This is a genomic window from Nocardia sp. JW2 (assembly GCF_051843015.1).
In the GTDB taxonomy this organism is placed as follows: Bacteria; Actinomycetota; Actinomycetes; order Mycobacteriales; family Mycobacteriaceae; genus Nocardia; species Nocardia coubleae.
In genome coordinates this window covers 57,672-99,764 of record NZ_JBPXLK010000022.1, presented here as the reverse complement: position 1 = coordinate 99,764, position 42,093 = coordinate 57,672, and the positions used below count along the sequence as shown (strand labels likewise).

General features: G+C 68.0%; 41 protein-coding genes and 2 tRNA genes (1 of these 43 cut by a window edge). 13 read left to right on the top strand and 30 right to left on the bottom strand.

Translation table 11 applies throughout. The features are described 5' to 3' along the window. Positions 1–81: 81 nt before the first annotated feature. The 23 genes from murA to argS all read right to left on the bottom strand — a co-directional run bounded on the left by murA (position 82) and on the right by argS (position 24,217). Positions 82–1,362 (bottom strand): UDP-N-acetylglucosamine 1-carboxyvinyltransferase, encoded by a 1,281-nt coding sequence (murA, locus tag ACSVDM_RS25070; protein WP_067490426.1) that lies wholly within the window; start codon positions 1,360–1,362, stop codon positions 82–84. A 96-nt stretch (positions 1,363–1,458) separates the two neighbouring features. After that, the gene (locus tag ACSVDM_RS25065; protein ID WP_067641561.1) at positions 1,459–2,055 is read right to left on the bottom strand and encodes a cob(I)yrinic acid a,c-diamide adenosyltransferase; all 597 of its coding nucleotides are present in this window, start codon (positions 2,053–2,055) and stop codon (positions 1,459–1,461) included. Position 2,056: 1 nt separating this feature from the next. Beyond that, positions 2,057–2,479 (bottom strand): DUF2550 domain-containing protein, encoded by a 423-nt coding sequence (locus tag ACSVDM_RS25060; RefSeq protein WP_357146750.1) that lies wholly within the window; start codon positions 2,477–2,479, stop codon positions 2,057–2,059. 176 nt (positions 2,480–2,655) lie between these two features. After that, entirely contained in the window at positions 2,656–3,024 is a 369-nt protein-coding gene (locus ACSVDM_RS25055; RefSeq protein WP_370465737.1) for a F0F1 ATP synthase subunit epsilon, read from the bottom strand. A 30-nt stretch (positions 3,025–3,054) separates the two neighbouring features. Then, positions 3,055–4,503, bottom strand: a complete 1,449-nt coding sequence (gene atpD, locus ACSVDM_RS25050; RefSeq protein ID WP_067490436.1) for a F0F1 ATP synthase subunit beta — start codon at positions 4,501–4,503, stop codon at positions 3,055–3,057. 24 nt (positions 4,504–4,527) lie between these two features. Beyond that, complete coding sequence (locus ACSVDM_RS25045) at positions 4,528–5,496, bottom strand: F0F1 ATP synthase subunit gamma (RefSeq protein ID WP_439268338.1); 969 nt, start codon at positions 5,494–5,496, stop codon at positions 4,528–4,530. Positions 5,497–5,555: 59 nt separating this feature from the next. Beyond that, positions 5,556–7,196, bottom strand: coding sequence for a F0F1 ATP synthase subunit alpha (atpA, locus tag ACSVDM_RS25040; protein WP_067641556.1), 1,641 nt, complete (start codon positions 7,194–7,196; stop codon positions 5,556–5,558). Between the two features lie 69 nt (positions 7,197–7,265). Next, complete coding sequence (locus ACSVDM_RS25035; RefSeq protein WP_067490446.1) at positions 7,266–8,078, bottom strand: F0F1 ATP synthase subunit delta; 813 nt, start codon at positions 8,076–8,078, stop codon at positions 7,266–7,268. A gap of 19 nt (positions 8,079–8,097) precedes the next feature. Beyond that, positions 8,098–8,655, bottom strand: a complete 558-nt coding sequence (locus ACSVDM_RS25030) for a F0F1 ATP synthase subunit B (RefSeq protein WP_067490448.1) — start codon at positions 8,653–8,655, stop codon at positions 8,098–8,100. A gap of 5 nt (positions 8,656–8,660) precedes the next feature. Beyond that, positions 8,661–8,909: an ATP synthase F0 subunit C gene (locus tag ACSVDM_RS25025; RefSeq protein ID WP_067490449.1), complete on the bottom strand. Its 249-nt coding sequence runs from the start codon at positions 8,907–8,909 to the stop codon at positions 8,661–8,663. An 82-nt stretch (positions 8,910–8,991) separates the two neighbouring features. Then, the gene (gene atpB, locus ACSVDM_RS25020) at positions 8,992–9,825 is read right to left on the bottom strand and encodes a F0F1 ATP synthase subunit A (protein WP_225282119.1); all 834 of its coding nucleotides are present in this window, start codon (positions 9,823–9,825) and stop codon (positions 8,992–8,994) included. A 308-nt stretch (positions 9,826–10,133) separates the two neighbouring features. After that, the gene (locus ACSVDM_RS25015) at positions 10,134–10,592 is read right to left on the bottom strand and encodes a hypothetical protein (RefSeq protein WP_439268337.1); all 459 of its coding nucleotides are present in this window, start codon (positions 10,590–10,592) and stop codon (positions 10,134–10,136) included. 28 nt (positions 10,593–10,620) lie between these two features. Continuing rightward, positions 10,621–11,751 carry an MraY family glycosyltransferase gene (locus ACSVDM_RS25010; RefSeq protein ID WP_067641551.1) on the bottom strand — a complete coding sequence of 377 codons (1,131 nt, stop codon included), beginning with the start codon at positions 11,749–11,751 and terminating at the stop codon, positions 10,621–10,623. 13 nt (positions 11,752–11,764) lie between these two features. Beyond that, on the bottom strand, positions 11,765–12,430 hold the full coding sequence (locus ACSVDM_RS25005) for an L-threonylcarbamoyladenylate synthase (protein ID WP_181697478.1): 666 nt from the start codon (positions 12,428–12,430) through the stop codon (positions 11,765–11,767). A 169-nt stretch (positions 12,431–12,599) separates the two neighbouring features. Continuing rightward, the gene (prmC, locus tag ACSVDM_RS25000) at positions 12,600–13,499 is read right to left on the bottom strand and encodes a peptide chain release factor N(5)-glutamine methyltransferase (RefSeq protein WP_439268336.1); all 900 of its coding nucleotides are present in this window, start codon (positions 13,497–13,499) and stop codon (positions 12,600–12,602) included. A 137-nt stretch (positions 13,500–13,636) separates the two neighbouring features. Continuing rightward, positions 13,637–14,716, bottom strand: coding sequence for a peptide chain release factor 1 (prfA, locus tag ACSVDM_RS24995; RefSeq protein WP_439268335.1), 1,080 nt, complete (start codon positions 14,714–14,716; stop codon positions 13,637–13,639). A gap of 215 nt (positions 14,717–14,931) precedes the next feature. Continuing rightward, a complete protein-coding gene (rpmE, locus tag ACSVDM_RS24990) occupies positions 14,932–15,165 on the bottom strand; it encodes a 50S ribosomal protein L31 (RefSeq protein ID WP_067490466.1) in 234 nt (77 codons plus the stop codon). Positions 15,166–15,373: 208 nt separating this feature from the next. Beyond that, positions 15,374–17,467 carry a transcription termination factor Rho gene (gene rho, locus ACSVDM_RS24985; RefSeq protein WP_439268334.1) on the bottom strand — a complete coding sequence of 698 codons (2,094 nt, stop codon included), beginning with the start codon at positions 17,465–17,467 and terminating at the stop codon, positions 15,374–15,376. A gap of 264 nt (positions 17,468–17,731) precedes the next feature. Beyond that, the gene (thrB, locus tag ACSVDM_RS24980; RefSeq protein WP_439268340.1) at positions 17,732–18,655 is read right to left on the bottom strand and encodes a homoserine kinase; all 924 of its coding nucleotides are present in this window, start codon (positions 18,653–18,655) and stop codon (positions 17,732–17,734) included. 25 nt (positions 18,656–18,680) lie between these two features. Further along, the gene (gene thrC / locus ACSVDM_RS24975; RefSeq protein WP_439268333.1) at positions 18,681–19,775 is read right to left on the bottom strand and encodes a threonine synthase; all 1,095 of its coding nucleotides are present in this window, start codon (positions 19,773–19,775) and stop codon (positions 18,681–18,683) included. Next, positions 19,772–21,106 (bottom strand): homoserine dehydrogenase, encoded by a 1,335-nt coding sequence (locus ACSVDM_RS24970; protein WP_067641542.1) that lies wholly within the window; start codon positions 21,104–21,106, stop codon positions 19,772–19,774. The genes thrC and ACSVDM_RS24970 overlap by 4 nt, the downstream gene beginning before the upstream one ends. Next, on the bottom strand, positions 21,103–22,524 hold the full coding sequence (lysA, locus tag ACSVDM_RS24965) for a diaminopimelate decarboxylase (RefSeq protein ID WP_439268332.1): 1,422 nt from the start codon (positions 22,522–22,524) through the stop codon (positions 21,103–21,105). The genes ACSVDM_RS24970 and lysA overlap by 4 nt, the downstream gene beginning before the upstream one ends. A gap of 31 nt (positions 22,525–22,555) precedes the next feature. Beyond that, on the bottom strand, positions 22,556–24,217 hold the full coding sequence (gene argS, locus ACSVDM_RS24960; RefSeq protein ID WP_067490474.1) for an arginine--tRNA ligase: 1,662 nt from the start codon (positions 24,215–24,217) through the stop codon (positions 22,556–22,558). 89 nt (positions 24,218–24,306) lie between these two features. On the opposite strand from argS, the gene ACSVDM_RS24955 reads away from it, so the two are divergent. The 3 genes from ACSVDM_RS24955 (at position 24,307) to ACSVDM_RS24945 (ending at position 26,058) form a co-directional block, all read left to right on the top strand. Further along, positions 24,307–25,185 (top strand): DUF3105 domain-containing protein, encoded by an 879-nt coding sequence (locus ACSVDM_RS24955; RefSeq protein WP_067490475.1) that lies wholly within the window; start codon positions 24,307–24,309, stop codon positions 25,183–25,185. After that, on the top strand, positions 25,185–25,871 hold the full coding sequence (locus ACSVDM_RS24950) for a DUF305 domain-containing protein (RefSeq protein ID WP_439268331.1): 687 nt from the start codon (positions 25,185–25,187) through the stop codon (positions 25,869–25,871). The genes ACSVDM_RS24955 and ACSVDM_RS24950 overlap by 1 nt, the downstream gene beginning before the upstream one ends. A 114-nt stretch (positions 25,872–25,985) precedes the next feature. Next, a tRNA-Arg gene (locus ACSVDM_RS24945) sits at positions 25,986–26,058 on the top strand. A gap of 52 nt (positions 26,059–26,110) precedes the next feature. Here ACSVDM_RS24945 and ACSVDM_RS24940 read toward each other — a convergent pair. Further along, entirely contained in the window at positions 26,111–26,476 is a 366-nt protein-coding gene (locus ACSVDM_RS24940; protein WP_439268330.1) for a hypothetical protein, read from the bottom strand. Between the two features lie 298 nt (positions 26,477–26,774). On the opposite strand from ACSVDM_RS24940, the gene ACSVDM_RS24935 reads away from it, so the two are divergent. The 4 genes from ACSVDM_RS24935 (at position 26,775) to ACSVDM_RS24920 (ending at position 29,218) form a co-directional block, all read left to right on the top strand. After that, the gene (locus ACSVDM_RS24935; RefSeq protein ID WP_439268329.1) at positions 26,775–27,395 is read left to right on the top strand and encodes an Rv0361 family membrane protein; all 621 of its coding nucleotides are present in this window, start codon (positions 26,775–26,777) and stop codon (positions 27,393–27,395) included. A gap of 65 nt (positions 27,396–27,460) precedes the next feature. Next, positions 27,461–27,532, top strand: a tRNA-Cys gene (locus tag ACSVDM_RS24930). 40 nt (positions 27,533–27,572) lie between these two features. Next, positions 27,573–28,112, top strand: coding sequence for a MarR family winged helix-turn-helix transcriptional regulator (locus ACSVDM_RS24925; RefSeq protein ID WP_439268328.1), 540 nt, complete (start codon positions 27,573–27,575; stop codon positions 28,110–28,112). Positions 28,113–28,180: 68 nt separating this feature from the next. Continuing rightward, the gene (locus ACSVDM_RS24920; RefSeq protein WP_439268327.1) at positions 28,181–29,218 is read left to right on the top strand and encodes a hypothetical protein; all 1,038 of its coding nucleotides are present in this window, start codon (positions 28,181–28,183) and stop codon (positions 29,216–29,218) included. On the opposite strand, the gene ACSVDM_RS24915 is transcribed toward ACSVDM_RS24920, so the two are convergent. Then, on the bottom strand, positions 29,219–30,013 hold the full coding sequence (locus ACSVDM_RS24915) for an enoyl-CoA hydratase (protein WP_067490487.1): 795 nt from the start codon (positions 30,011–30,013) through the stop codon (positions 29,219–29,221). A 36-nt stretch (positions 30,014–30,049) separates the two neighbouring features. Then, on the bottom strand, positions 30,050–31,120 hold the full coding sequence (locus tag ACSVDM_RS24910; protein ID WP_439268326.1) for an enoyl-CoA hydratase/isomerase family protein: 1,071 nt from the start codon (positions 31,118–31,120) through the stop codon (positions 30,050–30,052). Between the two features lie 94 nt (positions 31,121–31,214). Between ACSVDM_RS24910 and ACSVDM_RS24905 the strand changes: the two genes are divergently transcribed. Next, positions 31,215–31,760 carry a hypothetical protein gene (locus ACSVDM_RS24905; RefSeq protein ID WP_067490492.1) on the top strand — a complete coding sequence of 182 codons (546 nt, stop codon included), beginning with the start codon at positions 31,215–31,217 and terminating at the stop codon, positions 31,758–31,760. A 1-nt stretch (position 31,761) separates the two neighbouring features. Here ACSVDM_RS24905 and ACSVDM_RS24900 read toward each other — a convergent pair whose 3' ends face one another. Beyond that, positions 31,762–32,727 carry a GlxA family transcriptional regulator gene (locus tag ACSVDM_RS24900; protein ID WP_439268324.1) on the bottom strand — a complete coding sequence of 322 codons (966 nt, stop codon included), beginning with the start codon at positions 32,725–32,727 and terminating at the stop codon, positions 31,762–31,764. A 101-nt stretch (positions 32,728–32,828) separates the two neighbouring features. On the opposite strand from ACSVDM_RS24900, the gene ACSVDM_RS24895 reads away from it, so the two are divergent. Continuing rightward, positions 32,829–33,617, top strand: coding sequence for an NAD(P)H-dependent oxidoreductase (locus tag ACSVDM_RS24895; RefSeq protein WP_439268322.1), 789 nt, complete (start codon positions 32,829–32,831; stop codon positions 33,615–33,617). Positions 33,618–33,641: 24 nt separating this feature from the next. Here ACSVDM_RS24895 and ACSVDM_RS24890 read toward each other — a convergent pair whose 3' ends face one another. Then, positions 33,642–34,601, bottom strand: a complete 960-nt coding sequence (locus tag ACSVDM_RS24890) for a DUF2157 domain-containing protein (protein WP_439268320.1) — start codon at positions 34,599–34,601, stop codon at positions 33,642–33,644. Positions 34,602–34,716: 115 nt separating this feature from the next. On the opposite strand from ACSVDM_RS24890, the gene icmF reads away from it, so the two are divergent. The 4 genes from icmF to ACSVDM_RS24870 all read left to right on the top strand — a co-directional run bounded on the left by icmF (position 34,717) and on the right by ACSVDM_RS24870 (position 40,933). After that, on the top strand, positions 34,717–37,932 hold the full coding sequence (gene icmF / locus ACSVDM_RS24885; RefSeq protein ID WP_439268318.1) for a fused isobutyryl-CoA mutase/GTPase IcmF: 3,216 nt from the start codon (positions 34,717–34,719) through the stop codon (positions 37,930–37,932). A gap of 77 nt (positions 37,933–38,009) precedes the next feature. Next, entirely contained in the window at positions 38,010–39,074 is a 1,065-nt protein-coding gene (locus tag ACSVDM_RS24880) for an amidohydrolase family protein (RefSeq protein WP_439268316.1), read from the top strand. Positions 39,075–39,109: 35 nt separating this feature from the next. Beyond that, positions 39,110–39,517, top strand: coding sequence for a DUF3224 domain-containing protein (locus tag ACSVDM_RS24875; RefSeq protein WP_439268314.1), 408 nt, complete (start codon positions 39,110–39,112; stop codon positions 39,515–39,517). Between the two features lie 123 nt (positions 39,518–39,640). Next, positions 39,641–40,933, top strand: coding sequence for a lipase family protein (locus tag ACSVDM_RS24870; RefSeq protein WP_439268312.1), 1,293 nt, complete (start codon positions 39,641–39,643; stop codon positions 40,931–40,933). Between the two features lie 2 nt (positions 40,934–40,935). On the opposite strand, the gene ACSVDM_RS24865 is transcribed toward ACSVDM_RS24870, so the two are convergent. Both ACSVDM_RS24865 and ACSVDM_RS24860 read right to left on the bottom strand, forming a co-directional pair. Beyond that, positions 40,936–41,685 (bottom strand): SWIM zinc finger family protein, encoded by a 750-nt coding sequence (locus ACSVDM_RS24865; protein ID WP_439268310.1) that lies wholly within the window; start codon positions 41,683–41,685, stop codon positions 40,936–40,938. After that, a protein-coding gene (locus ACSVDM_RS24860) for a DEAD/DEAH box helicase (RefSeq protein ID WP_439268339.1) crosses the window boundary here: on the bottom strand, positions 41,685–42,093 show its end. Its footprint extends 2,387 nt past the window's final position; the window shows 409 of its 2,796 coding nt (coding positions 2,388–2,796); the start codon falls outside the window, past its right edge; it ends in the stop codon at positions 41,685–41,687. The genes ACSVDM_RS24865 and ACSVDM_RS24860 overlap by 1 nt, the downstream gene beginning before the upstream one ends.

Genomic DNA, 42,093 nt, shown 5'->3' with positions numbered 1-42,093 from the left:
GCTGAGTCGGTGTCCGTGTCGCTCTGACTCGAACTAAGTTACGTGCCGCCAAACACGAAGTCAAATCGGCTGGTCAGCAGGCTATTTCGGCGTACCGACGCGCTCGACCTGTCCACCGAGGGCTTGCATCTGCTCGACGAACTTGGGGTAGCCGCGGTCGATGTGGAACACGTCGTGCACTTCGGTGACGCCGTCGGCGACCAGACCGGCCAGCACCAGGCCGGCTCCGGCACGGATGTCGGAAGACCACACCGGGGCGCTGGACAGGCGCGGGATGCCGCGGACCACGGCGTGGTGACCGTCGGTGCGGGCGTCGGCGCCGAGGCGGATCATCTCCTCCACGAAACGGAAACGGGCCTCGAAGACGTTCTCGGTGATCATCGATGTGCCGTCGGCGATGGCGGCCAGGCCGATGGCCATCGGCTGCAGATCGGTGGGGAAACCCGGAAACGGGAGCGTCGCGAAGTTCACCGCACGCGGACGTTCCGGCTGCACCACACGGAAACCGTTGGGCTCGTAGGAGATTCGCGCACCGGCGGAACGCAGCTTGTCCAGCACCAGGGCCAGGTGCTTCGGGTTCACCCCGGTGACGCGCACATCACCGGTGGTCATCGCGGCCGCGATCCCCCAGGTGGCGGCGACGATGCGGTCACCGATCACCCGATGCGTGGTGGGACGGAGGCTCTTGACGCCCTGCACGGTGAGCACCGAGGAACCGGCACCGTCGATCCGCGCACCCATCTGCGTGAGCATGGTGCACAGGTCGACGATGTCGGGCTCGCGTGCGGCGTTGTCGATGACCGTCTCGCCCTCGGCGAGCACCGCCGCCATCAGGATGTTCTCGGTGGCGCCCACCGACGGGAAGTCGAGCCGGATCCGCGCGCCCTGCAACTCCTCGGCCTTGGCGACCACGCATCCGTGCTCGATCTCGCTGGTCGCGCCCAGCAGACGCAGACCGGCCTGGTGCATATCGAGCGGACGCGAACCGATCGCGTCACCACCGGGCAAGGCGACGACCGCGCGCTTACAGCGGGCCATCAACGGACCCAGCACACACACCGAGGCGCGGAACTGGGTGACCGCCGGGAAGTCCGCGTGGTACTTGGGCTCCGCCGGGGTCACGATCGTCACGACCGAACGGTCACCGCTCTCGTCGTCGGAGATCGTCACATCACAGCCGAGGCCGCGCAGCACCTCCGCCATCAGCGGGACATCGAGGATGTCGGGGCAGTTGGTGATGGTGGTTGTGCCTTCGGCCAGCAACGACGCGGCCATCAGCTTCAGCACGCTGTTCTTCGCGCCGCCGACCGCGACCTCGCCGACGAGCTGATTACCGCCGGAGACCAGAAACCGTTCGCTCACCCCGCCAGCTTATCGACCGATGCGCCACGACACGCCCCCCTGTCACCAAACCGGCTCGATCGGGCCGGAACTCGTGACCGCCGAGCCGCTTTCGCGCTAGCGTCCGCCGCCCGGTTGCCACAGCACGTCACCCTCGGGATTGGTGTAGCGGCTGAGGATGAACAGCAGGTCCGACAGGCGATTGAGGTATTTCGCGGGCAACACGCTCGTGTCGTCGGGGTACGCGGCGACCGCGGCCCAGGCCGATCGTTCGGCGCGGCGGGCAACCGTGCGTGCGGTGTGCAACAGCGCGGCCAACGGCGTGCCGCCGGGCAGGATGAACGAATTCAGTGGCGCGAGAGACGCGTTGAACTCGTCGCACCACGCCTCGAGCCGGTCGATATAGGACTGGGTGATGCGCAGCGGCGGGTACTTCGGGTCGGCCACGATCGGGGTCGACAGATCCGCGCCCGCGTCGAAGAGGTCGTTCTGGATCTGGCGCAACACCGACAGGATCTCGGGCGCCGGCGTACCGAGGGCAACCGCGACACCGAGCGCCGCATTGGCCTCGTCGCAATCGGCGTAGGCGACCAGGCGCGCATCGGTCTTGGCGACCCGGGAGAAGTCGCTCAGGCCCGTCGTTCCGTCGTCACCGGTTCGGGTGTAGATCCGGGTGAGGTGAACCGAAGAGCGTGGCTGGGAGTCGTCCGGCATCTCAGATCGGGCCCTTTCGCTTGGCACGGTCCGACGGCCGCGACTCCATCCACGACAGAAAAGCCGCCATCGATCCGCGGTCGAGTGCCAATTCGAAGTTGGCGTGCGGGTCGGTGACGGCTACCACGACGATGTCGTCGGTCATGATGTCGAACTCGTCGCCCTGGGGATGCCTGCGTTCGACGATTTCGAGGCCCTGACGGTGAATCGTGCTGTCCGGGCCGAATTTGAGGCTGGTGAGTTTGAAGAAGACGAGCCGGTCCTCGTCGTAGCGGATGAGGCCGTGCCGCCAGCCCTGGCCGCCGCGCGCGGGCAGTACCCGCAGCAGCGCGGCCGTCCCACCGCGACGCAGCATGACCAGCCGATAGGTGGAAGCGCCTGCGATGAACACGAGCGTCAGCACCAGAATGATCAGGAGAACCATCCCGGTTTGCAATGCCGTACGCCCTTTCGCTCCACTCGGGTGCCGTGGACACCCCTGTCATATTCAATCACGGCCGCCCGAAACGGTTCCGCCCGGATCCGCCATCCGCCGGATATAACACTGCCGGCGGTGAACTCTGGGAGTTCACCGCCGGCAGTGTTCGTGTTGTTAAGCGATCAGGACGCCGTGGTCGCCTCGACGGCCCGGACCTGACCCTGCGCCGCGCGCAGCTGCGCCTCGTCGGCATCCGCGTCGGCGAGCACCTTGCGTGCCGCGTCGACATCGACCTCGCCCGCGAGATCGGCCGACTCGGCCAGCACGCGAACGGTATCGGCGGTCACCGAGAAGAAGCCGCCGTGCACCGCGGCGACGATCCGCTCGCCCTCGGTCGGCACGATGGTCACCGTGCCGCCCTCGACGAGCTGACCGAGCAGCGGCTCATGGCCCGCCATGATGCCGATCTGGCCCTCGGTGGTCTGCGCGCTGACGAACGAAGCCTGGCCGGACCAGAGCTTACGTTCGACAGCCACGAGATCGACCGTCATCGTCCTGGAAGTGGACTCTGCCATCGTGGACTACTTTCCGGCGATCTTCTTCGCAGCGGCCTCGACGTCGTCGAGTCCACCGCAGGAGTTGAACGCCTGCTCCGGGAAGTGGTCGAACTCGCCCTTGCAGACCCGGTCGAAGTCGTCGATGGTCTGCTCCAGCGGCACGACCGAACCCGGCTGACCGGTGAACTTCTCGGCCACGATGAAGTTCTGGCCGAGGAACTTCTCCAGACGACGGGCGCGGCCGACGAGGACCTTGTCCTCTTCGGAGAGCTCGTCCATACCGAGGATGGCGATGATGTCCTGCAGCTCCTTGTACTTCTGCAGGATCCGCTTGACCTCGTTGGCGACCCGGAAGTGGCGCTCGCCGACGATCGAAGCCTCGAGGATACGAGAGGTCGAGGTCAGCGGGTCGACGGCCGGGTAGATGCCCTTCTGCGAGATCGGGCGCGAAAGCTCGGTCGTCGCATCCAGGTGGGCGAAGGTGGTCGCCGGCGCCGGGTCGGTGTAGTCGTCGGCGGGGACGTAGATCGCCTGCAGCGAGGTGATCGAGCGACCACGGGTCGAGGTGATGCGCTCCTGGAGCTCACCCATCTCGTCCGCCAGCGTCGGCTGGTAACCCACGGCCGAAGGCATACGACCCAGCAGGGTCGAGACCTCGGAACCGGCCTGGGTGAAACGGAAGATGTTGTCGATGAAGAGCAGCACGTCCTGGTGCTGGACATCGCGGAAGTACTCCGCCATGGTCAGCGCGGACAGGGCCACACGCATACGGGTGCCCGGCGGCTCGTCCATCTGGCCGAAGACGAGGGCGGTGTCCTGGAGGACGCCCATCTCTTCCATTTCCAAGTGGAGGTCGGTGCCCTCACGGGTACGCTCACCGACGCCCGCGAACACCGAGGTGCCGGAGAACTCGCGAGCGATACGGGTGATCATCTCCTGGATCAGAACGGTCTTGCCGACACCGGCACCACCGAACAGACCGATCTTGCCGCCCTTGACGTACGGGGTGAGCAGGTCGATGACCTTCACACCGGTCTCGAGCATCTCGGTCTTACCCTCGAGCTGATCGAAGCTCGGGGGCTTGCGGTGGATGCCCCACTGCTCGCCGTCGCGGCCGAGGCCGGGCGAGTCGAGGCAGTCGCCGAGGGCGTTGAACACGTGGCCCTTGACGATGTCGCCGACGGGCACCGAGATCGGCTTGCCCGAGTCGGTGACGCTCGCGCCACGGACCAGGCCGTCGGTCGGCTGCATCGAGATGGTGCGCACGATGTTGTCGCCGAGGTGCTGGGCGACCTCGAGGGTCAGGGTCTTGGCCACCGACGCGAGCTTGATGTCGGTGTTCAGAGCGTTGAACAGCTCGGGAATGGCGCCACGCGGGAACTCGACGTCCACGACGGGGCCGATGACACGGACGACGCGGCCGGCGGTTTCGCCCGCCTTCTTCGCGTTGTCCTGAGTGACAGCTGCGGTCATTAGATTGGTTCTCTTCCTGCGCTTCTAGTCGCGGTCCGAGCTCGACGCCAGCGCGTTCACGCCGCCGACGATTTCGCTGATTTCCTGCGTGATCTGGGCCTGACGCACCGAGTTCGCCTCGCGCTGGAGCACACTGGCCAGCTCGTTGGCGTTGTCGGTCGCCGCCTTCATTGCGGTGCGCCGAGCCGCGGACTCGGATGCCGCTGCCTCGAGCAACGATGCGTAGATTCGCGTGTTGACGTACTTGGGCAGCAGAGCACCCAGCAGCACGTCGGCGTCCGGCTCGAACTCGTACTGCGCCGAGACAACCACGTTCGGCGAGTCCGACATGATGTCGTCGCCGAGCTCGTAGTTCTCGTCGACGAAGCTGACCTGGATCGGCGCCAGGCGGCGCACCTCCGGGGTCTGGGTCAGCATCGAGACGAACTTGGTGTACACGATGTGCAGCTCGTCGACACCCGCCATGGTCCCGCCGCTGAGCGCCGGAACCTCACCGTCGGAGCCGGCCATGAAGGCCTCGACCAGGTGCTGGCAGGCGGCCGACGCATCGGTGTACTTCGGCTGCTGCGAGAAACCGGTCCACGACGCCTGGAACGGGCGGTTGCGGAACTTGTAGTACGTGAGGCCCTTGTTGCCCATCACGTACAGCACGGGTTCCTTGCCCTCGCCACGCAGGGTGGTCATGAGCTCCTCGGCGCGCTTGAGCACGTTGGAGTTGTAGCCACCACACATACCGCTGTCGCTGGTGATCACCAGGACAGCGGCCCGCCGAGCATTGGCGCGCTCGGTCAGCAGCGGGTGCGACAGGTTCTTCGAGGCGCTGGCCAGCTCACCGAGGACCTTGGTGATCTCCTCGGCGTACGGCTTGGCGGCCGCGACCCTGGCCTGGGCCTTGGAAATTCGCGAGGTCGCGATGAGTTCCTGAGCCTTGGTGATCTTCTTGATCGAATTCACACCACGAATGCGGGAGCGCAATTCGCGCAAACTTGCCACTACGATTCACTCCCTTCATTCGCCGTATCGATAGTTGCCGACATCAGTGCTGACCCGGCTTACTTGTCGACGTGCTTGCGGGTGACCGACAGCGACTCGACCTCTTCGTGGTCCAGGTCGCCCGCGGCGGCCTCGTTCACGACGCGGCTGCCGTCCGAAGCAAGGAAGCCCTGCTTGAACTTGTCGGTCTCGGACTTGATCGCCTCGGCGGCCTCGCCGTCGAGCGGCTTGCGGCCACCCTCGAGCGCGTCGAAGGACGACTGGGTCGCGCTGTGCAGGTGCTCGAGCAGCTCGGCGGTGAAGCGACGCACGTCGGCGACCGGAACCGAGTCGTAGTAGCCGGCGTCGACCAGGTAGATCGAGACGACCTGATCCTCGACGGCGACCGGGGAGTACTGGTTCTGCTTGAGCAGCTCCACCCAGCGGGCACCACGCTCGAGCTGGGCCAGCGAAGCGGCGTCCAGGTCGGAGGCGAAGGCGGAGAACGCCTCCAGCTCGCGGTACTGGGCCATTTCCAGACGCAGCGAACCGGCGACCTTCTTCATGGCCTTGGTCTGGGCGGCGCCACCGACACGGGAGACCGAGGTACCGACGTTGATCGCCGGGCGGACACCCTTGTTGAACAGGTCGGACTCGAGGAAGACCTGGCCGTCGGTGATGGAGATGACGTTGGTCGGGATGAACGCCGAGACGTCGTTGGCCTTGGTCTCGATGATCGGCAGACCGGTCATCGAGCCGCCACCCATCTCGTCGGACAGCTTCGCGCAACGCTCCAGCAGACGGGAGTGCAGGTAGAAGACGTCACCGGGGTACGCCTCGCGGCCCGGCGGACGACGCAGCAGCAGCGAGATGGCACGGTAGGCCTCGGCCTGCTTGGTCAGGTCGTCGAACACGATGAGGACGTGCTTGCCCTGGTACATCCAGTGCTGGCCGATGGCCGAACCGGTGTAGGGGGCCAGCCACTTGAAGCCGGCGGAGTCCGACGCGGGGGCGGCGACGATGGTGGTGTACTCCATCGCGCCGTGCTCCTCGAGCGCGGTCTTGACGCCCGCGATGGTGGAGCCCTTCTGGCCGATCGCGACGTAGATGCAGCGGACCTGCTTGGTCGGGTCGCCCGACTCCCAGTTCGCCTTCTGGTTCAGGATCGCGTCGACGGCGACGGCGGTCTTGCCGGTCTTACGGTCGCCGATGATCAGCTGACGCTGGCCGCGGCCGATGGCGGTCAGCGCGTCGATCGCGGTGATACCGGTGGCCAGCGGCTCCTCGACCGGCTGGCGCTCCAGCACGGTCGCGGCCTGCAGCTCGAGCACGCGGCGGTCGTCGGCTTCGATCTCGCCCAGGCCGTCGATGGCCTGGCCGAGGGGGTTGACGACGCGACCGAGGAACTTGTCACCGACGGGAACCGACAGCACGTCGCCGGTGCGGCGGACCTGCTGGCCCTCCTCGAGCGAGGCGTACTCGCCGAGGATGACGGCACCGATCTCGGTGTCCTCGAGGTTCAGCGCGACGCCGAGGACGCCGCCCGGGAACTCGAGCAGCTCGTTGGCCATCGCCGACGGCAGACCGCTGACGTGCGCGATGCCGTCGCCGGTGTCGGTCACGAGGCCGACTTCTTCGATGGAGGTTTCCGGGGTGTAGCTCTGGGTGTAGCTCTCGATCGCGCTACGGATCTCGTCGGAGGAGATCGTCAGCTCCGCCATGTTGTTCCTGCTCTCGCTGTGGTCTCGAATGTCGGGGGTTGAAGAAGAACCGCGAAGGTGGCGTCCTGGTCAGGACATCGCGCGACGCAGCTTCTCCAGTCGGCCGGTGGCGCTGCCGTCGATGACGTCGTCTCCGACGCGCACGACGACGCCGCTCAGCAGCGTCGGGTCGACCTGCACGTGCACGGTGACCGCCTTGCCGTAGATCCGCTGCAGGGAAGCCGCCAGCTTCTCCTTCTGCTGATCGGTCAGCGTGACCGCGGCGTGCACATGGGCGACGATCTGGTCACGACGGGCCGCCGCCAGATCGGACAGGGCGTCGAAGGCGACGCCGATGTTGTTGGTCCGCAGCCGGACCACGGCCTGCTCGGCCAGCGCAACGGTGACCGGCTCGGCCTTACCGTTGAGCAGCCGCTCGATCAGCTCACGCCGCGCCGAGGCGGGCTTGCCGTGATCGGACAGTGCCTGCTCCAGCTGCGGGTTGTCGGCGATGATCCGGCCGAGCCGGAACAGCTCGTCTTCCACCGCGTCGAGCCGGCCGCCGTCGGCGGCGGACTCGAGCAGAGCCTCCTGCCCGAGCAGCTCCAGGGTGTCGACCAGGTCGCGGGTGCGGGACCAGTTCTGCGCCACGGCGGTGGTCAGCACTGCCTGCGTGGCAGCGCTGACCTTGCCGCCGAAGATCCGCTCGCTGAGTTCAGCGCGCGCCGAACCCGGCACCGAGGCGTCCGCGAGCGCCACACGCAGCGAACGCTGGTCGTCCAGCACGGCGACAACGGCGAACAGTTCCGACCCCGTTGTGGCCGCAACAGTTTCGCTTCCGGTCAACGCGGCCCGAAGCGCCTCGCGAGACCGGGCACTGGCCTCGCGGCTCGCTGCGTACATGCTTCTCACTTTCGCGTCGCTACCTTCCGACCCCGATGGCGTCGGTGTCGTCGAGCTCCTTGAGGAACTTGTCGATCGACGCCGCCTGCTTGGCTTCGTCCGAAACCGACTGACCGATGATCTTCTCGGCCAGTTCGACGGCCGTACGGCCGACCTCGGAACGCAGCTCCGTCAGGATCTGCTGGCGCTGGGCTTCCAGCTGGGAGTGACCGGCGGCGACGATGCGGTCGCTTTCGGCCTGGGCGTCCTGGCGCATCTGCGCGAGGATCTGCTGCCCCTGGGTGCGCGCATCCTCACGGATACGTGCGGCCTCGAGCCGGGCGTCGGCAAGCTGCTGCTGGTACTGCTGCAGCGTCTGCTGTGCCTCCGCCTGGGCTGCTTCGGCCCTGGCGATACCGCCTTCGATCTTGTCGGTGCGCTCTTCGAGGGTCTTGGTCACACGTGGGATCACGTACTTCCAGAACAACAGACCGATGACGATGACACAGACGATCGACCAGACGATGTCGTACGTTGCGGGGACGAGAGGATTCACATCCTCTCCCCCTTCGGCGGCGAGCATCATGATTTCGCGCATCGGAATCAGAAGATGAAGCCGGCGACGAGGCCGATCAGCGCCAGGGCTTCGGTGAACGCGATACCGAGGAACATGGTGGTGCGGATCTGGCCGGACAGCTCGGGCTGACGCGCGATGCCCTCGATGGCCTTACCGACGACGATGCCGACGCCGATGCCGGGGCCGATCGCAGCGAGGCCGTAGCCGATGGCTCCGAAGCCCTTGAAGGAGCTTTCGGTGTTCGCGGCTTCCTGGGCCAGGTAAGCGAGGCTCATGAGTCTTCTTTCCCTTTCTGTTGCTCACCCGCCGGTCGGCGTGTGCAGCAGGTTTGGCGGTATGTAGGTGGTTCGGTCGGGTCTAGTGGTCGGCGGCGTGCTGCGACTGCCCGATGTACACGGCGGCCAGCAGCGCGAAGACGTAGGCCTGCAGGAAGATGACCAGCAGCTCGAACAGAGTGAAGCCGATGGCAGCCAGCAGCGAGAAGGGCGAGAAGACCTTCATCCACGCGGTCGCGTCGAACAGGAAGAACCAGGTGGCGCTGAAGAACAGCACCAGCATGATGTGGCCGGCCAGCATGTTGGCCATGAGACGGACGGTCAGCGTAAACGGGCGCAGGATGAAGGTCGAGATGAACTCGATCGGAATCAGCAGCACGTGCAGCGCGATCGGCACGTCGGGGACGACGATGCTGTGGCGGATGTAGGAGAAGAACCCGTACTTCCTGATGCCCACGTAGTTGTAGACGATGTAGACGATCGCGGCGAGGACCAGCGGCATGCCGATGCGCGCGTTCGACGAGATGTTCAACCCGGGAATCACACCGGAGAAGTTCAGAAAGAGAACCGTGAAGAAGATCGTCGCGAGCAGCGGGAGGAACTTCTTGCCGGATTCTTTGCCGAGTACCTCGTCGGCGATCTGCTCCTTGACGAAAACCACACCGGCTTCCATCACATTCTGCAGGCCGCGCGGCACGATCTTCGGCGAGCGGAAAGCCAGCACGAAGACGGCCACCAGAACGGCGGTCATCAACAGCCGGACCAGCATCAGGCGATCGAGTTCGAACGGCGTACCCTCGAACAGCACCGCTGGAGGGAAGAAGTCGGACAGCGATGGCGCGTGGAACTCGCCCGCCGCCAAAGTGATGACGCTCAGCGTTCTCTCCCGTGTTCGGGCCGCGGGTACGACTGTCATTCCCGCGGTTCGATCGGACATTGACGATCAATGGGGGTCGACTTTTGTCGGCTCGAAATTCGACAGCCGCTGATACGAGGGATACCTGTATTAGCTTCTGTACGGGCGTCGGCGACATCGTCGACATGCTTCAACCGGGCACATTCCACCCGGATCGGCAGTAAGCATAGCGGCCCCGGGTGGGATCTCGGTGATCCCCCCTTGGTAACCCGAGGCATAGCCCGAATCCCCGGACCGCGCCCCTAGCTTGGGTGCTTGCTTACCAACACTTTACCAAGCTATCTACGACAGTGCGTAGCTGGGTGGGATTATTCCTGCTCGGAAGCCGTTTCGCCGTCTCCCGCGCGTGTCGTGACGTACGGGACCTTGTGTCGCACAACGCCGTAGGTTTCGGCACCGAGCACGATCAGCAGGGCTCCTACCACGGTGAAGAACAGCGCGGGCCTGCTGTAGAAGTCGAACTGGTTGAGCACACCGACGACGATCAGCACCACCAGCAACTTGGCGACCCAGCTGACCAGCATGACCATGCCCGCCATCTGCGGCGGCAGCTTCGCGCCGAACAGCACCGACACCACGGTGGTGAGGATGAATCCGCCACCGATCGCCGAGCCGAGCAACGCACCCCACAGACCGGGCATCCCGGCGAGGAGGGAGGCGATCACCACCGAGGCGACCACGAGCACGCCGAGGCCGATCAGGCCGTAGCGCAGCGCGGCGCGCAGCGGGGCGTCGGGGCCTGGCACGGTTTCGGGTGTAAAGCTCACGGCCCGCACTTTACCTTGCGGGCCGAAGTCAATGCTGGGCCGACTCCGTGCGGCGCATCGAGGGGATCACCGTCACCACCAGCGCGAACACCAATCCGCCCGCCACCAGCAACACCACGAGCCGCCGGTCCATCAGCGAAGTTCCCACCGCGCCGAAGGCGAGCACGCCGACCCATAAATAGATGAGCAACACCACGCGGCGCTGGGAATGTCCGATCTGCAGCAATCGGTGATGTAGATGCATTTTGTCCGGTGTGGAAAAACTCACGCCCGCGCGCACCCGGCGCACGATCGCCAGCAACAGATCGAGCACCGGAATGAACATCACCGCGCCCACCAGCAACAGCGGCGAGAGCAAACCCACAATGTCGCGCGGGCCATAGCCCTGCAGCGGAATTCGGCCCGACGCACCGGTGGAAACAGCTGCCAGCATCAAACCGATCATCATCGACCCGGTATCGCCCATGAAGATTCGGGCTGGGGAGAAATTGTGCGGCAGAAATCCGAGGCACGCACCGGCCAGCGCGGCGGCCAGCAAAGCGGGCGGATAGGTGTCCACCGAGCCGCCCTGGTCGTAGAGCAAACCCACGGAGAACGCGAAAACAGCCACGGCGCAGATCAAACCGAGGCCGGCGGCCAGGCCGTCCAATCCGTCGACGAAGTTCATCGCGTTGACGAGCGTGACGGTGATGCCGACCGTCACCAGGCCGCCCTGCAGCGCGTCGAGCACCACGGTGGTGTCGTTGAACGGGTCGTAGATCACGTACCAGCTCAGGCCCATCACGGCCATCACGCCCGCCGCGGTGACCTGTCCGGCGAATTTGGTCAGCGCGTCCAGTCCCCAGCGGTCGTCGACTATGCCGACGAGCACGATGATCGTCGCGGCGACGAGCACGGCGGGAATATCGGGCGCGTAATCGAAGCCGCGGCGCAGCGCGGGCAGTTGATGTGCGAACAAGATCGCGGCCACGACGCCGACATACATACCGACGCCGCCCATCCGCGGAATCGGTTTGACGTGCACATCGCGTTCACGCGGAATCGCCACGGCGCCGAAACCGATGGCGAGCACCCGGACACCGCCGGTGGCCAGGAAGGTCACCGTCGCCGAGACGAGCAGCACGAGCAGGAGCTCACGCAGGGGAACGACTGAGCTCATCGCAGGCGGGCGATCACCGGTTGGCGGAGCTGGTCAGGGCCTCGGGCGCCATCCCGAGCACCTCGGCGATATCGGCCACCGGCACCGCACCCTCCCGCAACACCCGAGGTTGGTCCGCGGTGAGGTCGACGATCGTGGAGGCGACGGCGTGCTCGGCCGGGCCGCCGTCGAGGTACACGCTCGCCAGCGAGCCGAGTTGTTCACGGGCTTGTTCGACGGTGGTGGCGGGCGGCTGACCCGACACATTGGCGCTCGACACCGCGAGCGGGCCGACCGCGCGCAGCAGTTCCAGCGCCACCGGGTGCAACGGCATCCGCAGCATCACCGTGCCACGGGTGTCACCGAGATCCCAGGCCAGCGAAGGTGCCGCCTGCACAACGAGACTCAGCGCACCGGGCCAGAACGCACGGATCAGGTCACGGGCCTGCGGGCGCACCGAGAACACGAGTCCGTCGATGGTGTGCCAGGAGCCGACGAGCACCGGAACCGGCATATCGCGACCGCGCCGCTTGGCGGCGAGCAGGTCGGCGACGGCGGACGAATCGAACGCGTCGGCGGCGATGCCGTAGAGGGTGTCGGTGGGCATCACGACGAGGCGACCCGACTTCAGCGCACTGGTGGCCGCGGTGATCCCCGCGTCTCGAGACGCCTCATCGGCACAGTCGTAGACAGTACTCAAAGCTGTCCGCCTCCTCCGCGTACTTTCCCGGTCTTTAGCTGCGGGCAAGAGTGTAGCCCCCGGTGCGAGGGGCCGGACCCGAGGGACTTTTGGGCACACATCAGGCGGTTAGCCACATGATTGCTCGGAGGAGCGGGGACGGAATCGCCGCGCTTCGCGCTCTGGCGGTTCAGCCGTTCGAGGGCCGGTGGGCAGTGACGAAGCGCGGCTTTTCGGACAGGTCGGTGTGTTCGGCGACGTCGGTGAGGTCGGCGGATGACAGCAGCGCCGCTACTCCCCCGCCGTTGGTGTCGTCGTGTTCGATGGCGGTGGCGCCGCCGGGGCGCAAGAGGCGGGCGATCGTGGGGACCATGCCCCGGATGATGTCGAGACCGTCCGGGCCGCCGAAGAGGGCGCGGTGGGGGTCGTGGTCGGCGACCTCGGGGTCGAGGATCGCGTCCTCGGGGATGTAGGGCGGGTTGGCGACGACCAGGTCGGCGCGGGCGGTGAGGTGTTCGACCACGAACGGGTCGGTGACGTCACCGGAGTACAGGGTGATCGGGGTGTCGCCCGCGGCGATGCGCGAGTCGGCGTTACGGCGAGCCCAGCGCAGCGCGTCGGGATCGAGCTCGACCGCGTGCACGTCGGCATCCGGGCGGGCGTACGCGATGGCCAGGGCCAGCGCGCCGGAGCCGGTGCACAAATCGACGACGATCGGCGCGTGCGCGAGCGGTTGGGTCTCGAGGAAGCCCAGCGCCCAGGCGAGCAGCAACTCGGTTTCCGGGCGCGGCACGAACACGCCGGGTCCGACGGCGAGATCGACGGCACCGAGCGGCGCGGTTCCGGTCAAGTGCTGCAACGGGATTCGCGCCGCGCGCTGCTCGACCGAATGATCGATGCGCGCCGCGGTCTCGGCGTCGATCATCGGGATCAGCGCCAACCGCATGCGATCCACACCGAGCGCATGGGCGGCGAGCATCTCGGCGTCGAACATCGGCGAGCCTACGCCCGCCTCGGCCAAACGACCGGCTGCGGCAACGATCAAGGGACGCAACGGGACTCGCTCAGCCGCGGTCTCGGACACGTTCACAGCAACCTCCGCAATCGCCTGCGGACGCGAACTGCCCGCAGGGTCCGAACTACTGCTCCGCACGCGGGGCGCGAGTCGTTCATTCGTACTCCGGCGTCCGGCGTGATCGCACCGACCGGCCCGTGGCGGTCCATGCCTTACTCGGCAGCCATCCGGGCTTCGCGGTCGGCTTTGCCGAGCGCGTCGAGCAGGGCGTCCATGTCACCGTCGAGGACGGCGTCGAGGTTGTGCGCCTTGAACCCGATTCGGTGATCGGCGATCCGGTTCTCGGGGAAGTTGTAGGTGCGGATGCGCTCGGAGCGGTCGACGGTGCGGATCTGGCTGGCACGACCGGCCGCCGCCTCCTGCTCGGCCTGCTCCTCGGCCAGCGCCTGCAAACGAGCCGCGAGTACCTGCATGGCACGGGCCTTGTTCTGCAGCTGCGAACGTTCGTTCTGACAGGTCACCACGATGCCGGAGGGCAGGTGGGTGATGCGGACCGCCGAGTCGGTGGTGTTGACGCCCTGACCGCCCTTGCCGGAGGACCGGTACACGTCGATGCGCAGGTCGGTCTCGTCGATCTGCACCTGCTCGACCTCGTCGGGCTCCGGGTAGATCAGCACGCCCGCGGCCGAGGTGTGGATGCGGCCCTGCGACTCGGTCACCGGCACGCGTTGCACGCGGTGCACGCCGCCCTCGAACTTGAATCGCGACCACACACCGTCGCGTGCGGCGTCCTTGCTCTTGATCGACAGCGTCGCGTCCTTGTATCCGCCCAGGTCGGAGTAGGTGACGTCGAGCGTCTCCACCTTCCAGCCGTGCCGTTCGGCGTAGCGGATGTACATGCGCGCCAGGTCGGCGGCGAACAGCGCCGACTCCTCGCCACCCTCGCCGGACTTCACCTCGAGCACCACGTCGTCGCCGTCGTGCGGGTCGCGTGGGGCGAGCAGATCGGCGAGGGCCTGCTCGAGTTCGGCCAGCTGGGCTTCCAGCCCGGGCACCTCGGCGGCGAAGGTGGCGTCGTCGGCGGCCAGCTCACGGGCGGCCTCGAGGTCGTCGCGCACCGCTTCGAGCTTGCGGTAGGTGCTCATCACCGGCGCCAGCTCGGCGAACCGCTTGCCCACCCGGCGTGCCGCGCCCGCGTCGTTGTGCAGCGAGGGGTCAGCCAGCTGCGACTCCAGGCCCTGGTACTCGGCGAGGATGTCGTCGATTGCGGACGGGGCCGTCGGATCGGCCATGCGTTGAACTCCTACGTGGAAGAAGACGGCTGGAAGTCTTTCCAGGCCGAAGGCCGTTCTCGGCCGCCTCGATCTGGACTGAGCGGAGGGTGCGACGAAGGAGTGCCCGGAGGGAGGGAAGATCGAGGCCCACCGGGCCGAGAACCCGCGGCGCCCGCGCCGCCAATGACAACGCCCGGCCTGCGAAATGCAGAACCGGGCGTCGGGGGAGGCAACTAGCTTTCGGCGTCGGCCTTCTTGCCTGCGCGCTTGCCGTAGCGAGCCTCGAAGCGAGCCACGCGGCCGCCGGTGTCGAGGATCTTCTGCTTGCCCGTGTAGAACGGGTGGCACTGCGAGCAGACCTCGACCGTGATCTGGCCGGACTCCTTGGTGGAGCGAGTCTGGAAGGTGTTGCCGCAACCACACACGACGGTGGTGTCGACATACGTGGGGTGGATTCCTGCCTTCATGGGCGTCCTCTCGATAATGGTCGCCGGGTCGTAGCCCCATGGAGTGGAGTACGTGAACCGGAACCGACTAGGCGGGATGTCTGCGAACTCGCAGACACACAGCGGTCCAGTATGCCAGACCCGGCCGCACTACCGATAACACCCCCTACCCTCCGGATGTTCCCGGCAAACCGAAAGGGCCCCGCCGAAGCGGAGCCCTTTCGTTCTGTCACTCGTCGAGTGCGCCCGGCGCGGTCTTGGAGACCGACATCAGGAACTCGAGGTTGTTCTTCGACTTCTTCAACCGGTCGATGAGCAGGTCGATCGCCTGATGTGAATCCAGGCCCGAGAGCACCCGGCGCAGCTTGTGCAGCACCGCGGCCTCGTCCGGGGACATCAGCAGTTCGTCCTTGCGGGTACTCGACAGGTTCACGTCGACCGCCGGGAACACGCGGCGCTCGGCGATCTTGCGGTCGAGCTTGAGCTCGGCGTTACCCGTGCCCTTGAACTCCTCGAAGATCACCGTGTCGCCGGTGGAACCGGTCTCGACCAGCGCCGTGGCGATGATCGTGAGCGAGCCACCGTTCTCGATGTTGCGTGCCGCGCCGAGGAACCGCTTGGGCGGGTACAGCGCGGTCGAGTCGACACCACCGGAGAGGATGCGGCCCGAGGCGGGCGAGGAGTTGTTGTACGCGCGGCCCAATCGGGTGATCGAGTCGAGCAGCACCACAACGTCTTTGCCCATCTCCACCAGTCGCTTGGCCCGCTCGATGGCGAGCTCGGCGACGGAGGTGTGGTCGGCCGGCGGACGGTCGAAGGTGGAGGCGATGACCTCACCCTTCACCGAACGCTGCATGTCGGTGACCTCTTCGGGACGTTCGTCGACCAGCACGACCATGAGGTAGCACTCGGGGTTGTTGGTCGCGATCGCGTTGGCGATGTCCTGCACCACGGTCGTCTTACCGGCCTTGGGCGGGGAGACGATCAGCGCGCGCTGGCCCTTGCCGATCGGCATGATCAGGTCGATCACGCGGGTGCTCAGCTTGTTGGGCGTGGTCTCGAGACGCAGTCGCTGGTTCGGGTACAGCGGGGTGAGCTTCTGGAAGTCGGGACGACGCTTGGCCGCCTCGACCTCGCCACCGTTGACCGTGTCCAGGCGCACCAGCGGGTCGAACTTCTGGCGCTGGTTGCTCTGCTCGCCGTCGCGCGGCGCGCGGACCGCACCGGTGATGGCGTCACCGCGGCGCAGACCGTTCTTGCGGACCAGGTTCATCGACACATACACGTCGTTGGGTCCGGCCAGGTAGCCGGAGGTCCGCACGAAGGCGTAGTTGTCGAGCACGTCGAGGATGCCCGCGACGGGCTGCAGGACGTCGTCCTCGCGGATCTCGAAGTCGCGGGCCTCGCCGCCACCGGAACTCGTGCCACCGTCGCGGTCACGCCCACGACGACGCTCACGGAACCGACGGCCCCGGCGACCGCGGCCGCCTTCCTCGTCGTCGCCACCACGATCACGGTCGTCGCGCGGGCCACGATTGCCGCCCGCGTTGCCGTTCTGGTTCTGGTTGCGCTCGCCGCGCTCGTTCTGGTTGCGGTCGTTCTGATTACGCTCGCCACCGGAATTGCGCTCGCCACCGGAATTGCGGTCGTTGCGCTCGCGACGACGCTCGCCCTGCTCGCCACCCTCGGCCTGCTTGGGCTCCTCGGTGCGAGTCTCGGCGCGATTCTCGGCGGGGGCGTTCTCGCCGCCACCGGAACGGGCCTGGTCACGACCGCGACGCTGCCTGCCACGGCCACGCTGACCGCTCTCGCGACCGGACTCCTCGCCCGCCTCGGCGGGGGCTTCGGTCTTGGCCTCGACCGGCTTGGTCGCAGCGGTCTCGGTCTCGGCCTGCTTGGTCTCGGCGGCCTTGGTCTCGACCGGCTTCACCTCGGCCGTCTTCGCCTCTGCCGCCTTGGATTCGGCGGCGGGCTTCTCGGCCTTGGCCGGGCGCTCCCGCTTGGCGGGGGCCTCGGCGGCGGCAGGCGCGTCGGCCGTCACGGCGGCGGCTTCGGCAGGCTTGGCACCCTTGGCAGGCGCTCCGGCCTGGTTTTCTTTGATTGCGGCGATGAGATCGCCCTTGCGCATACCGGAGGTGCCTCGGATACCGAGTTCCCCAGCGAGCGCACGCAACTGCGGCAACAGCATTCCAGTCAGCCCCGATCGTGCGACGTCGGTGTGTTCGCTCATTTTCGAAATCTGTCCGGATTCACTTTCGCGGCCGCCCGAATTCGTCGGGTCGGTATCCACCCCGGGTGTCGCGAGCAGGTCCGTTTCTGTCACGGAAATCCTTTCCTTCCCTCGAATGCCGTGTGCTGAGTCGAGGGTTCGTTCCGCAGACCCGGCAACATATGCCGAGCTCGGATTATGCGTCCCACAGGACGCGTGTGCCGTACTACCCGCCCCGCCGGACCGGAGGCTTCGCCACCAGAAGAAAGTGGTAAGGGGAGCGATTGCCCTGATGAAGCACCGGCGTCTGATGCGCACGATGTACGGACCACCCCAGAATAGCCGCCTACCACGAACAACGGCAAGGCAGGCACGCCGTCAGTCGATCGACACCCCGTCGGCGATACCGGGCTCGACCACGCGCAAACCGTCTTTCTCGGCCAGTTCGCGCAGGTCAGCGGGGAATTCCGTGGTCGCAAGCGCGAGGATGGTCGGGCCCGCGCCCGAGACCGTCGCGGCGATTCCGGCGTCACGCAGCCGCTCGATCCAGGCGGTGGTGAGCGGTAGCGCGGGGGCACGCTGGGTCTGGTGCAACCGGTCGGCGGTGGCGGGCATCAGCAGGTCGGGACGCTCGGTCAGCGCGACGACGGCCAAAGCCGCCCGGCTCACGTTGAACGCCGCGTCGCCGTGGGGCACCTGCTCGGGCAGCAGCCCGCGCGTGTGTGCCGTGGACGAACGCTCCTGCGGAATCAGCACCACCGGTCGCAGCGCCCGCGCGGGATCCAGGCGCACAGCCCGGTAGGCGCGGGCCTCGGCGTCGGTCTCGGTCCACGAGACGACGACACCGCCGAGCACGCTGGCGGCGGCGTTGTCGGGATGTCCCTCGAACTCCGAGGCCAGCTGAACCAGCCGGTCACCGTCGAGGCGAAGCGCCGGATCGAACTTGGTTGCCAGCCCGGCACCGGCGGCCAGGCCACCGACCACGGCCGACGCGCTGGAACCGAGACCGCGCGAATGCGGAATCACGTTGCGGCACACGACATCGAGGCCGTCGGCCCAGACGCCGAGCGATTCCAGGCCGCGCTCGATGGCGCGGACGACCAGATGGGTCGGTCCCCACGGCACGTCGTCGGCGCCCTCACCCTCCACCCGGATCGCGAGACCGGATTCGGTGGTGCGCACGACGATTTCGTCGTAGATGCCCAATGCCATTCCGAGACAATCGAATCCGGGTCCGAGATTGGCGGTGGAGGCCGGAACGCGCACGGTCACCTCGAGACCGGCGGGCAGGGTCGCTGTCATCAGCGTCGGCTCACGTGCGGTCAACTCAGGCCAGCTCGAGTTCGCGGGCGATGGCGACCGGATCCACCGCGATCGGCTTGACCTCGGGCATTCCGGCCAGCGCGTTGTCGGGGTCCTTGAGGCCGTTGCCGGTGACGGTGCACACGACGGTCAGGCCCGAATCCAGCCAGCCCTCCTTGCGCGCGGCGAGCAACCCGGCCACGCTCGCGGCCGACGCGGGCTCGACGAACACGCCCTCGGTCGCGGCGACGAGACGGTAGGCGGCGAGGATCTCCTCGTCGGTGGCTGCGCGGAAGGCGCCACCGGACTGCTCCTTGGCCTCCATCGCACCGTTCCACGAGGCGGGTGCGCCGATGCGGATCGCGGTGGCGACGGTCTCGGGATCCTTCACCGGAGCACCGTTGACCAGTGGCGCGGCACCGGCGGCCTGCACGCCCAGCATGCGCGGCAGTACCGAGGTGATGCCGTCGGCGTGGTATTCGCGGTATCCGCGCCAGTAGGCGGTGATGTTGCCCGCGTTGCCGACGGGCAGCACGTGCACGTCGGGCGCCTTGCCGAGCACATCGCAGATTTCGAAGGAGGCGGTCTTCTGCCCCTCGATGCGGGCGGGGTTCACCGAGTTCACCAGTCCGACCTGCGGGAATTCGGCGGTCACCTTGCGGGCCAGCTCGAGGCAGTCGTCGAAGTTGCCCTCGACCTGGATGATCTTGGCGCCGAGCATCACGGCCTGGGCCAGCTTGCCCATCGCGATCTTGCCCTGCGGGATCAGCACGGCGCATTCCATGCCCGCGCGGGTGGCGTAGGCGGCGGCCGAGGCCGAGGTGTTGCCGGTCGACGCGCACAGCACGGCCTTCTGACCGCGGTACTTGGCGTCGGTCATGGCCATAGTCATGCCGCGGTCCTTGAACGAACCCGTGGGGTTGGCGCCCTCGACCTTCAGGTACACCTCGCACCCGGTGAGTTCGGACAGGTGCGTGGCGGGGACCAGCGGAGTACCGCCCTCGAACAGGGTCACCGGCTCCCAATCGGCCGCACCGGCCAGGCGGTCGCGGTAGGCAGCGATCAGACCCGGCCAGCGCGAGTGCACGCCGGTCTGGGGGGCGATGCCAGTGGAGCTCATGATTCTTCGGTGCCTTCCAGTCTGAGAACGCTGGTCACAGCGGTGACGGAATCCATTTCCGCCAGTACCGCGACAGTATCGGCCAGCGACGACTCCACCGCATGGTGGGTGACGACCACGAGCCGGGCGCCGTCGCCGTGACCCTGCTGACGCACGGTGGAGATGCTCACCCCGTGCTGGGCGAAAGTGTCGGCGACCGCGGCGAGCACGCCGGGACGGTCCTCCACCTGCAGGTTCACGTGGTAGCGGGTGGGGGTGTCACCGATCGGCGCGATCGGCAGCTCAGCATAAACCGATTCGCCGGGTGCGCGACCACCGTAGAACTTGTTGCGGGCCGCCATCACCAGGTCGCCCAGCACCGCCGAGGCGGTCGGCGCGCCGCCCGCGCCCTGCCCGTAGAACATCAGCCGACCGGCGTTGTCGGCCTCCACGACCACGGCGTTGAACGCGCCGTTGACCGAGGCGAGGGGGTGCTTGCGCGGGATGAGCGCCGGGTACACGCGCACCGAGACGCGGTCCTTGCCGCCTTCGGCCGCGCTCGGCTCGCCGGGGACGCGCTCGCAGATGGCGAGCAGTTTCACCGTGCAGCCGACGGCCGAGGCGGTCTCGAGGTCTTCGGCGGTGATCTTGGAGATGCCCTCGCGGTACACATCGGCGGCGGTGACGCGGGTGTGGAACGCCAGCGAGGCCAGGATCGCGGCCTTGGCGGCGGCGTCGTAGCCCTCCACGTCGGCGGTGGGGTCGGCCTCGGCGTAACCCAGGTCGGTGGCCTCGGCGAGCACGTCGTCGTAGGCGGCGCCGGTCTCGTCCATCGCGGAGAGGATGAAGTTGGTCGTGCCGTTCACGATGCCGACGACCTTGTTCACCCGGTCACCCGAGAGCGACTGGATCAGCGGACGCACCACCGGGATGGCACCGGCGACCGCGGCCTCGAAGTACAGGTCGGCGCGGCTGCTCTCGGCGGCGGCGGCCAGTTCGCCGGTGTAGTCGGCCAGCAGCGCCTTGTTGGCGGTGACTACGGACTTGCCGGCGGCGAGGGCGTCACCGATGAGCTTGCGGGCCGGGTCGATACCGCCCATGACCTCGACTACCAGGTCCACATCGTCGCGGGCCAGCAGCGCCTCGGCGTCGGTGGTGAGCAGCTCGGCGGGCAGCCCGCGGTCCTTGGACAGGTCGCGCACGGCGACACCGCGCAGCACCAGCGGCGCGCCGACGCGCGAGCGCAGGTCGTCGGCGTGATCGCGCAGCACGCGTACCACCTCGGTGCCGACGGTGCCCATGCCGAGCACGGCTACGCCGAGCGGGCGCCCCGCGTCGTTGGTGCCGTTCATCCTTCTACCTCCAGGCTGAGCAGGTCCGCCACCGTTTCCCGGCGCAGAATCAGTCGCGACTCCCCCTCGCGCACCGCGACCACAGCGGGCCGGGTGAGCAGGTTGTAGCGACTCGACATCGAATAGCAGTACGCCCCCGTCGCCGCGACCGCGACCAGGTCGCCCGGTCCGGCGTCGGCAGGGATCCACGTGTCGCGGATGACGATATCGCCGCTCTCGCAATGCTTTCCGACCACGCGCGCGACCACGGCGTGCGCGTCGGAGCTCCGCGAGACCAGACGGCAATCGTAATCGGCCTGGTAGAGCGCGGGGCGGATATTGTCGCTCATCCCGCCGTCGACGCTCACGTACCGGCGACGCGCGCCACCGTCGAGCTCGACGTCCTTGATGGTGCCCACCTCGTAGAGGGTGACGGTGCCCGGTCCGGCGATCGCGCGGCCCGGTTCGACCGCGATGATCGGCTCGGGCAGCCCGGCGCGGGTGGCCTCGGCGGCGACCAGGTCGCGCAGCTTGGCGGCGAACTCGTCGAGCTCGGGCGGGTTGTCGCTGGGCAGGTAGGCGATGCCGAGGCCGCCGCCCAGGTCGAGGGTGGAGATCTGGGCGGTGCGTTCCACACCGAACTTGTCGATCGCCTCGCGCAGCAGGCCGAGCATGCGGCGGGCCGCGATCTCGAAGCCGTCGAGCTCGAAGATCTGCGAGCCGATGTGGCTGTGCAGGCCGACCAGGCGCAGGTTGTCGGCCTCGAAGACGCGCGCGAGTGCTTCCATCGCGTCGCCACCGGCGATCGAGAAACCGAACTTCTGGTCCTCGTGGGCGGTGGAGATGTACTCGTGGGTGTGCGCTTCGACGCCGACGGTCACGCGGACCAGCACGTCCTGCACCACGCCCGCCGCACCGGCGACGGCTTCCAGGCGTTCGATCTCGTAGAGCGAGTCCACGACCACGTGGCCGACGCCCGCCGCGACGGCGGCTTCCAGCTCGGGGACGGACTTGTTGTTGCCGTGCAACGCAATTCGCTCCGCGGGGAAGCCCGCGTTGAGCGCGATGGCCAGCTCGCCACCGGAGCACACGTCGAGCGACAGGCCCTCGTCGCGGATCCAGCGGGCGATCTCGCCGCACAGGAACGCCTTCGACGCGTAGTGCACGCGCGCGGCGGTGCCGAACGCGGCGACCATGTCGCGGCAGCGCGAACGGAAGTCGTCCTCGTCGATCACGAACAGCGGGGTGCCGTACTGCTGGGCCAGCTCGGTGACGGGGATGCCCGCCAGCCGCACCACGCCGTCGTCACCGCGCGAGGCGTTGCGCGGCCACACGTGTTCGGGCAGGTCGATCATCTCGCGCGGATCGGTCGGCCGCTCGCCGAGCGTCGGGGCGTGCGGGATCTCGGCGTGCCGAGGCCCGGCGGGGTGTGCACTCATCGAGCGTCCTTCCTGAAAAAGTCTGCGGAGCTCACATGCGCTCCGGTGCGCTCACGCCGAGCAGGGCCAGGCCGTTGGCCAGCACCTGACGGGTCGCCTTCACCAGCTCGAGGCGAGCGGCGTTGAGCGGGCTGACGGCGTCGTCGCCCTTGGGCAGCACGCGCATGTCGTCGTCGGACTGGAACGGGTGGTACACCCCGGCCAGTTCTTCGAGGTAGCGGGCGATCCGGTGCGGTTCGCGGGTCTCGGCGGCGGTGGCGACCACGCGCGGGAAATCACCGAGGGTCCGGATCAGGTCACCTTCGCGACCGGACGTCATCAGCGCGAAATCCGGTGTCACAGTGGCGAATTCGGGGTACTTGGCGGCATTGCCGATGATGCTGTTGGTGCGCGAGTGCGCGTACTGCACGTAGTACACCGGGTTCTCGCTGCTGGCTTTGGTCCACAGATCGAGGTCGATGTCGATGCTCGAGTTCACCGAGGACCGCACCAGCGAGTAGCGGGCCGCGTCGACACCGATCTGCTCGACCAGGTCGTTGAGCGTCACCACGGTGCCCGCGCGCTTGCTCATCTTCACGGCCTGGCCGTCGCGGACCAGGTTCACCATCTGCCCGATCAGCACCTCGACGGTGTCGGGATCGTCGCCGAAGGCGGCCGCGGCGGCCTTCAACCGGCCGATGTAGCCGTGGTGGTCGGCGCCGAGCATGTAGATGGCCAGGTCGAAGCCACGCGAGCGCTTGTTCTGGAAGTAGGCGATGTCGCCGGCGATGTAGGCGGCGGTGCCGTCGCTCTTGAGGACCACCCGGTCCTTGTCGTCACCGAACTCGGTGGAGGCGATCCACCACGCGCCGTCCTTCTCGTACAGGTTGCCCGAGTTCTTGAGCTGCTCGACCGCACGCTCGACGGCGCCCGAGGCGAACAGTTCGCTCTCGTTGAAGTACACGTCGAAGTCGGTGCCGAAATCGTGCAGGTCCTGCTTGATCTGGGCGAACATCTGCTGCACGCCCTCGCGCCGGAACAGCTCGTGCCGCTGGTCGGCGGGCAGGGTGAGCGCATCGGGATGCGCGGCGACGATACTCGCGGCGATCTCCTGGATGTACTCGCCCGCGTAGCCGTCCTCGGGGGTCGGCTCGCCGAGCGCGGCGGCGACCAGCGACTTCGCGAACCGGTCGATCTGGGCGCCGTTGTCGTTGAAGTAGTACTCGCGCGTCACGTCGGCGCCCTCGGCGGCCAGGATGCGGCCGAGCGCGTCACCGACCGCGGCCCAGCGGGTGCCACCGAGGTGGACGGGACCGGTCGGGTTGGCGGAGACGAATTCGAGGTTGATCTTGGTGCCGGTCAGCGCCGAGCCGGTGCCGTACTTGTCGGCCGCGGTCAGGATCTGGGTGACGATCGCGCCCTGCGCCGACGCGGCCAGGCGGATGTTCAGGAAGCCGGGACCAGCGACCTCGGCCACATCGATGCCCTCGGTGGCCGACAACGCCTCGGCCAGCCAGCCGGCCAGCTCACGGGGATTCGTTCCGACCCGCTTGGCCACCTGCATCGCCACATTCGTGGCATAGTCGCCGTGTTCGGGGTTGCGCGGACGCTCCACTGTGACCTGCTCGGGCAGGACCGACGAGTCCAGTCCACGTTCGACAAGCACCTTCGCCGCGGTGGTGCGAAGGAGATCTGCAAGGTCAGCTGGAGTCACGAGTCTCTATCCTATTGGCTGGGCGCCTCGCAACCACGACCGCCCGCCACGAACGCACCGATCCATACGTCGAAAGAGCTAACCGAGCGATGCCGAGCAGGACAAGCGCAACATCAGCCAAGGCCGTCCGGGCCGCGGGGAAGTCGTCTCCGTCCCGCAAGCCGGGCAAGGGCAAACTCCCGCACAAGAAGCGTGAAGTGCCCTGGGGCCTGCTCGGCGGCGGCGTGGTCATCGTCGCGCTGATCGGCCTGCTGGCCTACAGCATCGTGCCCAAGTACATGGACCAGGCCGCGATCCGCGAAGCGCAGACCGACCTGTCCGAGTGGGCGCCCAGCGAGCAGAACCAGGACCCGGCGGCCAAGATCGAGGGCGTGGTGAAGCAGGAGTATCCGGCGGCACTGCACGTCACCGAGACACAGCGCGTCGCCTACGACAAGTCGCCCGCCTACGGTGGCCCGCACGATGTGGCCTGGGCCAACTGCACCGGCACGGTGTACGCCAAGCCGATCCGCATGGAGAACGCGGTGCACTCGCTCGAGCACGGTGCGGTGTGGATCACCTACAACCCCGACAAGGTCGACGCGGCCGGGGTGGAGAAGCTGTCGAACTTCGTCAAGGACCGGCCGTACACGATGATGTCGCCGTACCCGGCCCTCGACACCCCCATCGCGCTGCAGTCGTGGGGCCACCAGCTGAAGCTGGACTCGGCCGAGGACGCGCGCATCAAGCAGTTCATCTCCGCGCTGCGCACCAACCCGTACGCGCACCCCGAGGTCGGCGCCAGCTGCTCGAACCCGATCTTCGACGCCAACAACCCGCCGCCGTTCGACTCCTCGCCCTACGGCCCCGACGCCATCCCGATGGACGGCACCGGCGCCAACCAGGACGCGAGCGAACTCGGCGGACTGGGTTCGGGTGTCCCCGGCCTGCCGGGCATCCCGATGCCGGGCGCCCCGGCCGGTCAGTGATGAGTGAGACCACCGACGAGCCCACCGGCAGGCGCCCTGCCGGTGCGGTGCTCGTACTCGGTGCGATCGGCCTGCTCCTGCTCGGTGCCGTAGCGGGTGTGCTGCTGCGGATGCCGCTGGAGAAGGCCGAGCCGGCCGCGCCCGGGCCGGTCGACATCGGTTTCAACCAGGACATGTCGGTGCACCACGCCCAGGCCGTCGACATGGCCGGCATCGCGTTGATCGGTTCCACCGACAACGACGTGCGCCGCCTGGCCTACGACATCATGACCACCCAGTCGAACCAGATCGGCCGCATGCAGGGCTGGTTGCAGCTCTGGGACGCCCCGAGCCAGAGCGTCGAGGGATTCATGGGCTGGATGAGCGACACCGGCGGACACGGTCACGGCGCGAGCCCGACGACCGAACACCACGGCCCGGTGTCCGCGATGCCCGGCATGGCGAGCCAGGAGGAGATGACGGCCCTGCGCCAGGCCACCGGGCCGGCCTTGGACACGATGTTCCTGCAACTGATGCTGCGCCACCACCAGGGCGGCGTCCCCATGCTCGACTACGCCGCCGAACAGGCCTCGACCACCGCGGTCCGCTCCCTCGCGGCCACCATGTCGAAAACCCAATCCGGCGAATCGACCCTGATGACCACCATGCTCACCACCCGAGGCGCCACCCCCCTCCCCCTCGGTTGACCCCGGTGCCGGCCGGGATCAACCCCCCGGTCCGGCACCGTTTTTGGCGCACCGCACCCGATGCGATACGCTGTCGCTGCCCGATCGCCCCACCCGGCGACCGGCATCTATCCCGCCCTCGTAGCTCAGGGGATAGAGCGTCTGCCTCCGGAGCAGAAGGCCGCAGGTTCGAATCCTGCCGAGGGCACACCTGACAAGGGCCCCCGACCAGCGGTCGGGGGCCTTTGTCGTCCGCGAGGTCAACCGAAATCCGACATTGTCGAGATGATCAGCATCAAGACGACCACGCGCGCTACGTGGTGAACAGCGATCACGATGGTGACAATCGCGACTGCGAGCGCGACCAGGCCGAGCCGGGTTTCTTGTTCCGCACCGCCGAGGGCGCGGATCGCCAGCGCGAACGCGACGCAGGCGAGAATCCCGGGGACCGCGAAGTAGATCAGCGCGTAACCGAACTCGTGGAATTCGAGCGGGGAACGCAGTCGGTACATGACCAACGCCGAGACCGCCGCCGACAAGGCGAAGGCCACCGCGGCGCGCGCCGACCGGTTCGGCCCACGCCATACCCGCAAGAGCACATTCTGCGATGGCACAGGCTCTTTCATGTGTCGATGACTACAGCAGCGACGGCCCGCTGTACACCCCGAGGCCGGTATGCGGGCAGTCCGACCTGGATTCCGACGGGCGAAATCGGCAGGCTACGGTACGTCGGAAACATCAGCAGGACTCGAAGCCGCCTCCGGCCCATGAGTGCCACGGGTTCGAATCGCGCCGAGGGCGCATCGCGTTCCAAGCCCCGTCCGTTCGGTCGGGGCCTTGTCGGTTCATCGCAGTTGTTCATCAGGTTGTACGCACGGTTCCACAGGTTTCGGGGCCCTGTCCCCGGTGACAGCAGGAGCGGGCATGACTAATCCATCAGACGGGTTCGGGGACCAGCCCCAGCCGGGTCAACCACAGCCGGGGCAACCAGCGGCTGGGCAGCCGCAGGGCCGGCAACCGCAGCCGGGGTATCCGGGGGCGGGTGGTCCGCCGCCCGGCGGGTTCGGGGCGCAGGCGGGACCGCCACCGAAGAAGAAGCGCACGGGGTTGTTCATCGGGCTGGGGGTGCTGGCACTGGTCGTGCTGGGGGTTCTGGCGGCGGGGGTGGTGCTCACCGTGCAGGGGCGCACGCCGCTGGCCTCGGACGACAAGAAGATCGAGGTGGCGATTCGCGACTTCTACGACACGCTCGATTCCGACGGGTTCATCGCCGCGTCCGAACTGGCGTGCGCCGCCGATCGGGCCGAGATCGAGAACCTCACCCCGGAGCAGCGCAGACAGTTCGACACCGCGACGGTGTCGGTGCGCATCGATGACGTGCGCGACATCGTCATCACCGGCGACGACGCGGAAGCCACCGTGGTCGGTCAGCTGACCCTCTCGGTCGAAGGCGAGGAGCCCGACACCGAGGACAGCACCGAGGAACACCTCACCAAAGAAGACGGCACCTGGAAGATCTGCTCGGCCCCGGCCAACAAGCACTGACATTGCGATCACCGTGATCGCAACCCTGGGCACACCCGCCGCGCACCGGCATCATCATTGGCGAGGCGGGCGTGGCTGAGAGGTTTAGGCGACGGTCTGCAAAGCCGTTCACGTGGGTTCGATTCCCGCCGCTCGCTCTATGCGGAACGCGGCCCGGTTCGTGACATGATCGAAAACATGTCACGAACCGGACCGCTACCCCGAGACCCGATCGCCGAGGCACACCGGCAATGGATCGAGCACGGCTGGGGATCGGTCGCCGACGGCATGGCCCTCGTCACCTCCCTGGTCCGGGCCCAGCAGATCGTGATGGCCCGCGTCGACGAGGCCCTCAAACCCTCGGGACTCACCTTCTCCCGCTACGAACTGCTGCAGCTGCTCAGTTTCAGCCGCACGGGCGCACTGCCGATGGCCAAAGCCAGCGCGCGCCTGCAGGTGCACCCGACCAGCGTCACCAATACGGTCGATCGGCTGGAAGCGGCCGGACTTGTCGAGCGCGTGCCACATCCGAGCGACCGCCGCGCCACCCTCATCGAAATCACCTCCGCCGGAAGGAAATCCGTCGCCGAGGCGACCGAAGCGTTGAACGCGCAAGTGTTCGCCGAGCCGGGCCTGGCGCCGGACGAGAGCAAACAGCTGCTCGAGCTGCTCGCCCGGTTCCGCCATGCCGCCGGGGATTTCGACGACACGGCAAACCTCGCATTCCACGCGACCTGAGGGACAGAGCCGCGAATCGCGGGCCGACTCGCTTGGCAGGTAGCGCGAAAAGGTCCACCATGTAGCGCATGGTGCTGGTCCTCGGGCTGTCGGCAGGTGCGGGTGGTGCCCGTGCCGTGCTCAACCACACCGACCAACCGCATCTACCGCCGCTCGATCGGGTGCGCATCCCGCGCCGGGCGGGCGCCTCGGTGGAGGAATCGGTACTCGCGGCGATCCGCCGGATGCGGGTGGCGGCCCTTGCCCGCGACGAGTGCGTCACGGCCACCGTCGTCACCTGCCGCAGCGACCTGCACGGCGACGCCATTCGCGCGGCGGCGGGCCCCTCGGTGACCATCGTCGACGAACCGCTCGCCCAGCTGCGCTACCTGCGTTTCACCGGCCTGCTGCCCGACACCGATTCGGTGATGCTCTACGACCTCGGCAGTTCCGGCCTCACCGTCACCCACGCCGACTGCCGCACCGACACCATCCTCGCCAGTCAGCGCAGCACCGTCCTCAGCGGCGACGGCTACGACGCGCTGCTGCGCTGGCAACTGGCCAGAGGCGGCGTCGCGACCGACCGCCGCACCACCCGCACACATCGCGAAATGCTCAGCCGCGCAAGGGTTGTCACCGCCACCGACGCCGACACCGGCGAACGCGCCGTGGTCACCCGCAGTGATCTGGCCGCGTTGTGCGAAGCGGGACTGCATCATTCGGCATCGTTCGTGCGGAAGATGATCGAGGACACCGGCGTACGGCCCGGTGCGCTCGTCCTGCTCGGTGGATGCGTGCGCAACCCGGCACTGCGGCACGCCGTGGGTCAGCTGGTGGATCTGCCGATCGTGTACGACCCTGAGCCGGAATATGTTTCGGCACGCGGCGCGGTGCTGCTCGCCGCACGGAAACCCTCGCGCCTGCGCATGCCACGGTTGCGGGCGGGCGCGACGGCCGACCCGGTCGCACCGTCTGGGCCAGGTCGGCGCAAATTCCTCGCCGCCGTCGCGGTGACCGCGACCCTGGGCGGTGCGGTCGCCGGGCTGCTCGGCACCGAAGACCGGGCGGACGAGAAGAACCCGCCGACGCCCGCCCAGTTCATCGACGGCTCGCTCCCCGCGAAATAACTAGCTGTTGGTGAAGTTCGGCGCCCGCTTCTCGGTGAAGGCGGCCATGCCTTCCTTCTGATCGTCGGTCGCGAACAGCGAGTGGAACGCCCGGCGCTCGAACAGCAGACCTTCGGCCAGGCTGGTCTCGAAGGACCGGTTCACCGCGGCCTTGGCGAGCATGGCCGCGGGCAGCGACATGCTCGCGATGGTCTGGGCCGCCTCGAGCGCGGTATCGAGCAGCTGGTCGGCGGGCACGATGCGCGACACCACACCGGCCCGCTCGGCCTCCTCGACGCCCATGTTGCGGCCGGTGAGGATGAGGTCCATCGCCTTGGCCTTGCCGACCGCGCGGGTGAGCCGCTGCGAACCGCCCATGCCGGGGATGACACCGAGCTTGATCTCGGGCTGACCGAACTTGGCGGTGTCGGCCGCGATCAGGATGTCGCACATCATCGCCACCTCACAGCCACCGCCGAGCGCGTAGCCCGCGACGGCGGCGATGGTCGGCTTGCGGAAGTTGGCCAGGCGGTCCCAGCCGGCGAAGGTGTCGGCCAGGAACATGTCCATGTAGGACTTGGTCGCCATCTCCTTGATGTCGGCACCGGCGGCGAACGCCTTCTCCGAACCGGTGAGGACGACGGCGCCGATCGAATCGTCGCGCTCGAGTTCGTCGAGCGCGGCGGTGATGTCCGCGAGCACCTGCGCGTTGAGGGCGTTGAGGGCCTTGGGACGGTTCAGCGTGATCCAGCCGACCCCGCCCTTGCCGTCGCTGCCGCCCTTGCGTTCCAACAGAATCGTCTCGAACTCGCTCATGGTCTGCAGACGATACCGAGCGGCGCCGCCACCGGACTACACGGGCAAACCGAGTTCACGCTCGCCGAGCGGGGCGAAGTAGGCGTCGACGTGGGCGTCGGTGACCTCGGCGAGGGTCGCGGGCGACCAGCGTGGCGTGCGGTCCTTGTCGATCACCTGCGCGCGGATGCCCTCGGCCAGGTCGTGGGTGCTCAGCGCGGCCACGGTGATCCGGAATTCGACGTTGAGAGCGGCGGCCAGGCTGAGCGGGCGGGCGTTGCGCAGGGCGCGCAGCGTCGCCTTCACCGCGACCGGCGACTTGGCGAGGATGTCCTCGGCGGCCTTGGTCGCCTCGGGGAGGTCGGCCGCGCGCAGGGCCGCGATGATCTCCTCGACCGTGTCGGCGCGGTAGCAGCGGTCGATCCAGTCGGCGTGGGCGGCCAGCTCGGATTCGGGTGCGGGCCTGGCGAATCGGGCGATGGCCTCGTCGGCGGGAGTAGTACGCAGGGCGTCGAGGAGCGCGGGCAGGTCGGCCGAGGGCACGAAGGTGTCGGCGAAACCCGCGACGATCGCGTCACCCGCGCCCATCCGCGCGGTGGTGAGGGCGACGTGGGTTCCCAGCTCGCCGGGCGTGTGCGAGAGCAGGTAGGTGCCGCCGACATCGGGCACGAAACCGATGCCCGCTTCCGGCATGCCGATCTGCGAGCGTTCGGTGACGATGCGATGGCTGCCGTGCGCCGAGACGCCGACGCCACCGCCCATCACGATGCCGTCCATGATCGCCACATACGGCTTGGGGTAGCTGTCGATCATCTCGTTGAGCAGGTATTCGTCGCGCCAGAACGCGGCCGCCGCGGTGTCGAGCGGGGCGGGCGCGCCGGGGCCGCCGTCGTTGATCGCCTTGGCGTCGCGATGGATGGCGACGATATCGCCGCCCGCGCACAGGCCACGTTCGCCCGCACCGACGATAGCGACGGTGTCGACGGCCGGATCGGTCGCCCAGGCACGCAGGGCGTCGGTGACGGCCAGGCTCATCGCGTGGTTGAGCGCGTTGATGGCCCTCGGCCGATTCAGCGTGATCAGACCGAGCCGGTCGCGGACCTCGAACAACACTTCGGCTTCACCCATGTCCGTCACGATAAAGTCGGATGTCCGAGTACCCGCAGCCGCGAGGTGCGAGTTGTGACCCATTCCACGGCGGTGCGTGGGGCAGAATCGGCGCATGGGCACCGACAACTTCGCACGGATATCCCGGCTGCGCGCGCTGATCGACCATGCGAACACCGGTGCGGGCGAACGCGCGACCGCTCAGCGCATGCTCGACCGGCTGTTGCGAAAAACCGGTGGCGGCAACGCTTCTCGACCTTCCGATCGCGTCTACGGTGAGCGGCACCACCGGCCGGGCAGGCACGCGACCACGGCCGCCATCGTGGAGTCGGTGCGCGAGGACATCTCCTTCGCGCGCACCTTCGCCCCCGGTGCGCCCGGTGAGGTGATCGTGCACAGCCCACTGGCCGCGGCGCCGGCCGAACTCACCGTCGCGGTGACCACTCCCTTCGCCGACCAGATCGTCGTCACGATCGACGACATCCCGCCGCAGTGGGGCTGGGAATCCGACGAGTTCGACCGCATCGTCGCCACCCGCGACCTGCGCGCCCTCGCCGACGAACTGGCCGAGATCATCGACGCCTACAACCACTACGGCCCCGACGTGGGCCCGCGCTTCTTCCGCACCATCCGCGCCCAGCAGACAACCCTCATCCGCTGATCTACCCGCCGCCGTGGAAGGTGGCCCGGTACGCCGAGGGGCTGGTGCCCAGTGTTCGCGCGAAGTGCTGGCGCAGGGACGCGCCCGTGCCGAACCCGGCCCGCTCGGCGATCTGGTCGACGGTAAGCGTGGTCTGCTCGAGCAACTGTCGCGCCCTGATCAGCCGCTGCGCGGCGAGCCAGGCTCCCGGCGACATCCCGGTCTCGCGCCGGAATCGGCGGGTGAAAGTCCGCGGGCTCATGGCGGCACGCTCGGCGAGGACGCGCAGGGTGAGCGGTCGATCCAAGTGGTTCAGTGCCCATACCCGGGCGCGGCTGGTCGTCGACTCGTCCTCGGCCGGGAGCGGTAGGTCGATGAACTGGGCTTGGCCGCCTTCGCGATAGGGCGGCACAACCGTGCGCCTGGCGACGTCACCGGCGACGGCCGCGCCGTGGTCGGTGCGGATCAGATGCAGGCACAGGTCGATGCCCGCCGCTTCGCCCGCCGCGGTGAAGATGCCGTCGTCCTCGGTGAACAGCACCGCGGCGTCGATACGCACTGCTGGGAAGGCCGCGCGGAACCGGTCGGCGGACAGCCAGTGGGTCGTCGCGCGGCGCCCGTCGAGCAGGCCTGCGCGGGCGAGCACGAAGGCGCCCGTGCAGATCGACGCGATCCGGCGCCCCGCCGCGCGGGCCAGGCGCAGCTGCTCGGCGATCTCGTCCTGCGCGGGGTCGCTGACCTCGTCGAGTTCGTGCGAGGCCGGGACGACGATGGTGTCGGCGTTGGCGAGCGTCGCGCTGCCGTGCTCGACGGCGACGGCGAAATCGGCGTCCGTGCGCACGAGGCCCGGTTCGATCGCACAGGTCAGCACTTCGTAGAGGCGCTCCCCGTCGGCGGAGCGGGCCGAGCCGAAGATCTGGTGCACGATGCCGAGCTCCATCGGCATCACCCCGGTGCGAGCCAGGACCGCGACCCGATGGACAGCCATGGCCCGATCCTTTCACATATCGGCTTTCCGGCCACTGGTGCCCGTGTGCCGGACTCGGCAGCCTGAGAAGGACGAACGAGCTACCGAAAGGACTGCGACCGATGCGAGTGCTGTGGGTGTTCGCCCATCCGGAACCGCGATCGCTGACCGCGCAGCTGCGCACCGCCGGAATCGCCGCACTGCGTGAGGCCGGGCACGAGGTGATCGAATCCGATCTCTACGCCATGAACTGGAACCCCGTGGTGACGGCCGAGGACTTCGCGCATGACGGCGTCGAGCGGCTGGACGTGGCCGACGAATCCGAAGCGGCCCTGCGCACCGGGCGGCTGGCCGCCGACATCCGCGCCGAGCACGACAAGCTGGCCTGGGCCGACACCGTGGTGCTGCAATTCCCGCTGTGGTGGTACGGAATGCCCGCGATCATGAAGGGCTGGCTGGACCGCGTGCTGGTACAGGGTTACGCGTACGGGGTGCGTGATCCCGAGTCCGGTCGCACCCGCCGCTACGGTGACGGCGGCCTGGCAGGCAAGCGCGCCACGGCGGTGGTATCGGTAGGCGCCCATGCCGGGCTGGGACCGCGCGGCATCCACGGCGACCTCACGGAAGTCCTCTTCCCCCTGCTCCACGGCACTTTCTTCTACACCGGCATGGAGGTGATCGAGCCGGTGATCGTCCCCGGCACCAACCGGGTGAGCCACGAACGCTTCGCCGCCATCACCGCCGACCTGCGCGCCCGGCTGCTCGCCCTGCCGACGACGCCGCCCATCCCCTACCGCCACCAGGACAGCGGCGACTACGACGCCGACTGGAACCTGCGCCCAGCCGAGCACCCGGGCGGGTCCGGCCTCGGGATCCACCGCCTCGACAGCGAATCCCGCCAGGCTTGCTGACCGAACCCTCGAGCGATGGGTGAATCAACCGGGACGTTTCGGCCCGACGACGGTGGCGACCAGGCCGCCGGTGAGGACGATCGCGCCGACGGCCAGGACGACGCTGGCGACGGCGGGGCCGCCTGACGTGTTGTCGGCGACCACCTGGCCGACGCCGATCGCGATGCACGCGGAACCGCCGAGGACGAGGACCGGTTCGCGCCGGAGCAGGTAGGCGCCGAGAAAGATCACGCCGACGAAGCAGGTGAGCATGGGACGCCAAAGAGATTCGCCGAGGGTCACCGATTGCGCGCCTGTTGTCGCGATCAGTCCACCGAGCAGGAACCCGGCCCAGTCGAGGACGAGCAGCCGCGCCCACGCGAGCCCGAACCAGACGGCCCCGAAGACCATGAGCGCGATGCCCTGCCACAGCCAGCGGTGCGGCCCGTCGGTGAGCTCGACGATCGTGGCCACGCCGAAACCGGCGATCGCGACCATCCCGAGCAGGCTCGGCACCATCAGGTAGCCGAGCGTCGCCACCAGTAGCCCCGCGCACAGCGCCGCGATCTCGGCATCGCCACCGCGCGCACCGAACGCGATCGCCACTGTGCCGCTGGTCGCCATGGCCGCCAGCACCAGCAGCGCCGACGCGAGCCTGGTTCGTACGGCCGTGGCGATGGGCACACGGCGGAACAGGCCGCGCCGTCCACCTGCCAGCACCACGGCGCCACCGAGCGAACACCCGCTGACGACGGCGAGCAACACCACTCGCCCGGTGTCGGCGACATCGGCCCACGCCCGGTCGAGGAAGAGCCCGAGGCCCGCCGCGACGAGCCCGGCACCGAGGTAGGCGACGATCTCGGCGAGCACCCGCCCGGTCGGCGCGCGACCCGCCCGCTCCTGTTCCTCGACAGCTCGCAGCACCGCGTCGCGCTGGTCACCACTGATGACCCCGCCCGCGACCAGCCGCTCCAACGCCACGCCCACCCCGTGTTCGCGAACCATCCGTCGAGTATGTCGGCCGAGTGCCCGAACCGGCCCCTTTCGCCGTGACGCCGTTCACAGTAGGATTAGTTTGATGTCCTAGTATCGGGCGTTCTACAAAATGGCGGAGGAAGTCATGAGCACCTCATTGCACGTTCCTGTCCATCCGGTGCGGTTCGTGACTTCGGCCGCCCTGTTCGACGGGCACGACGCGGCGATCAACATCATGCGGCGCATCCTGCAGGCCCAAGGCGCGGAAGTGATCCATCTCGGACACAACCGGTCGGTGCGCGAGATCGTCGACGCGGTGGTCGAGGAAGACGTGCAGGGTGTCGCGGTGAGCTCGTATCAGGGCGGGCACATCGAGTTCTTCGAGTACCTGGCCGAGGCGCTGCGCGAGGCCGGGGCGGGCGACGTGCGCATCTTCGGTGGCGGTGGCGGTGTGATCGTCCCCGAGGAGATCGAACGCCTCGCCCGCAGCGGCGTGCGCATCTTCTCCCCCGAGGACGGCCAGCGCCTCGGCCTGCCCGGCATGATCAACGAGCTCATCCGGCTGTGCGATGTGGACCGCGCCTCCGTCGCCCCCGATCTGAACGCCCTCTACACCGGCGACCGAATCGCCCTGGCCCGCACCATCACTTGTCTGCAACAGGGCGCTCTGCCCGAAACCGATCGCGCCGCGATCCTCGCCGCGGCGGACGCGCGCGAGGTACCGGTCCTCGGGATCACCGGCACCGGTGGCTCCGGAAAGTCCTCGCTCACCGACGAATTGGTGCGCCGGTTGCGCACCGACCAGCAGGACAAGCTGCGTGTCGCGGTGCTCGCCGTCGACCCGACCCGGCGCCGCGCCGGTGGCGCCCTGCTCGGTGACCGCATCCGCATGAACGCGCTCGACGGCGAGCACGTGTACTTCCGTTCGCTGGCCACGCGCGGCAATCACGAACTGCCCGACGACATCGACACCATGATCGCCGCGTGCCGGGCAGCGGGCTTCGACCTGGTGATCCTCGAGACGCCGGGCATCGGCCAGGGTGACGCCGGCATCGTCGACCACGTGGATGTGGCGCTGTATGTGATGACGCCGGAGTTCGGTGCCGCCTCCCAGCTCGAGAAGATCGACATGCTCGACTACGCCGACGTGGTCGCGGTGAACAAGTACGAGCGGCGCGGCGCCGCCGACGCGGTGCGCGATGTGGCCCGCCAATTGATCCGCAACCGTGCGGAATTCGGTTCCGACCCGTCCGACATGCCCGTCTTCGGCACCAGCGCGGCGACTTTCGACGACGACGGTGTCACCGCGCTCTACCAGCATCTGCTCACCCGGCTCACCGAGCACGGCCTCACGGTGGAGCCGGGTGCGCTGCCCCGGGTGGAGACGAAGGTGTCGACCAGGTTCGCCCAGCTCATCCCGCCGTCACGGGTGCGCTACCTGGCTGAGATCGCCGAGACCGTGCGCGCCTACCACCAGGACACGGCACGGGAAGTGACTGCGGCACAACGTGTTCAGCGGTTGCGTGCGGTATACGAGGAACTGCCCGACGACACCGCCGTCGGCGATCTGTTGGAGGCGGCTACCGGTGATCTGTCGCCCGCCTCGGCGGCCCTGCTGGACGAATGGCCCGCGCTGGCCGAGAGTTATCGGGGCGAGGAGCAGGTTGTGCGGGTACGCGACCGTGAGATCCGCACCCCGTTGCGACGCGAATCGCTCTCCGGCACAAGCGTTCCCCGGGTAGCGCTGCCCCGCTACACCGACGCGGGCGAACTGTTGCGTTTCCTGCGCGAGGAGAACCTGCCGGGCCGATTCCCCTTCACCGCGGGCGTTTTCCCGTTCAAGCGCGACAACGAGGACCCCACCCGCATGTTCGCGGGCGAGGGTGATCCGGCGCGCACGAACCGGCGCTTCAAAGCACTCAGTGCCCACACCGAGGCCACTCGCCTCTCGACGGCCTTCGACTCGGTGACCCTCTACGGCCACGAACCGGCGCAACGGCCCGATATCTACGGCAAGGTCGGCACCTCGGGTGTCTCGGTGGCGACGATCGACGACATGCGCACCCTGTTCGACGGTTTCGACCTGTGTGAACCAACGACGTCGGTGTCGATGACCATCAACGGCCCGGCTCCGACGATTCTGGCGTTCTTCCTCAATGCGGCGATCGACCAGGCGGTGCACCGCTTCACGGAGTCGCAGGGCCGGGAACCGACTGAGCAGGAGGCCGCCGAGATCAGGGCGCGCACGCTGTCCACCGTGCGCGGCACCGTGCAGGCCGACATCCTCAAGGAGGACCAGGGCCAGAACACCTGCCTGTTCTCCACCGAGTTCAGTCTGCGGATGATGGCCGATGTGCAGGAGTGGTTCGTCCGCAACAATGTGCGCAATTTCTATTCGGTGTCCATCTCCGGCTATCACATCGCCGAGGCCGGGGCCAATCCGATCAGCCAGCTCGCCTTCACCCTGGCCAACGGATTCACCTACGTGGAAACGTATTTGGCGCGCGGACTGGCGATCGACGAATTCGCGCCGAACCTGTCGTTCTTCTTCTCCAACGGGATGGACCCGGAGTATTCGGTCATCGGACGGGTGGCACGGCGCATCTGGGCCGTCGCCATGCGCGACCGGTACGGCGCGGGTGAACGCGCCCAGAAACTGAAGTATCACATCCAGACCTCCGGTCGATCGCTGCACGCCCAGGAAATGCAGTTCAACGACATCCGCACCACCCTGCAGGCACTGATCGCGGTCTACGACAATTGCAACAGCCTGCACACCAACGCTTTCGACGAAGCCGTCACCACTCCCACCGAGGAATCGGTGCGCCGGGCGCTGGCGATTCAGCTCATCATCGCCAAGGAATGGGGGCTGGCGGTGAACGAGAATCCGCTGCAGGGCAGTTTCATCATCGACGAGCTCACCGACCTGGTCGAAGAGGCGGTGCTGCTGGAATTCGAGCGGATCAGCGAACGCGGCGGCGTGCTCGGCGCCATGGAGACCGGGTACCAGCGCGGCCGCATCCAGGACGAGTCGATGCGCTACGAGCAGCGCAAACACGACGGAACGCTGCCGATCATCGGGGTGAACACCTTCCGCGGCCCCGAAAGCGAGGCCGCGGCGCCGACGGTGGAATTGGCCCGCGCCACCGAGGACGAGAAACGGTCCCAGCTCGAGCGGGTGCAACAGTTCCGCGCCGAGCACGCCGAGGAATCGCATCGCGCGCTCGCCCGACTGGCCGAGGTCGCCCACACCGACGGCAATATTTTCGAGGTACTGATGGACGCGGCACGGGTATGCACTTTGCAGCAGGTCACTGATACCTTTTTCGCCGTCGGCGGACAGTATCGGCGGACCGTCTGAGGCGACCGAATGCGACCATCGCCGCAGCCGACGTGTGACAATTCCCGGAGCAATGCCGGCGCGGCGATGGGACGTACATGGATCTGACCGGGCTCGACATCATCGATGCGCATATCCACCAGTGGGATCCGCATACGACACCTCGGCTGTTCAGCAAGCACGCCAAGCTGCTGCGGTATGTGCCGCTGCCGGTCGACCTCGCCGCGAAATTGACCCCGCGCCGCGACCTCCAGTTCGTCGGTGATCCCACGACCTACCTCGGCCCGTATCTGCCCGCCGACTACCGCACCGACCAGGGCGGGGTCGCGGTGCGCGGCCTCGTGCACGTGGAGGCCGAGTGGACCGGTTCGGCGCCCGACGAGACGCGGTGGGTGGCCAGCCTGCCGTTCGGGGTCGATACACCCGCGCTCGCCGCGATCGTCGGGGCGGCCGACCCCGCCGCCGCGGATCTCGGCCCCACGCTCGACGCCCATCAGTCGGCCTCGCCGCTGCTGCGCGGGATCCGGGCCACCGTGGCCCACCATCCCGATGCGGGGGTGAAATCGTTCGCCGCGCACGACGGACTGCTCACCGCGCCCGCCTTCCTCGACAATTTCGGTCAGCTCGCCGAACGCGGGCTCAATTTCGACGCGTGGCTGTACTCGGGTCAGCTGCCGGAGGTGACGGCGCTGGCCGAACGCTTTCCCGAGGTGACGATCGTCCTCGACCACCTCGCCACCCCCGCAGGCGTCTTCGGGCCGGTCGGCAAACACACCGGCAGGACCGCGGGCGAGCGACGCGACATCTTCGACCGCTGGCGCGACGACATCACCGATCTGGCCGCCCAGCCCAATGTGGTCGCCAAGGTGAGCGGCCTGATGATGCCGGTACTCGGCCACCCGGTCCCGCCGCGCGGGCTGTCGACCCAGGTGTCGGTGCTCGTCGACCGGCTGGGTCCGATGCTCGCCCACGCCCTGTCGGTGTTCGGCCCCGACCGGCTGATCTGGGGCTCGAACTTCCCCGTCGACAAGCCGATCACCAGCCTCCCCGTGGCCGTCGACGCCGTCGCGACCGCGCTCACCAAGGCCGGTGCGTCGCCCGAGGACCTGCGGAAGGTATTCGGCGGTAACGCTGTTCGTGTTTACCGCATCGAACTGGGGTGACGGGCTTTGTCGGTACCCCGGTTTAGCATCACGGAATGAAGACGACCGGCACGTTCGAACTCACCGCTTTCGATCCGACCGATCTGCAGCCGCAACCGCCGATCAGCACCGGCCTGCCGGTCGGCATCGCCCACATGACCAAGGTCTACGCGGGCGACATCACGGGCACCTCGGCGACGCTGTTCACCTCGGCGTTCGACATGTCGACGGGTGCGGGCACCTACATCGCCATGGAGTCCTTCGAGGGCAGCCTGGCGGGCAGGTCGGGCGCGTTCAACTTCGTCCATTCCGCCACCACCGGCGGCACCGATCGGACCGACGAGTTCTTCCACATCGTCCCCGGTAGCGGCACCGGCGAACTCACCGGCATCACCGGCACCGGCGCCCTCTACGTCGACACCACCGGCGGCCACCACATCTGGTTCGAGTACGAGCTGCCCTGAGGAACCGTCGGCTCGACAGAATCTCGACGCCGGACCGGCGTTATGAGCTCGATCGGCTGCGAGTGACCGCGTAGTCCAACTACGTTGACACCCTGTCGACAGGACGCGTTCGAGGGAGCTGTGGTGGCGGCAGGGTTTCGGTGCTGGGTCGGTGGTGTCATCGCGGTGATGGCCGTTTCGGTGGCGGCTCCCGCCGTGGCCGCTCCTCCGCTCGGTCCGACCGGCGACACCACGTTCTACACCCCGCCCGCCGAGATCCCGGCGACGCCGGGACAGCCGATCAAGACCGAACCCATGTCGCTGCCGATCACCCTGCCCGGTAGCAACGGCCCGCTTCCAGCGGAAACCACCCGCGTGATGTTTTCCGCCACCGACCGCACGGGGTCGGCGGTCGCGGCGACCGGTGCGTATCTGCGGCCGACCCTGCCGTGGGTCGGACCCGGTCCGCGGCCGCTGCTCGTGCTCGCGCCCGGCACACAGGGTCAGGGCGACCAGTGCGCGCCGTCGAACACCCTGGCATTTCTGTTGCAGTACAACGGCGGACTCGATGTGGGCCTGCAGTACGAGCAGTACGCGGCGATCTACCCGTTCCTCGCGGTCGGTGGTGCGGTGATGCTCACCGACCACGAGAGTTTCGGCACTCCGGGACCGCACAGTTACATGTCGCGTGCGTCCACCGGACAGGTCATGCTCGACGCCGCGCGGGCCGCCCGTGAACTGCCCGGCAACGGACTCGAACCGGGTGCCCCGGTGGCGCTGTGGGGCTATTCGCAGGGTGGCGGGGCTGCGGCCGCCGCGGCGGAACTCGCCCCGAGCTACGCACCGGACCTGCCGATCGTCGGCGCCTACGCCGGAGCACCGGTGGTCGACGCACGCGCCCAGCTGCGGCACTTCGACCGCGGCTCGCTGGCCGGCGCCCTCGGCTACTACATCAACGGCGCCGTCGACGAGAACCCCGCACTCGCGCCCGCCACCGATCGGCTGCTCAACGACGCGGGCAAGCGCATGCTGGCCGACACCGCACGGCAGTGTGTGGCCGAAACCGTAGCCACCCAGGGTTTCCGGGACAGCCGTGGCTGGACGAGCACCGGACAGAGCGTGGTCGAAGCGTTGGATTCCGACCCGGACTGGGCAGCCCACCTCGACGACGACCGGGTCGGACAGTTGCGACCCGGTGCACCGGTACTCATCCACAGCACGGCCGATGATGAACTGGTGCCCACCTACAGCGCTCGCAGGCTCGCAGCGGACTGGTGCGCCGCCGGTACCACCGTGGCCTACTACGAGCAGCCGCTCCCCGGCGATCCGGTGAAACTCGGTGTGTCGCATGTGCTCAACAGCCCGCTGAGCTTGCCGGGCGCGCTGCTGTGGCTGCACGGCCTCTTGCGGGGCCAGCCCGCGCAGCGCACCTGCTGAACTCAGCTGTCGAATTCGGCGTAGAGGGCACGCAATTCGCGGAGACCGGTGGCGGCGGTCTGCTCGTCCTCGGCCGACATGCGTAGGGCACGGCGCAAGGCCATGGCGTCGAGGTCCTCGATGACGGGGTGGAATTCGATGCGTGGTAGGTCGGGGAGGGCGAGGTGGTCGCCGTAGGGGTCGTCGGAATCAGCGCTGCGAGTGGACCTTTCGACCCCACCGATGAGGGTGTCGAGGTCGAGTCCGCGCAGGGTGAGGATTTCGCCCGGTTGCTCGTCGAGGCGTTCGGCGAGCAGGTAGCAGACGGCGGCCACATGCTTACACGGCCAGCCCATGTCCGGGCAGGTGCAGGAGAAGTCCAGTTCGGCGGCGGTGGTCGGCAGCAGGTGTGGTCCGAGCGCGGGTGGCAGTGCGCCCGAAGCGATTTCGGCGAGCATGCCGGGCGCTTCGCGGATCTCGGCCAGCAGCAGATCGATCTCCTCCTCGCGCAGCGGCCGCACCGACAACACGGAGGTGAACGGGCTCGGCTGGCTACCCTGCACCTCGGCCGTGACCGCACCGCGCTCCACGCGATAGTTCACCACCTGCCCGACCCGCGCGTAGGTGCGCCCGCGCGAGAGCCTGCCCGCGTCGGCCACCTTCTCCACCGCCTCGAGCAGCGACTTTCCCCACCACGTGCGACCGAAACCACCGCGCGCCTGCGCACCACCGCGCACCGGCTTGCGCGGACCGAACTGACTGAAATCGGCCATCAGTCACCCACCGCCTCGGCCCCGAGGGTGAACAGTTCACGCAACTCGTCGGTGCCGAGTTCGGTGATCCAGTTCTCCCCCGCCCCGACGGCCAGGTCGGCCAACGCCTTTTTGCCGCTGATCATTTCGTCGATGCGCTCCTCGATGGTGTCGACACAGACGAGTTTGCGCACCTGCACCGCACGCTGCTGGCCGATGCGGAACGCACGGTCGGTGGCCTGGTTCTCCACGGCCGGGTTCCACCAGCGGTCCAGGTGGATCACATGATTGGCGGCGGTCAGGTTCAGCCCCGTCCCGCCCGCTTTGAGCGAGAGGAGCATCAACGGCGGGCCGCCCGCGGCTTGGAATCCGGTGACCATGTCGTCGCGACGCTGCTTGGTCACCCCGCCGTGCAGGAACGGGATGGGT

Coding starts and splice junctions, on each gene's coding strand:
- ACSVDM_RS24950 (WP_439268331.1), top strand. CDS start 25,185: ATGAGTGAGACCACCGACGAGCCCACCGGCAGGCGCCCTGCCGGTGCG.
- thrC (WP_439268333.1), bottom strand. CDS start 19,775: ATGAGCTCCACTGGCATCGCCCCCCAGACCGGCGTGCACTCGCGCTGG.
- ACSVDM_RS24865 (WP_439268310.1), bottom strand. CDS start 41,685: ATGGCCGATTTCAGTCAGTTCGGTCCGCGCAAGCCGGTGCGCGGTGGT.
- icmF (WP_439268318.1), top strand. CDS start 34,717: ATGAGCACCTCATTGCACGTTCCTGTCCATCCGGTGCGGTTCGTGACT.
- ACSVDM_RS24890 (WP_439268320.1), bottom strand. CDS start 34,601: ATGGTTCGCGAACACGGGGTGGGCGTGGCGTTGGAGCGGCTGGTCGCG.
- ACSVDM_RS24955 (WP_067490475.1), top strand. CDS start 24,307: ATGCCGAGCAGGACAAGCGCAACATCAGCCAAGGCCGTCCGGGCCGCG.
- ACSVDM_RS24920 (WP_439268327.1), top strand. CDS start 28,181: ATGGTGCTGGTCCTCGGGCTGTCGGCAGGTGCGGGTGGTGCCCGTGCC.
- ACSVDM_RS24905 (WP_067490492.1), top strand. CDS start 31,215: ATGGGCACCGACAACTTCGCACGGATATCCCGGCTGCGCGCGCTGATC.
- ACSVDM_RS24880 (WP_439268316.1), top strand. CDS start 38,010: ATGGATCTGACCGGGCTCGACATCATCGATGCGCATATCCACCAGTGG.
- ACSVDM_RS24935 (WP_439268329.1), top strand. CDS start 26,775: ATGACTAATCCATCAGACGGGTTCGGGGACCAGCCCCAGCCGGGTCAA.
- ACSVDM_RS24970 (WP_067641542.1), bottom strand. CDS start 21,106: ATGAACGGCACCAACGACGCGGGGCGCCCGCTCGGCGTAGCCGTGCTC.
- ACSVDM_RS24875 (WP_439268314.1), top strand. CDS start 39,110: ATGAAGACGACCGGCACGTTCGAACTCACCGCTTTCGATCCGACCGAT.
- ACSVDM_RS24940 (WP_439268330.1), bottom strand. CDS start 26,476: ATGAAAGAGCCTGTGCCATCGCAGAATGTGCTCTTGCGGGTATGGCGT.
- lysA (WP_439268332.1), bottom strand. CDS start 22,524: ATGAGTGCACACCCCGCCGGGCCTCGGCACGCCGAGATCCCGCACGCC.
- ACSVDM_RS24925 (WP_439268328.1), top strand. CDS start 27,573: ATGTCACGAACCGGACCGCTACCCCGAGACCCGATCGCCGAGGCACAC.
- prfA (WP_439268335.1), bottom strand. CDS start 14,716: ATGGCCGATCCGACGGCCCCGTCCGCAATCGACGACATCCTCGCCGAG.
- rpmE (WP_067490466.1), bottom strand. CDS start 15,165: ATGAAGGCAGGAATCCACCCCACGTATGTCGACACCACCGTCGTGTGT.
- atpB (WP_225282119.1), bottom strand. CDS start 9,825: ATGACAGTCGTACCCGCGGCCCGAACACGGGAGAGAACGCTGAGCGTC.
- thrB (WP_439268340.1), bottom strand. CDS start 18,655: ATGACAGCGACCCTGCCCGCCGGTCTCGAGGTGACCGTGCGCGTTCCG.
- ACSVDM_RS24915 (WP_067490487.1), bottom strand. CDS start 30,013: ATGAGCGAGTTCGAGACGATTCTGTTGGAACGCAAGGGCGGCAGCGAC.
- ACSVDM_RS25060 (WP_357146750.1), bottom strand. CDS start 2,479: ATGGTTCTCCTGATCATTCTGGTGCTGACGCTCGTGTTCATCGCAGGC.
- ACSVDM_RS25055 (WP_370465737.1), bottom strand. CDS start 3,024: ATGACGGTCGATCTCGTGGCTGTCGAACGTAAGCTCTGGTCCGGCCAG.
- ACSVDM_RS24895 (WP_439268322.1), top strand. CDS start 32,829: ATGCGAGTGCTGTGGGTGTTCGCCCATCCGGAACCGCGATCGCTGACC.
- ACSVDM_RS25035 (WP_067490446.1), bottom strand. CDS start 8,078: ATGTACGCAGCGAGCCGCGAGGCCAGTGCCCGGTCTCGCGAGGCGCTT.
- ACSVDM_RS25025 (WP_067490449.1), bottom strand. CDS start 8,909: ATGAGCCTCGCTTACCTGGCCCAGGAAGCCGCGAACACCGAAAGCTCC.
- ACSVDM_RS24900 (WP_439268324.1), bottom strand. CDS start 32,727: ATGGCTGTCCATCGGGTCGCGGTCCTGGCTCGCACCGGGGTGATGCCG.
- ACSVDM_RS24910 (WP_439268326.1), bottom strand. CDS start 31,120: ATGGGTGAAGCCGAAGTGTTGTTCGAGGTCCGCGACCGGCTCGGTCTG.
- ACSVDM_RS25065 (WP_067641561.1), bottom strand. CDS start 2,055: ATGCCGGACGACTCCCAGCCACGCTCTTCGGTTCACCTCACCCGGATC.
- atpA (WP_067641556.1), bottom strand. CDS start 7,196: ATGGCGGAGCTGACGATCTCCTCCGACGAGATCCGTAGCGCGATCGAG.
- ACSVDM_RS25030 (WP_067490448.1), bottom strand. CDS start 8,655: ATGCGCGAAATCATGATGCTCGCCGCCGAAGGGGGAGAGGATGTGAAT.
- atpD (WP_067490436.1), bottom strand. CDS start 4,503: ATGACCGCAGCTGTCACTCAGGACAACGCGAAGAAGGCGGGCGAAACC.
- ACSVDM_RS25010 (WP_067641551.1), bottom strand. CDS start 11,751: ATGAGCTCAGTCGTTCCCCTGCGTGAGCTCCTGCTCGTGCTGCTCGTC.